Origin of the sequence: Coxiella endosymbiont of Amblyomma americanum (genome assembly GCF_000815025.1) — a bacterium.
Classification (GTDB): Bacteria; Pseudomonadota; Gammaproteobacteria; order Coxiellales; family Coxiellaceae; genus Coxiella.
This window is the reverse complement of sequence record NZ_CP007541.1, coordinates 173,015-230,685: the sequence shown is the minus strand read 5'-3', so window position 1 is coordinate 230,685 and position 57,671 is coordinate 173,015. Positions and strand designations below refer to the sequence as shown.

Genomic DNA, 57,671 nt, shown 5'->3' with positions numbered 1-57,671 from the left:
CCCATGATTTCAAACGATGGATGAACATTAATTTCTATTTCAATTTCTTTATTATCCAGATTTCCGTCGCGTAATTTTTTACGAAACACATTTCTCGTTACAGATTCTTTTTTCACTGAAGACGCTACTTCTTCTTCAGCAGTAGAACTACTACTCTTAGTGGGGTCTCTAGGTAATGTAGAAGGAATTAAAGCATCTAATATTCGTTCTTCAGAGGTTTCTTCTGCCAAATTTCTTACTTGTCTAATAGCACTTTCACGAATCATTTTGACAGAAGCATCCACTAAATCTCGAATAATTGATTCAACGTCTCTACCTACGTAACCTACTTCAGTAAACTTAGTAGCTTCAACTTTAATAAATGGCGCCCCAGCAAGATTAGATAAGCGACGTGCAATCTCTGTTTTTCCAACACCAGTTGGACCAATCATTAAAATATTCTTTGGAAAGATTTCTCGTCGTAATTCCTCTGATACTTGCATTCGGCGCCAACGATTACGTAAAGCAATAGCGACTGCTCGCTTTGCATCATCTTGTCCAATAATAAATTTATCCAACTCTGCCACAATCTCTCGTGGAGTCATAGTCATTGGAATTTCAGGCATCTCTCTATTCATTTGACACAGTCTATCCCGTACTATCGAGCTCTTTGATCGTAAAATGAAAGTTTGTATAAACACAAATTTCGGCGGCAATAGTCAGTGCTTTCTCTACAATTTCTCGAGCACTTAGATCTGTATTTTCCAACAAAGATTTAGCTGCGGATTGCGCATAAAGCCCCCCAGAACCAATAGCTATTACGTTTTGTTCAGGTTCAATGACGTCTCCAAGACCAGTAATAACTAGTGATTTTTTGGCATCAGCGACAGTTAATAGGGCCTCTAAACGACGGAGTATTCGGTCGGTCCGCCAATCTTTAGCTAATTCGACCGCGGCGCGAGTTAAATTACCAGAATACTGTTCTAGTTTTTCCTCAAATCGTTCGAATAAAGTAAAAGCATCCGCCGTACCTCCAGCAAATCCAGTAATTACCTGATTTTTATAAAGGTAACGAACTTTATGTGCATTGGCTTTCAAAATAGTCCCATTCATTGACACTTGACCATCACCACCTACAACAACTTTATCACGTCTCCGAACAGAAACTATTGTAGTACCAAAAAATTGTTCTCTCATTTTTACCAGCCAACCATCTACATTTTCAAGAGAAAAAATAACGATGCCTCATAGATTGGGTTAAAAACACAAGTTTTCAAGCATATATAAAATTATTTATCAGCAAATTTTACTTCACCAACTCATATTTCAAAATATAACTAACTTTTAGTGTCGTTAAGGAAGCATAAAATTTGAATTAGAATTTCGTAGAATTTGTTGTCAGTAAAGAAGGTGGTGAGACTGCTTTTGCATTGTTAAAGCAAAAGCAGAAGAATGTACTACACCTTTAGAGTGTATACTGTTGTCGCAGTAGCATTGTGGGTGGCAAATAAAAAAAAGTAAGAAAATTAGCATAACAATGCTAATAAGGACTAAAAAAACAGGAACTATAAGTTTATATCTAAAACGGTACGAATAAGAAGAAAAAGACAGTATTCTATTGTTATAATCCCTAATCATGACTATCTTGCAACCAAAAAAGGAATGTAGAGCCTTTTAACAGCAAATTTATATTTTTCACGATACTTCCTTTAAAAATCATTCTAAAATATTCCTACATTTCTTCGGGTGCAGAAACGCCTAATAAGGTTAAACCATTAACAATAATCTGACGCACAGCAGCAATCATATTTAGACGTGCATTACGTAATTTACTGTCTTGAACAAGAAATTGCTTTGCATTATAATAAACGTGAAATTGGTTGGCGAGAGTTTGTAAATAATGAGCTAGAAGATGAGGGGATTGCCGAACGGCAGCGTCTTTTATAGTCTCGCTATAACGAAATAAAGTGACCAGCAACTCCTTTTCATAAGAACTTGACAATAAGTTTGCATTAGTCGTTCCTTCTGTGCAATTCCATTTTCTTTTGCTTTCGTAAAGTTTTTGGAAAATACGACAAATTCGCGCATGAGCGTATTGAACATAATAAACGGGATTTTTGCTCGATTGAGATTTTGCTAATTCAAGATCAAAATCTAAATGTTGATCAGGTTTACGTATAATATAAAAAAAGCGAGCTGCGTCGTTACCAATTTCGTTACGGAGTTCTCGCAACGTAATAAAGTCACCACTTCTAGTCGACATAGATATTTTTTTATCTCCCCGATAAAGAATTACGAATTGCATCAACAAAGTTCGTAACTTGAAAGAAGATTTTCCAAAAGTGTGCAAAAAAGCACTCAATCTTGGAATATATCCATGATGATCTGCTCCAAAGATGTCAATGACAATGTCATGTCCTTGCTTGAATTTATAGAGATGATAAGCGATATCAGCTGCAAAATAAGTTGGAACGCCGTTCCTACGAATCAACACTCGATCTTTCTCGTCACCAAATTTAGTGGACCGAAACCATTGAGCATCATTTTTCTCATACACATAGCCTCTTTGAGACAAAAGATTTAATGTTTCTTTCATCAAGCCTTTTTTTATAAGTTGACTTTCAGAAAACCATTTGTCATACACAACTCCGAATTCTTCTAAATCATTTTTAATATCCTCTAAAATATAATTAACTGCTGTATCAAAAACAGTAGTACAATCTTCTTTAAGCAAATCTTTTTGGATACTCATCCATATATCAAGGTAATCGTCTGGATTATTTTTAGCACTGGTAACGACAGATAGGCAATTATCAATTTCCTTTTTTGGATAAAAAAAACGACTCCCATATCTGTTTTTCAATTTATTTGCAATATCTACGATGTATTGACCTTGATAAGCACCTGTTGGTAAAAAAAAAGTTTTTTCTTCATATTGCTGTAAATATCGAATCCAAACACTTAAGATTAAAATCTCCATTTGTCGCCCAGAATCGTTAATATAATATTCTTGATGCACTTTATAACCAACTGTTTTGAGTAAATTAGATACACAAGCGCCATAAGCAGCGCCTCTTCCGTGACCAACATGCAATGGGCCGGTTGGATTGGCAGAAACATATTCTATGTGAACTGATTTTCCTAGGCCGATTTGGCTCTTTGCATAGTGCGTTCCTTCCCCTAAAATAGACGAAATAATATTCTGATAACTACTCTCTGTGATGTAGAAATTAATAAAACCAGAACCAGCAATTTCTACTTTAGTAATATAAGGTGAAGGTAATAAAGCATTGACAATCTCTTTGGCAAGAACGCGTGGTTTATATCCCGTAGTTTTTCCCATTACTAAAGCTAAATTCGTTGTAAAATCCCCATACCTATGCTTTTGACTATACGCAACTTTAAATAAAGGAAAAACTGTAGAACCTATTATTCCTTTTTCTTTTAAATTTTCAATAACTTGATTCAATAATGTTTCTATATGCTTTTTCATTCGACATACCAGTTCACGTTAGTTGCAGAATTAAATTGCATGATAATAAAGATACTAAAAAAGCATTTTAAAAATCAAAACATATTTTATTGTATAAAAGTTATACATTACAGATTGTTCTATAAAAATCTGTTTTAAAAAAGATCATAGAAAGAATTTTATAAGCCAATTTAGCTAATAAAAAATCGCAACCATGAAAAGCTATAATAGGTGCTAATTCATTAATATCAGCACCAACAATAGTGCTGATGCTATTCGCTTCAGCAATAATTTCGAGTGTGTCATCCCAAAATAATCCTCCAGGCTCTGGTGTTCCTGTAGCTGGCATCAAACTGACATCCAATCCATCTACATCAAATGTAAGATAGACGGGGCGATTTTCTAAAGAAGAAACAATTTCTTTAATATTCCAATTTTTTTTATCTTTCGCCCAATAAATACGAATTCGATTTTTATTAGCTTCAAAAAAGCGAGCCTCTTCTACAGAAATATTGCGGATGCCAATTGAAACAACTTCAATATTATGATAGTCTAAGCACCGTCGTATCGCGGAGGCATGAGAAAAATGCTCTCCATGATAACCGTCACGCAGATCTGCATGAGCATCAAAATGTAAAATTGCTAAACTGTCATACTTTTTAACAAAAGGTCGAATAGAACCTGCAGTGATAGAATGTTCTCCTCCAAAAACAAAAGGAAATTTTTTGTCTTTTACCACACGCGAAACTAGTTTTTCTAGTTTATTCAGTGCTGTTGGTATATCGCCCACAATTTTGGGTTCTTCTAGAGTTACAATACCGATATTACGATAAGGTTCACACCAAAGAACCTCATCAAACAATTCCACCTTGTGAGAAGCTTGGATTATTGCAGTAGGTCCATTGGCAGTACCTTTTCTATAGCTAACAGACTGCTCTAACCCAAATGGAATTATAACAGCCTGCGCATTCTTATAATCTACAGCATTCTTTGGATCTAGTCCTAGAAAGGCTTTTTTAGGAACCAAGCATTTCACTATTTTAATTCTTTCATAAATAATCGAGCACAATATCGACGTGACCGATCTTTCCAAAAACCTCGATGGTATGCATCACTGGCTAGCAATGGTAGCACAGACGTGGCTTCTGCGTAGACCATCTGTTCATAAGCAGTATCTATTTTACCCCACGAAAACGCTTCTTTTAGTGTCGAACTAGAACATGCTCCATCACGCGTATCTGCTACAGTTATTTGAATTGCATATTTATGCGCATCTACTGGTTTTCCTATAATTTCTGCACACACCACTATGTCTTGAACAAAATTTTTTGGAACACCACCACCTATCATTAATAACCCCGTTGTACCCTTTCGGATTTTCACTTCTGTTAACTCACGAAAATCGCAAACAGAATCGATAGTTAAATGTCTAGTAGGGTTTCTTACTTGATGAAGCACTAATCCAAAACCCGCTGAAGAATCAGTAAAAGCAGGACAAAATATAGGTACGTCATGTGTATACGCAAGATGAACCAATGAATCTTCTTTTTTTCCATTCCCTTTTTGTAAAAAAGCTCCCATGGCTTGAATAAATTCACGCGAACTATAAGGGCGCGGTTTAAGACTGTTGGCAATACTGAAAATTATATTATCACATCGTTGCAACTCTTCTTCGTCTATATAAGTATCGTAAATTCGATCAATATATAAATCGCGCAGTTTCTGATCATCTACTGTTGGAGTACCTTGATAATGACGAAAACCTAAGGCTTCAAAAAAATCCATATCTACGACGCTAGCACCAGTTGCCACAACAACATCTACCATATTATATCTGATCAAATCAGCATATAATTTCGTACAACCACCTGCTGAAGTTGACCCAGCAATAGTTAAAATAATAATGCACTTTTCATCCTGAAGCATACGATTAAAAATTTTCGTTGCTCTCGCAAGTTCACGAGAGGTAAAAGACATACGGTACATAGCATCGATAATCGGTCGTGCATCAAAACAAGTAATATCAATATGTTCAATTGGTTGCTGCAAAAATTTCTTTTTTACAAAAGATATTGACAAGGTGTTATTTTGCATCAAGATTTCTCCTTTTTAATAAGTTAATAAAATTAAGCAGCAATAATTTCCAAAGGTTCGTGTGTAATATAATCATCAGAATACATCGTCATGAGAGGATCATCCGATACCATGATAACTCCTTCTTTTTGCTTGAAACCATTAAAAGTAGTAGATAGCGTTCGACCATAGGCACCCATCTGTCCGATTTCAATATAATCACCTTCTTTAATATCGTTTGGAAGATAAAAAGGACCTTTCATATAATCTAGAGAATCACAAGTAGGACCATAAAAACTAAATGGTAAAAGATCTCCGTCCGTCGGACGATTTGAACGCAATAAGTGTACTGGAAAAATAAAATGAGGAACACCGGCATCAAAGAGACTCCCATAAGTGCCATCATTGATATAGAGCACGTTACCTTTTCGCAATTCGACATTTACTACAACGGATGTACTTTCTGCTACTAGCGCGCGACCAGGTTCGCAAAGTAATTCCACATATGGTCTTTCACAAGCTATTTTCGAGAATTCAGTATGAATTGCTTCAAAATAAATACGTAAAGCCGGAGGAATCATACCAGGATAAATAGAGGGAAAACCTCCACCTACATTAAAATATTCAATTTCCACACCTGATTCGTTGATTACTTTATCAGCCATACGAATGGCAATACGATAAGCATTTGGATGCATACATTGTGATCCTACATGGAAAGTAATACCAAGTTTATAAGCCACTTTTCTTATTATTTTCAATAAGTTAGGAGCTTCGTGTAGACTAATACCAAATTTTTCTGATAAATTGAACTCAGAAAATGTATTTGGAATAGCAAGTCGTAAATGTAAACAAAGATCCTTGGCATTTTTTGTATAACATAAAATCTTGTTTAACTCATCCAGGCAATCGAGAGAGAAATGGCGGACGCTATAATTAAAATAAGCTTCAGAAACTGCGTGAGGCGATTTTACTGGATGCATGAAATAAAGCTCTGCCGATGGTGCATGTTCCCTAATAGTATGCATTTCCTCATAAGAAGCAACATCAAAAGCGGTGACACCGTGAGCATGTACCAGTTGAACCACATGTTGCTCTGGATTTGTCTTTACTGCATATAAGACTTGTCCCTTAAATTTTGTGAGAAAACAATCAACCGCTCTCACTAGAGCAATAGGCCTAAAAGCAAAAACAGGTTGCACTGGCCTTTCCTCAGCTATAGAAGCAATGGTTTGAAGTGTCATTCCTACATAAAACTATTCTATCAATCACCCAATGTCTATGCTCATCAATATATTAGATTAATTACAATGTCAAATAAAATATCCTTTTTACTTTAATAAATCTTCGGAGACTTCAAGGCAATTAATTGTATAATTCATACTGCCTATAATAAAGTACTAAATTGTTTTAACGTTAAAAGAATTCTCTATAAATATGCTGATGTAATTATCCCTAAATTCCCATATTTATAGACGCATCGAGTTGTACTATTGCAATAAACCAGGCATAAAAAGGTTTCTTTCTACCGCAATGGGCCGTCACGGGCTTGAACCGTGGACCCGCTGATTAAGAGTCAGCTGCTCTACCAAACTGAGCTAACGGCCCATTTCTATTATATTATAAACTTTCTAATCATATTACTTTAATTAAGTGTGGTGATCCAGAAAATAACTTCTTTTAGAAAAGATTTTTGTAGTATATCGCTATTGTGTAAACTGTTTATTTTGTAAAATAGGATTGTACCCACTACCATTTTATTTAACAGTTAAATATAAACTTAAAAAATCTAAGAGTAATGTTTTACGTCCAGCACGAGTCGCTTCCAAACTCATAAGAAGGTCCAACGTATTTCAATCTAAATAGAAAAAGTTTGGTGTCTTTAAATTTAGAAAGAGAAATTTTAGAAAGAGAAATTAACATTGTTTCTAAAAATAGAACCCAAATGTAAATTTTCATACCAAAGTTTTAAAGTACTGTATCGAAAAACAAAATAGTATCTTACTTATAACTATATCTCTAAAAAACAATGGGTGGGCGATGGGACTCGAACCCATGACAATCGGAACCACAATCCGAGGCTCTACCAAACTGAGCTACGCCCACCACTATCAATCGATTATCAAGTTCATCACAAATACTTTTTTCCTAATGCACAGTATTACACTTTGTCGTATATCTGGCTTTGAAGCGCGCCCGGCAGGATTTGAACCTGCCACCACCGGCTTAGAAGGCCGATGCTCTATCCAAATGAGCTACGGGCGCATTAATCTCCTATAAAAATTATTAGAGGTCGTTATAAACTGAAATTTAATCTACCTTTTTATCTTTACTGTTCAAAGCTCGGGGTAGAGGGACTCGAACCCCCGACATCCTACTCCCAAAGCAGGCGCGCTACCAGACTGCGCTATACCCCGAAACTATAATATAAAACTTAACAATACCTTTCTTTTATAACAACTACTCATATTTAAATACATTAATGAGATTATGAATACAGTTTAAAACATAAAACACACACTACATTGAATACAAGATTTACAGAAGAATACTTGTTATTGTACATTATATAGTAAATTAGATATGAAACCTAAGAGAAAGATAATGCATTATCTACAAAATTTTATTGAAAAAGCTTATAAAAACAAAAATAACTTTACCAGTAATAACACTCCAGAAAAAGTTCGTAAAGCCATACATAAAACTATTGAACTTCTTGATCAAGGGGAAATTCGCGTTGCAGAGAAAAAAAATGGGCATTGGATAACTAATGAATGGACTAAAATGGCCATTTTACTTTACTTTAAAACCGAACCCTATAAAATCTTTAAAGCAAATTATGCTTCTTTTTACGACAAAATTCCTTTGAAAAACAATAATCACACTGAATTTAAAAAAATGAGTACTCGTATTGTTCCACACGCTATCGTACGAAAAGGTGCTTATTTAGCGAAAAATACAGTACTTATGCCTAGTTATATTAATATTGGTGCCTACATAAATTCAGGAAGTTTAATTGACACTTGGGCAACAATAGGCTCGTGTGCTCAAATCGGTAGAAACGTTCATATTTCTGGTGGTACAGGCATTGGTGGAGTTCTTGAGCCTCTACAAACACACCCTACTATTATTGAAGATAATTGTTTTATTGGCGCTCGTTCAGAAATTACAGAAGGAGTAATAGTTGAAAAAGGTGCTGTAATTTCTATGGGCGTTTTCATTGGACAAAGTACTCCGATTTATAATCGATTTACTAAGCAAATTATCTATGGACGAGTTCCTGCTGGTTCTGTAGTAATATCTGGAAGTCTACTCTCTAAGTGGGGAGGCTATAACCAATATAGCGCTATTATAATTAAACAAGTAGATAAAAGAACTCAAAGCAAAACCTCTTTGAACGCACTTTTAAGAGAAAGTAGACATGAATAAAACATTAAAACTTCTAAAACAGCTAATTGCTTGTCCTTCTATTACTCCAAATGACGCAGGTTGTCAAGATATTTTAATTAGATATCTGAACGCTTCAGAGTTTCTATGTGAACGCTTATCTTTTTCAAAAGTTAATAATCTTTGGGCTTGGCATAGTAGCAAGCGGAGTGGCAGCTCTACCCCTTTTTTTGTCTTTGTAGGACATACTGATGTTGTTCCTCCTGGTGATGCAGCACAATGGAAATACCCACCTTTCATTCCAACTGAAAAAAATGGATATCTTTATGGACGAGGAGCTACAGATATGAAAAGCGGACTATCCGCCATGGTCATTGCAGCTAAGAAATTTGTTAAGCAATATTCCAATCATAATGGCACAATTGGTTTTATTATTACAAGTGATGAAGAAGGTCTAGCAAACAATGGAACATATAAAGTAGTAGAATATTTGAAAAAAAGAAACATAAAAATGAATTATTGCATTGTTGGAGAAGCTAGCAGCAATAAAATCTTAGGAGATGCTATTAAAATTGGACGCCGAGGATCCTTACACGGCTATCTCACTATTTTTGGTAAGCAAGGGCACATTGCTTATCCTCATCTAGCTGATAATCCTATTCATCAGTGTTTCCAAGTATTTAATGCATTAGTGAATACTGCCTGGGATCACGGGAATAGTTTCTTTACGCCGACTTCTTTACAATTTTATAATATTGAATCTAATAGTAGAGCTACTAATGTCATTCCAGAAAGATTAGAAGCCAAATTTAATTTTCGATTCGCACCCATTCACTCTCCAAAAGTACTTCAAAAAAAATTTGAGGGAATTCTTAATAGACATCAAATAAAATATGATGTTCAGTGGAAAATTGCCAGTCAACCATTTTTTAATAGTAAAACTAAATTAGTAGCTATTGCCCGTCGAGCAATTAGAGAGATTTGTAAATGTGAAACTGAGCTTAACACTTATGGAGGTACTTCTGATGGAAGGTTTCTCGCTTCTACCGGTTGCGAAGTTATTGAATTAGGCCCCATTAATAAAACAGCTCACCTTATTAATGAGAATACGCTTATTTCAGATCTCAATATTCTTTCTACAGTATATTTTCAAATTCTTAAAAGTGTACTCTGTTAACTGGAGTACAATAACATTCTAATTAAATTTGCACATTGAAACATTCTAGTTTAGTCTTGCATTCCTTTTGTTAAAAATAAAAATATTAAGGAGAGGTGCTTGAGCTTGGTTAAAAAGGCGCGACTGGAAATCGCGTGTACGGAATCGTTTTTCGTACCGAGGGTTCAAATCCCTCCCTCTCCGTTAATCTTATTTATATTGTTAAAAGTACTAAGTATAATAGAAAGGAGAGACCTGCGTCTGGCTGTTATGTATTATGTATGCTACACTGCAGAAACGTGAGAGTGGGTGTTCTACAAAAAGTAGAACCTTTTCTATATAAGAATTTTTTGTAAAGATTAGTGTTGAGTAAATAACCAATTGATATCAGAGATCCCATTTCTATCTGTTCGATTTTTTTATTCTATTAGATCGTGTTTTAATTAAAAGCAGAAATATTTTAGAAATAATAAGATTTTTATGACGACTATTCATCAAGTCTTAGCACGAAAATGGCGTCCTCGGTGCTTTGAAGAAGTTATTGGCCAAATATTTGTTGTTCAGGCCTTGCGCAATGCTTTAAATCAAAAATACCTTCATCATGCCTATCTTTTTACAGGACCTAGTGGTGTCGGAAAAACAACTTTTGGACGTATACTTGTAAAATGTCTTAATTGCGAGAATAATGGAATTAGTGATAGTCCATGTCATATCTGTAATAGTTGTCAGGAAATTGATTCTGGACGATCTCCGGATTTTTTAGAAGTAGACGCAGCTTCACGTACTAAAGTAGAAGATTTGCGAGAATTACTCGATAATGTTCAATACATGCCAACAAAAGGTCGATTCAAAGTTTACTTGATCGATGAAGTGCATATGCTCTCTGGACATAGTTTTAATGCTTTGCTTAAAACCCTAGAAGAACCTCCTAGTCATGTAAAATTTATCCTTGCTACTACTAATCGTTATAAGTTACCAATTACTGTATTATCGCGATGTTTACAGTTCCATCTTACTCTGCTTTTACCAAAGCAAATTACTATTCATTGTCAGTATATCTTACAAAAAGAAAATATTGAGTTTGAAAAGTCTGCACTTGCTTTGTTAGCTCGTGCTGCCAATGGCAATATGCGCGACGCTCTCAGTCTTTTAGATCAAAGTATAATTTATGGCAATGGTAAAGTTCTTACCAACTATGTCAAAGATATGCTGGGAATTATTGATCCATCTTTACTATTTGATATTCTTGAATCTATTGCCTGGGAAAAGGGAAACGATCTGTTAAATTATATTAACAGACTTGCCCAACAAGGCATTGATTTTTCTAATGCTTTAGCCGAATTATTAACGTTACTTCATGAGATAGCCGTGATTCAAGTAGTTCCTGATGCTAAAATTAAAGACAACTGTGCACGATTACATCAACTAGCTAATTTATTTCATTGTGAGGATATTCAACTTTTTTATCAAATTGGTCTATTAGGACAACGAGATTTACCTTATTCTCCAAGTCCGAAAATGGGATTTGAAATGACGCTATTACGCATGTTTACTTTTTATCCAGAAGTATCTATTACTAAAATTAAAAACGAATTCACTAAAAAAACTTGTAATAAAGTTTAAAGCGTTTATCGAATCAACGCTTATTCGTAGCTCAATCTTTCAAACAAAATCGTAGAATAAGGAAAATTTCGCTCTTTTTAGTTAAAGCAAAAACATTGTATTCGTATTCGAAAAACCGAAATACATGCCTACGCGTGCTATTAAAGCATTTTTAATAAAAATTTTTAAGATTTTGAATAATTGAGAAGACGCATAGGAGGATGATACGCACTACAATACAGTCTTTTTACTTAATCAGGGAAATATTATTTCTTTAAATAGTTGTTCCATTGAGCTTTTATAGATTATGATTATTATAGTCACGATTTGTTGTAATAAGTAAATCGTAAAGTACAGTAGACTGTAGTCAAGGTTATTTTCTTCGCTTCACAAGTGTTTTTTAGAAATTTACGTGTTTAGTCCATTAGTAAAACAACTTATAACTGCACTGCAAAACTTACCCGGTGTAGGACCTAAATCCGCACAGAGAATGGCTTTTCATGTTCTTGCAAAATCCGAGCGCGCCAAAGGATTAATGCTAGCTAAATCCTTACATTCTGCTATTAGCAGGGTAGGAGAATGCCAATTATGCAGAAACTATACTGAACAAAATTTGTGTGACATTTGCTGCAGTAAAAAGCGTAATGCGACGTTTTTATGTGTTGTCGAAAGTCCAGCTGATGTAGTTGCTATAGAACAAGCTCAGATTTATTCAGGTCGTTATTTTGTACTTCAAGGACATTTATCTCCTTTAGATGGAATAGGACCTAAAGAAATTAGTATTCCTGTGCTTTTCGATCGTTTACAGAATGAATCTATCACGGAGCTGATTATTGCTACTAATGCAACTGTAGAGGGTAAAGCCACAGCTTATTATATTGCAAATCATATTGACAAGACTAAAATAAAATGTTCACGAATTGCGCACGGTGTGCCAGTTGGTGGTGAATTAGAATATCTTGATGGCGGTACTTTAAGTCACGCTTTCCATGCCAGAGTACTTATGAAAAATTAGGATTAACTCAATACATCATAATAATAGAAGGAAAAACAATGGTTGATAGCAAATTCAATTTTGATCGTTTAATGCAAAATACAAAAAAAATCCAAGAAATCATGAAAAAAGCCCAAGAAGAATTATCGACAATTGAAGTTACTGGTGAATCCGGTGCAGGTATGGTAAGAGTTACCGTTACCGCTCAACACGAAATTGTCAAGTTAGTTCTCTCTGACGAACTGTTAAAAGAAAGAAAAGAAATTATTGAAGATCTCATAAAAGCAGCTTTGAATAACGCTAATCATAGAATAATGCAAATTACCCAAGAAAAAATAATCTTTTCTGGAAAATTTTTTCACAGTAATAACGAAAGTAACGTCAAGAAATAACGCGAAAGTTAAGAAAAATTACAATAAGGAAAAGCATATCAAGCATAAGCTTTACAGATTATTCTATAATCTTGGACAAATAAGATTACAGTTGAAGTGTGTCGCGTATAAGAAGATATCTCTTGCTTTTCCCAAGCGACATTAAAAGAGAAAAGGGGTAGGGTAGGATTATTGTTCGTTGCAGTAAGAGACGCATATAAAAATCAACTTTTCTTTTGAATACTGGGCCAAGCACTCAGTATCGTTTTTATTAATGTAGCTAATGGAATAGAAAAAAATATGCCCCAGAATCCCCAAATCTCCCCAAAGATTAAGGCCGATAGAAGAATAATAACAGGGTGGAGATCCATAGCTTCTGAAAAGAGCAGAGGTACTAATAAATTCCCATCTAAGGTAACGATCAAAACATAAGTAATCATTAGATAAATAAAATACGTGGATAAGAATCCCCATTGCATTAATCCAACCATAGTAATGGGAACTGCAATAATAACCGCACCGACATAAGGCACAATTACAGACAAACCTAACAATACACCTAACAAAAAGGCATATTGTAACCCTAATAGTGCAAAAGCGAGCACAGAAATACAGCTAACAATAATTATCTCAATTACTCGTCCTCGAACATAAACACCAATTTTTTGATTCACTTCATACCAGACCATTTGAATAAGACCACGACGTTCCGGCAAAAAACGACTGAGACAAACGCTAATAGCTTTACTATCTTTTAAAAAGAAAAATACAAGTAAAGGTACTAATACAAAATAGAGAATAATTTCAATAACATTAGGAATTGACGCCAATGAAAAAGATAAAATAAACTGTCCGATTCTTACTAATTTCTGATGTAAATAAGTGCCAATATTAGTAATGGGATTAATAGGAAATAATTTTGGATAGTGATACGTAAGTTCATTCATCCATAACTGTCCTTTAGTAATAGCCCTAGGTAATTCATGCACCATACCTATAAGTTGTTTCCACATTAACGGTAACAAACTAAAGAGAGCCAGTACAAAAAGACCTATAAGGAAAAGATAAACTACAGAGATAGCAAGCCACCTAGGAAACCACCATCTTTCTAACCACTGCACTGGTGCAGAAAAGAGATAAGCAAATACTATGCTCACTATCACCGGTAACAAAAACTTTCCAAAAAACTCAAATAGCAAAAACCCAAATACTAAAGTGAAAAAAAGCGCCAGCGCCTCGGGATCTGAAAAATGGCGAATAAACCAGCTAGAAATACATTGTAAAATGGGATTTCTACTACCGCTATGCACTAACTTTTATTTTCCTCATACTCTCTACCATCATTATTGCTGCGTTTACTACCTCAGCTCCCTTATTACCTCTCCTTCCTCCCGCTCTATCAACAGCCTGTTCTTTATTTTTAGTAGTCAAAATACCAAAGATAACTGGCACTTCATATTCTAATGCTACAAATTGACATCCTAAGCTTACTTGTTGACAAACGTAATCATAATGATTAGTTTCACCGCGAATTACTGCTCCAAAACACATAATAGCATCATACTGTTTAGTTTTTGCTAGTTGTTTTGCTATCAATGGAACTTCTACAGCCCCTGGTACCCAAACTTTTTTTATATGATCTTCTTTAATGCCTAACTGTGACAAACGATAGCAAGCTCCAGATAACAATTTCTCTGTTATCATTCGATTAAACTGGCTGTTTACAATGGCCAATTTAGGTAGATACATCATTAATCACCTCTGTTGTCAAGTTTAACAAGTGTCCAAGTTTTTCTCTTTTTGTTTTTAGATAACGAATATTATCACATGTCGGCATAGTTTCTAGAGCTACTCGTTTAGAAACTTCAATACCATAACGGCTCAAACCTATTACTTTTTTAGGATTATTAGTTAATAAACAAATCTTTTGCACTCCTAAGATTCGTAATATCTGTGCCGCTAATCCATAATCGCGTAAATCTGCTTGAAAACCAAGGTGATCATTCGCTTCTACTGTATCTAAACCCCGTTCTTGTAAAGCATAGGCCTTTATTTTATTTCCTAAACCTATACCTCGTCCCTCCTGGCGTAGATAAAGTAGAATGCCTCCTTGTGAGGATATTTTATCTACAGCAGCTGCTAATTGCCAACCGCAATCACAACGAGAAGAGCCAAATACATCACCAGTCAAACATTCTGAATGAATTCGTACTAAACAAAGGTTTTCTATTTTCTTTTTTTGACTAATTAAAGCCACGTGTTCTAAATTATCAATTTTGCTACGAAATACTTTAATTGTATATTTTCCTCTATTTTTAAGGGGTAAAGTTGAAGCAGAAATTTCATCAATTAAAACTTCACAATTAATGCGATATGTAATCAAATCATGAATACTAACAAGTGGAAGCTGATAACGCGCAGAAAACTGCTGTAAATCAGGTAATCGTGCCATTTCGCCATCTTCTTTCAGAATTTCACATAGAACAGCAGCTGGTTTCAGGTTTGCTAAACGACATAAATCAACACTTCCTTCGGTGTGTCCAGGGCGAGCTAAGACTCCACCATCCATTGCTTTTAAAGGAAACACATGTCCAGGCATAACAATATCATCGGGACCACTTTTTTCATCAACAGCAATACAAATTGTACGTGCTCGATCTTGCGCTGAGATTCCTGTTGTAACGCCATACGCCCCTTCAATAGAAACTCCAAAAGGCGTTTGATAACGAGACTTATTTCGACTTGCCATCATAGGAATACCTAATCGTTCAAAGTCACTGGATACCATCGGCAAACAAATTAAGCCTCTTCCATGCTGTGCCATAAAATTAATATGATCAGGTGTAATATGTACAGCGGCAACAATCAGATCACCTTCATTTTCACGGGACTCATCATCAACTAAAATAATCATCCCTCCTTCACGCAAAATCTTTAAAGCTGTTTCAATACTATCAAACGCTCTTTTCATCAGATACTATCTCCCGTGTTGTTTGAGCAACAATCTTTGCTATTAAATCAAACTCAACATTCACTACGTGCCCTACTATTAAGTTTTTTAAATTTGTTTTCTTTAAAGTGTGGGGGATTAACATTACCGAAAAAGTGTTTTTCGTTATATTGTTAACTGTTAGACTTACTCCACTTATAGATACACTACCTTTTTTTATTAAATAACACCGAACTTCTTTTGAGATACCTACAAAAATCGCTTGAACGAATTCACTTTGTTTATTAGATTGTAATAATGCTACTGTAACAGTTTGGTCGACATGGCCTGTGACAAAATGTCCTCCCATTCGATCCATCAATCGTAGAGCACGCTCTAAATTTACTAAATCTCCTACTTTATAAAGACGCGCAGAAGTGTGTGACACAGTTTCAGAAGATAACTCACAAAAAAAATTACTTGACTGTGTTTTTGCCACTGTCACGCAAACCCCATCCATTGCAATGCTTTCCCCAATTTGTAAATCGAAAAACTTTGTTTCAATATGTACCACTGCTAGTTGTGGCAATATCTCAACAGATCTCACTTTTCCGCAGTGATCAACAATGCCAGTAAACATGTTTACAACACTCCACTACAAAAAATACCCGCCATGTTAAAAAATCGGACCAGAACGCTCGTTTACTTAAAGACTTGCTACAGTAAGACTCTACTCAAAAAGAAAAAAATCTAATCTTCAAACTTAAGATTTGAGAGTAATTCCTAAATTTAGCCTCACTGGAGGGAGCCACCTCCCTAAGAACCCTTCATTTCGAAGGCCTTTTCTACAGATGTACAATAAGCAAATCCTATTAGCAAGTCAATATTTGCTTTAGACCTTCACAACATTATTAGTAAAATCTCTACTCAACTATTATATTAACAAAATTTGATATCGCATACTGCATCCTTTCCATATTGATTCCATTGAATATGGTATTTTTGAAAATTAAACGACATTTGAAAAATAGAATTAGATGGATCCCCTAAAATCTTAGGGGCAATGTAAATTAAAGCACGTTGAATTAATTTTTTATACAGAAAAGATTGAAAGCATTTTTTACCAGCTTCTATCCATAGATCGTGAATACCACTTTTTCCAATCACATTGATTACTTCATCGAGGTCTAAATTACCTGTTTCAGTTTCTCTAACTTCAACACAATGGACGTTTCTTTTAATAAGAGCTTGTTTACGCTGTTTATTAGCAAATTTTGTATGAAACACAACTAATTTCTCAGCGGTTTGATGAACGCGCGCGTTTAATGGTAATCTTAAATTAGAATCGAGAACATAAATTGGCTTTTTTATTATTTCACCGGCAAGACGTACATTCATTTGAGGATTATCACATAATATCGTACTTATTGTAGTGAGCAAAGCATCACTTTTTTTTCGAAATGTGTGAGTATAGCAGTTTAATTCTTTTCCAGTTAAAAAGATTGGCTCTCCTCTCATTCCCGTAGCTTTCCCATCTAAACTAAGTGCTAATTTAATAGTTACCCAAGGTCTTTTATTAGTGATCCAATAGGCATAACTTTCATAAAAGGATTTAATTTTAGGAAGATTTACCAAAAAACAATTAATTCCTGATTCCTGTAATGTTTGGGCTCCTTTGTTAAAGACATCTGGATTAGGATCAATGGACCCATAGTAGACTGCTTTTATTCCGGTTTTCGTAATTAATTCGGTACACGGTGGTGTTTTTCCATAGTGACAACAAGGTTCTAAAGTTACATATAAATTTGCTCCTTTTGCGTTATCACCAGCTGCATTAATAGCTTCTACCTCTGCATGAGGTAACCCACTTTTTTTATGTAAGCCCACAGAAATAATTTGATCGTCTTTGACTAAGATAGCTCCCACTGCAGGATTAGGTGCGCAAAATCCACGTCGAGCCTCTGCAAGTTTTAATGCTTTTTCTAGATAAATTTTAGAATTACTCATCATTACCGGTTATTCGTAAAAAATTCGAAAATTTAGAGATTACAATACCAAATTGGCAAACGGATTGCACATGCTGTAACTAAAAATCTGTTGTTCACTAATTAATGAATAAACCCATGTCTGAGAACAGTCTATTTAACATACAGTCTCTAGAATTCAGCTTGGAAAGATTACTATTATGAAGCAAATAATCACCTTTTTATTTTTCATTAAGTAACGTATCAATCGCATTATTACATCATTTTGATGATTATTTGAAAGTTAAACTTGCAAAATACGGTAGTTTATTTTACTTCTTTAAAGAAATGAATTTCAAAGTTTTAAATTACAAAAATTCTTTCTTACATATTGCTAAAATCCCTGATACTATTATTAATGAACTGTATCTTGGTTGGTTCAATGCGATTCAAATAAGGTATATTATGCCACAAACACGTAAGCGGAATTTACCTACGTATGAAGGTTTGATACGTTATGCTAGAGCACTTGGCTTTGGAGACATTCATACCAAAATTGATCCCAAAAACGGATTGCAAGCTATTATTGCTATTCACAGTACCAAACGAGGACCTGCTATTGGAGGTTGTCGTTTTTATAGTTATAATTCAATAAATTTAGCATTGAAGGATGCTTTACGCTTATCTTATATGATGACTCTAAAAGCTGCTTTTAGCGATCTTCCTCACGGAGGAGCTAAAGCTGTTATCATAAAACCCCTTACCGTTACTTACGATCGCGCAGCTCTTTTCCGCTCTTTTGGTGATTTTATTCACGATATGCACGGGCGATATATTACAGCAATGGATATTGGAACAACAACAAAAGATATGGATATTATCGCCGAACGTACGTTACATGTCATTGGTGCTGCCGGAACCGATACAATGCAAGAGGATCCGTCTCCTTTTACTGCGAAAGGTGTTTTTCGTGGATTGGAGGCGGCTGTTAAATTTAAATGGAATCGTGACAGCGTAGAAGGTCTACATGTTGCTATACAGGGTGCCGGTAAAACCGCTTACTATTTAGCTCAACTTTTATATTCACAAGGAGCTATTATTACTGTCTGTGATCTTAATCCAGAAGCAACACAGCGATTTTTAAACGAATTTAAGGCAAACATAGTGCACCCTAAAGACATTTACGATGTAAAATGTGATATTTTTTCACCTGCAGCTATTGGCGGTATTATCAATCTAAACACGCTTAGTCGAATTAGAGCTGACATTATCGCGGGCCCAGCTAATAACCAACTTGCTCATAGAAAATATGGTATCGTCGCTCATCGACTCGGATTACTTTATGTTCCTGACTATGTTATCAACGCAGGGGGATTGATTCAATCAGCTGCTATTTATGATTATCATGACATTAATATCGCTCGTAAATTAATCGAAAAATTATACGATCGCCTTTTAGAATTATTTACGCGTTCCTTAAAAGACAATAAATCAACTATAGAAGTAGCCGACCTAATGACTAGGGAGAAACTTAGCGATTCAAGTTGTAATGACTTGGAGACAGCATGGCACCAAAAATAATGACCACCGTTTCTGATTTTACTGTTAGACATTTGCAATTTCTTAACGAAAATAGTCATCCCTCTCAGCCTTTTCCTGAATTTGCAAATTCAGAGACTCTATTATACCTCTATCATCAAATGTCTTTAATTCGTCACTTTGACAGTAAAGCTATTAACCTTCAGCGTACCGGAAAAATAGGCACTTATCCTTCTTCTCTAGGTCAAGAAGCAATAGGTATTGGTATGGGAAACGCTATGCAGGTTGAAGATGTTTTCTGTCCTTATTATCGTGATCAAGGAGCCTGGCTCGAGCGTGGAATAAAATTATCAGAATTTTTAGCCTACTGGGGAGGAGATGAACAAAGTAACAACTATTTTAACCCTGCAGTTAGAGAAGATTTTCCCAATTGTATTCCGATTGCAGGACAATTACTGCATGCAGTTGGTATTGCGTACGCAATAAAATACCGAAAACAATGTCGCGCTGTGGTAACCATCTGTGGAGATGGTGGTACTTCTAAAGGTGATTTTTACGAAGCAATTAATTTAGCAGGATGTTGGAAACTACCAGTAGTTTTCGTTATTAATAATAATCAATGGGCTATTTCTGTGCATCGTAATCAACAAACCGCTTGTCGCACGTTGGCTCAAAAAGCTATTGCTGGAGGGTTTGATGGATATCAAGTAGATGGCAACGATATCATCGCTGTTCGCTATGCAGTTTCTGAAGCTCTAAAAAAGGCTCGCTCAGGAAACGGTCCTACATTGATTGAGGCTATCACTTATCGCTTATGCGGTCACACCACTGCTGATGATGCAAGTCGTTATGTATCTACTAAAGATCTGGAAATAGCTTGGGGACTTGAACCTATTACCCGTCTTAGGCGCTATTTAGAATCACAAAAACTATGGTCAAAAGATAAAGAAATAGAATTAAAAATTGAAGTAACTACTCAGGTGAATAAAATTATAGCAGAGTTTCTTGATAGACCGGTTCCGAAACCAACGGACATATTCGATTATCTGTATGAAGAATTACCTCAATCAATCAAAAAACAACGGAACGCACTTACACTTGGAATAGAAAATGAATCGGATTACACTAATTGAAGCTATTAATCAAGCACTAACCTATGAAATGGCACGAGATAATTCGGTTATTGTATTAGGAGAAGATGTAGGTATTAATGGAGGTGTTTTCCGAGCTACCATGGGATTGCTGGAAAAGTTTGGTTCAGAGCGAGTTTTGGATACACCAATAGCCGAAAGCGCGATTTCAGGAATCTCAGTAGGGATGGCGGCACAAGGGTTGAAACCTGTTGCCGAATTCCAATTTGGAGGATTCATTTATTCTGGTTTTGATCATATTATCAGTCACGCAGCGCGATTAAGAAATCGCACTCGAGGTCGATTACATTGTCCTATAGTTTATCGTGTTCCCTTTGGAGGAGGTATTCGTGCTCCAGAACATCATTCAGAAAGTATGGAAGCATTATTCGCTCACATCCCGGGATTAAGAGTCGTCATTCCTTCTTCTCCTGATAAAGCATATCGTCTATTATTGGCTTCTATTCGTAATGCAGATCCAGTCCTTTTTTTAGAACCAAAGCGCATCTACCGACTAGTAAAACAAAAAGTTCTTAATAATGGGAAAGCGCTTCCTTTAGACCAATGTTTTCTTTTACGTAGTGGTTTTGATGTGACCTTAATTACTTGGGGAGCAATGATTAAAGAAACTATGGAAGCAACCCATCAGCTTGCTCAAGAAGGTATTAAAGCAGAAATAATCGATGTCGCTACTATTAAACCGCTAGATATGGATACAATTTTATCTTCGGTAGAAAAGACTGGGCGTTGTTTAATTATCCATGAAGCGCCATTAACTGGTGGAGTTGGAGCTGAGATTTCAGCTAACATTGCTGAACAAGGTTTGTTCTCTTTATTAGCTCCTATTAAACGTATAACCGGGTATGATACCATAATGCCCTATTTCCAGCTAGAAAAAGAGTATATACCAAGTGCTAATCGGATTGTGCGAGCTGTACGATCTTTGATGGAATTTTCCTAATGAAAGTATTTAAGTTACCCGATCTAGGAGAAGGCTTACCTGATGCAATAATTCGTGAATGGCATGTAAAAGAAGGTGATAAAGTTATTGTGGATCAGCCGTTGGTTTCTATGGAAACAGCAAAAGCTCTTGTGGATGTTCCTTCTCCTGTTTCCGGGAAAATCGTAAGATTATTTGGCAAAATAGGAGATACTATTAAAACCGACTGTCCTCTTATTGGTTTTGAAGAAACATTTGAAACAAAAAACCCCGAATTCTCTACTAAAACGGCTACCAACGTTATTAAAAGTGATCATGTTATCTTAAAAAGTCTTGATCATCATGTTACACATAAGCCAAAAAGAATAAGATCTATCAGGGCCACACCAGCCATTCGTAAGCTTGCTAAACAACTCGGCGTAGATCTCTCTAAAATTAAACCTCGAAACAGCATAATCACTTCTGATTTAGTTAAGAAAGCTTTTCAATTACAACAAATTTCCTTACAAAATTCTAATTTATCCAATGTACGACAAGCGATGGCATTTAATATGAGTCAATCTCATCGTGACGTCGTTCCTGTTAGCTTGTCGGATGATGCAGATATTCATATTTGGGAAAGCCGGCAAGATATTTCAATACGATTAATTCGAGCTATTGAAAAGGCTTGTATAACAATTCCTATTATGAATGCTTATTTTGATGGCAACAAAATGAGCTATCAAATAAAAAAACACATTAATATTGGAATTGCGATTGATACTCCTAACGGTCTATATGTTCCAGTTTTAAAAGACATAGCTCATAAAGATGATAATGCGCTACGTCAAAAAATTAATCATTTTAAAGAAATGGCACAAACGCAGAGTTTGCGCTTTGAAGATCTTCAGGGTGCAACAATTATGCTGTCTAATTTTGGAATGTTTGCGGGACGTTATGCTAACCCTATTGTTTTGCCACCTCTGGTCACAGTAGTAGGTGCAGGTCGTGTGCGGGAGCAAGTAGTACCCTCTGACAATGGACAACCAGCAGTTCATCGAATATTACCACTATCTATAACTAGTGATCATCGCATTATCACCGGTGGGGAAATTGCCCGATTTTTGAAGGAATTAATTAACGCATTAGAGAAAAAAAAGAGCAATCTGTAAGATTTATTTTTATTTTGGTGTAAGACCCGTAAACTAAAAGATAGGCTGTCGACTGAAATCGAACTCGTCGTACTGAATGAATTATAATCTTTAATCTACCCACGTTCGCGCGTTATAGAACATACGCATCCAAGGACTTATTTCACCCCAGTTTTTTGGATGCCAAGACAACTGAATTGTGCGGAAAACTCTTTCAGGATGAGGCATAAGAATGGTGATACGACCATCTGGAGTGGTGAGACCAGTGATTCCAATTGGACTTCCATTAGGATTTTCTGGATAACGCATAGTGGGTAAACCATAAGAATTGATATATTGCAAAACAATAAGTTTGTTTTCTTTTACTTTTTGTTCTTTTCCTTCTTCAAACACAGCTCGTCCTTCACCGTGTGAAACTACAATCGGAAGGCGACTGCCGCTCATCTCTCGAAAAAAAAGAGAAGGAGATTCTGGAATTTCTACTAAAGACAGACGTGCTTCAAATTGTTCCGATGTATTACGTTCAAAAACAGGCCAATCTCCAGCACCTGGAATTATTGATTTTAAATGCGAAAAAAGTTGACATCCGTTGCATACACCTAAAGCAAAACGATCTTTACTTTGGAAAAATAAGGAAAATTCATCAGAAATTCTCGGTTGCATCAAAATTGACTGTGCCCATCCACGGCCAGCACCTAGAACGTCTCCAAAAGAAAATCCCCCACAAGCGACTATCCCATTAAATTTTCTTAAATTAATAATATAATCATTCTTTAGCAGATCACTCATATGAACATCAACACTATCAAAACCTGCAAAACAAAAAGCTGCAGCCATTTCTCTATGACCATTACTACCTTGCTCACGTAAAATAGCGACAAGAGGACGCTCTCCTACGTTAATACAAGGAGGCGAGGAAAATGACTGATTATCAAAGGTACTCAATACTATGCGTTCAGGATGATCGTCATCTAATAATTTATCGTACTGTTGCTTGGCACAAATTGGATTATCTCGTAGCGCTTGTAACCTGTAACTTGTTTCACTCCACCATTGTTGTAATGTAACACGTGCTTCCTGAAAAATTACTTTTCCTTTATAGGTTATAACAAAAGTATCTGTTCTATTAATCTCTCCGACAATATGTGTATGTTTTTTCAATCCATATGTCTTTAAAATTGCCAATACATCAATAATATGTTCTTTTTTAATTTGAATGACAGATCCTAAAGCTTCAGTAAATATACTAGCTATTGGGTTGTTTCCTAAAGAACATATCTCAACAGTAATTCCAGTGTGTGCAGCAAAAGACATTTCACATAAAGTAGCTAATAATCCTCCGTCGGAGCGATCGTGATAAGCCAATAATAATTTTCTACGATTAAGTATTTGAATCGCTAGAAAAAAATTGCGCAACAAATGAGGATCATCAACATCAGGTGATTTATCCCCTAATTCATCGTAAACCTGCGTTAAACACGAACCCCCTAGCAAATGCGTTCCTTTACCTAAATCAATAAATAATAATTGAGTCTTTTCTATATCAATTTGTAATTGTGGAGTAAGCGTATAACGAACATCTAAAACAGGTGCAGTAGCTGTGATAATTAAAGAAAGAGGTGAGATTACCCTGTGTTTTTGATTTCCCTCCCTCCAAGAGGTATACATAGACAAAGAATCTTTTCCTACTGGAATACAAATTCCCAACGTAGGACACAATTCTTTTGCAACTGCTCGAACGGCCTCATATAAATTTACTCCTTCTCCTGGAAAATTTTCCGCCATCATCCAATTTGCTGATAACACCACTTGAGATATTTTATTAATCGGTGCTGCGGCTATATTAGTAATCGCTTCACCAACTGCCATTCTAGCTGACGCAACAGAGCTAATCATAGCTATGGGAGCCCTTTCACCAATTGACAAAGCCTGTCCTTGATAGCCAAAAAAGCTATCTGCTATCACAGCCAGATCTGCTACTGGCACTTGCCAAGGACCTATCATTTGATCACGCACTACTTTACCACCAACAGAACGATCACTAATAGTAATTAAAAAACTTTTGTCTGCCACTGCAGGATATTGTAAAACTCGCTTGACAGCATCAGTTAAATTTATATTGTTAACATTAAATGGAAATAATTTAAAGGATCGCCTCCGGTCCTCCCGTTGTATCGAAGGCACGTCGTCGAATAATAAAGACAATGGCACATTGACAGGATAAGAATGAAAATGATTATCATGTACTACCAGTTTCTTCTGTTGCTTTGCGTATCCAACAATTGCAAAAGGACACCGCTCACGTTCGGCAATGGAGCGAAAAACTTCTAGTTTTTCTACTGTAATAGCAAGAACAAATCTTTCTTGTGCCTCATTGCACCATATTTCTAATGGAGTCATTCCAGGCGCATCATTAGGAATATCTCGTAATTCGAACTCTCCTCCACATTCACTAGCCGCAATTAATTCTGGAAAAGCATTTGATAAACCACCAGAACCCACATCATGAATACTTAAAATAGGATTTGCTTTCCCTAGTTCAATACATCCATTAATTAATTCTTGCGCACGACGTTGCATTTCTGGGTTTGAACGTTGCACAGACGACAAATCTAAAACCTTAGTAGTTATATTATCCGCTTCTGCTCCCTCCCCTCGGGAGGAGGCAGACCCCCCCCCTAAACCTACAGTCATCGAAGGCCCACCAATAACTATTAATAATGTATTTTTTTCAAAAGATTGTTTACTAACTTGTGAACTATAAATTTGTCCGATGCCGCCAGATATCATAATGGGCTTATGATATCCATAAGCAATAGTTTCTTCTTTCGTGTCATTTTCTATGAATAAGTTTCCTTTGTATTCCAATGTTCGGAAATAACCACAAATATTTGGCCGTCCAAATTCGTTATTGAATGAAGCTGCTCCAATTGGCCCTTGTAAAATAATTTCTAAAGGAGACGCTAATGCTCTTGGATGTTTAAAATCTTTTTCCCACGGCTGAGAAAAACCAGGAATGTGAAGATGAGAAACAGAAAATCCCGTTAGACCTGCTTGACTTTGTCCACCTCGACCTGTTGCTATTGCATCTCGAATTTCACCTCCGCTTCCTGTTGCTGCCCCAGAAAATGGAGACATAGCAGTGGGATAATTATGTGTTTCAACTTTTAGAACTTTGTGTAAGTACGCCCTTTTGTACTTATAGTAACGAGAAACGGAATTAATTGTGAGAGTAAAACCAATAGAACCTTTAATAATTGCTGCGTTGTCATGATAAGCTACTAAAATTTGTTTTGGATGCATCTGATAAGTGTAACGAATCATTGTGAATAGCGTTTCGTCTTTTAAGGTTCCATCAATTCGCCATTTTGCATTAAAAATCCTATGTCGGCAGTGTTCAGAATTTATCTGAGCAAACATCATTAATTCTACATCTGTCGGATTACGGTTTAATTGGTGAAAAGCTGTTAACAAATACTGAAGATCTTTATCGGTTAATGTAAGACCTAATAATTGATTTGCTTGTAATAAAGCAATTTTTCCTTTTTCTAATAGATTAACGTAAGAAAAACTTAAAAGCGTCGGATATTGAAATATATGCGTTAAGTTATCCAAGGAGAATAAAATTGATTCGGTTAGTGGATCATATAATTCCGTTACTATTTGAGAATTCTTTTTATTCTTATTAGAAATTCCGAACAGCTGATAGAAAATCCCTCGTTCTATCCGAGCGAGAGAGAGCCCGCAGTTACGTGCAATTTCAGTAGTTTTTACTGACCATGGAGAAATAGTTCCCAAACGAGGCAGTACCCAAAATGAAAACTTTTCAGATAGTATTGGATAATCAGAAAGACGAGCATTTGGCAATAGACTTTCTAATTGACTTTGTTTTTTAGAAGATAAAGGTTTTTTGCATGCAACAAAATAAACATATATTGCTTCAATAACACAGACTTCTGGGTATTTTCGTTGCAGATGTTGTAAAATTTTCTGTTGACGAAGTGGTGTATAAACTGGCGAACCTTTTAAGAACAAAACGTCTAAATTCAAACTATCCACCTCATTTCCTTACCTCATTTTTCTTTAGATTTCTATAGAGAGAATAAGGAGTTATTAAGAACGCAACTTTAATTAAATATTAATATTTAAAAGTCATGTAAAAATCTACAGTTTTAAACTCCCTACTTTTTAAGAAGACATAAGTATTTATTTTGAAAACGTACATTTACCAATAAACCTAGTACATATTAAACACGTTGGTACTTTAGTACAAAAAAATACCAAGATAAAGCGTTAACAAAGATGTTCCTAAAAATCTTTTTATCAAACCAACTGATGTAAAAGAAATCCAGTCATTATTGTTGCTCTTTCCTTTGATTTTTAAAACGTTCACCAGATTGTGACAATTCTTTTTCTGCTGCACTTTTGTCTTCCCATCCATGTACTTTAACCCATTTATTAGACTCTAAATCTTTATAGTGTTCAAAGAAATGAGTAATATTATCCAATAATAATGGCGATACATCTTCGATAGAACGAATAAATCTATACTCTCTACAGACTTTATCTAGAGGAAATGTCAAAATCTTGTTGTCTTTTCCCGCTTCATCTTCCATGCGGATTAAACCTACCGCTCGAACACGAACTAAAACCCCGGGCTGTATTGACACTGGCGTAATCACTAATGCGTCCAGTGGATCACCATCTTCAGCCAGAGTATCTTGTACAAAACCATAATTGCAGGGGTATTGCATAGCTGTCAATATAAACCGATCTACAATCAAGCAACGAGTTTTTTCATTGTATTCATACTTAACGCTACCTTTCATAGAAATTTCAATCATCACATTAAAATTGTCGACATTGCTATTATTCGCTGAAGCCATAAGCATAAAATTTTCCTTAGTAAAGAAGACCACAAAAGTATACCAGGTTTAAAAATTTGATAAAATAGTAATAAAAATTGCTAAATGCTTATTTTTATCAAAATCATACTAATCAACAATAAAAAGATACATAATTCCATGACTAACAAAGTACAATAATTTGATTAATAATTGTCTAACCTAAGCAGTACTTTTTTATAAAAAAGTAGATAACCCAATTATAGTGAGCAGTCAATCGACTTGTCTAAACTAATGAAAATCGAATTTTATTAAAACGTTATTAACCATTATGTTACAGCATTTTTAATGCTAATTTCGCTGTTTTTATAGAAGCCCCACTACCGCCTAATCTATCTCGCAGAGAAAGTAATTTATCCAAAAAAGATTTTCGATAAGAGTAATCTTTTAATAATAAACAGATTTCATCAGCAATAGCTTGAGGAGTGGCTTGATGTTGAATAAATTCAGGTACAATATATTCTTTAGCTATTAAATTAGGCAATCCAATAAACGGAACTCGGATAAGTTGTTTGCTTAACCAATAAGTAAACGGAGATACCTTATACAAAATAACAAAGGGGACCTGGTATAAAGCGATTTCTAATGTAACTGTTCCAGAAACAGCAATGGCGGCGTCACATATAGACAATACATTATAAGTATTATCTACATCGATTTTAATATCTAGAAGTTCATAATTTTGAATATATAAAAGAGAAGCATTAGACGCGAGAGACAATATTAATTGAACATTAGGAATACAATTTTTTATCAGACGAGTAGCAGAAATAATAACAGGTAACAAACGAGTAATCTCATGATAACGACTTCCAGGAAATAAACCAATAGAAATGTTTTCTGCTGATAAACCTAATTTTTTATAAACTATCTCTCGCGATAAAGTGGGGATAGCAATATCAATTAATGGATGTCCAACTAAACTTACAGGCACGTTTTCTCGTTGATATAATTTTTCCTCAAATGAAAAAAGAACTGCCATATGATCTACATATTTTTTTATTTTTTTAATGCGATTGTACCTCCATGCCCAAATTTGGGGACTTATGTAATACAAAACTTTTATTCCTATTTTTTTAGCCTGCTTAGCTATATGTAAATTCAATCCTGGATAATCAATAAGAATTATCAAATCAGGTTGATCAGTTTCCAATCGATGTTTTAGAAGATACAAAGCCTTCAAAATATCACTTAATTTGGTAATTATTTCTGATATTCCGACAACTGCAAGTTTTTCAATTTCAACAAAAAGCTCAACTCCGACTTCTTTCATTTTTTTCCCACCAATACCAAAAAGCCTTAATTGTGGAGCAAGAGATTTTAATGACTTTGCAAGATGAGAACCAAATAAATCGCCGGAGAGTTCTCCAGCAATAATCATAATTTTTTTTTCGTAAACATCCATTCAGAAACTAAAAATTGAAGAAATTGGGGATTGTGCGTTAGTTTTTTGTACAATTAATGAAATTTCTAAAGCTGTTGCCAGAGCCCGTTTCCCTTCTTCTCCAGAAACTAAAGGAACTTTATTATGAATAATAGCATTAAGAAAAGCTGATATTTGATCCAGTAAAGCATCACCTTGTACACATTTTTCCATTTGACAAATAATTTTTGGCATTTCTGTACACACCTCTTGAGTTCCTTTTTGATAAATAGCAACCTTTTTGCTAGCAAGATCAACAGTAATGTAGTTGTCACGCTGGAGAATTTTCAACTTTCGCTCAGTTCTTAAATTTACACGACTAGCGATTATATTAGCAACACACCCATTTTTAAATACAATACGAGCATTCGCAATATCTATATAAGAAGACAATACAGAAGCACCACTTGCAGAAATATTTTGAATGTCTGATTTTACTATATCTTGAATGATATCGATATCATGAATCATTAAATCTAAAACCACATTAACATCACTACCTCTTAATTTAAAAGGAGAAAGACGTAGTGACTTGATAAATCTAGGATTAGAGATTTGAGACTCTATAGCTCTAACAGCGCTGTTAAAACGTTCTAAATGACCGACTTGGAGAATAACATTAGCCTTTTTAGCAGAAGATATTAAATCATCAGCTTCTTTTAATGAAAGAGCAATAGGTTTCTCTAAAAGGATGTGTACACCATTATCTAAAAAAAAACATCCTATTCTATGATGCAGAGCAGTCGGAACTGTAATGCTCACAGCATCTACTAGCCCAAGAAGGGATTGATAATTGATAACAGGCTTAACTTTTAACTCTTTAGCTTTTGTGTGGCATCTTTCAGAATTAATATCACAAACGGCCACAAGAATTGCATTAGGTAAAGCATCGTATTTTTTTGCATGATATGTACCTAAATAACCCATACCAACAACCGCTGTTCTAATTTTCCTCATAATTTTTTATACTTTAGTAATAATGTGCTTAATTCTAAATATAATTGGTACTTTTTAAAAAATGCTTCAAGCATTTTATCCGTTAGAAAAGCGGAATAAAACTACTTATCTAACGGATAACGAATAATGCGTAATTTGTGAAATAATAAAAAATCTCTGATGTGTATATATGACCGACGAATTTTTCATTCAAAAAGCACTTCTTTTAGCAAAAAAGGCTGAAAGAAATCAAGAAGTACCCATTGGGGCAGTTTTAATAAAAAATAATGTAATTATCGGAGAAGGATTTAATCATCCCATTGGATTAATAGATCCTACTGCTCATGCAGAACTACTTGCGATTCGAGAAGCTACAAAAAATCTCGGTAACTATCGTTTAACGGGGACAGTCCTCTACGTCACTTTAGAACCCTGTTTAATGTGTTTTGGGGCGATAATACAAGCCAGAATCCAACGTCTTGTTTTTGGAGCCTATCGTCCTCGGTCTAAGAAGATTATCAGTAGTTTTCAACTGTTAAATAATTCACTGATAAATCGTTACCTTTCATGGAAAGGTGGAATGCTAGAAGATAAATGCGCTTTCCTTCTAAAAAAATTTTTTCGGGAGCGTCGATAATGCATTAAGAAAAGATGTCGTGTGTGGGAAGTTGCTCTTTACTTTTGTTATACCGGGCAAAACCACGCCTGTGAATAGAGCTGTCAATCATGATTAATAATGGAGTAATCTCAGGAGTTACCATTGCTAGTTTTTTCAGTTTAACCAAAATATCTTCTAACTTAAGACGAGCGCGATAAATCAGTCGATACGCCAATTTTAACGATTGCATTGCTTTAGAACTGAAATTATGTCGACGCAATCCGATAACATTTAATCCTGTAGGCACGCCCGGATTTCCAGTAACAAGCATATAAGGCAGTATATCTTGATAAACCTTCGTTGCTCGTCCTAAAAAACAATAAGCGCCAATTCGACAGAACTGATGTACTCCAGAAAAAGCACCTAAATTTACATGGTCATCAACTTCAACGTGTCCTGCAATAGAAGCAGTATTAGCAAAAACAATACCATTTCCTACACGACAATCATGTGCTACATGTGAATAAGCCATCAAATAATTATCATCACCAAGTCGAGTTACACCATGGCCTTCATAAGTACCACGATTGATAGTTACAAATTCACGAATGATATTTCTACTTCCAATTTCCAAGCCGGTATTCTGATCTTTATATCCAACAATTTGAGGATCAGAACCAATAGAAGCATACGAATAAATCTTATTGTTTTTTCCTATCACAGTATTTCTACTAATGGTTACATGAGCACCAATTTGTGTTCCATCACCAATTACAACGTTTTCACCAATGAAAGTCCAAGGACCAACAGTCACGTTCAATCCAATATTTGTTTTAGAATGAACCAGTGCTTGTTCGTCAATCACTCTACTTATCCTTTTCATTTATCTTTTATTGTTATAAATTCAGCTCTACAAGCGAGCTTTCCTTCAACTTTTGCCTCTCCTTCAAATTTCCATAGACGACCTGATTTTAATACTTTAATTTCCAAAACTAATTGATCCCCGGGCTCAACGATACGTTTAAAACGTGCATTATCAACCCCAGCAAAAAAATAAATCTCTTTGTGGTATTCAGGCAAATTAAGAGATTTAACAATTAAAATTCCTGCTGATTGTGCTAAAGATTCAATAATTAAAACACCTGGCATTATCGGACGAACAGGAAAATGTCCCATAAAAAAAGGTTCATTAGCTGTAATGTTTTTAATTGCTATCAAGGACTTATGTTTTTCCATTGCTATTACTCTGTCAACCAATAAAAAAGGATACCGATGAGGGATATATTGTTTAATCTCTCTGGTTTCCATTACACTCATTATATGACCTCTCTAATCGATTTAATCTTTTTGTCAATGCATTAAGTTGTCGAAATCTCACTACACTTTTTCGCCATTCCAAATTGGGCTGCATCCCTGTTCCTGATGAATACACTCCAGGAGTGGTAATAGATTTTTGAATCATTCCCATACCTGTAATAACGGTGTAATCACAAATATTAATATGTCCATTAAGACCTGCTCCTGCTCCAATCATACAATAACGACCGATAGTAGTACTTCCTGCAATTCCAGCACAGCCTGCAATAACAGTGTGTTCACCTACACAAACATTATGACCAATCATGATTAAATTATCTAATTTAACACCATTACTGATCACTGTGTCTTCAATTGCACCACGATCAATCGTAGTGTTTGCCCCAATTTCTACGTCATCACCAATAACTACTCGACCAACTTGTGGAATTTTAGTCCATTGATGCCGTTCATCTTTCATGAAACCAAACCCATCACCTCCAATAATCACACCACTATGAAAAATGTTTCGATTACCAACGACTGTATAAGAATATATAGTTACTCGGCTATGTAAAAAACAATCTTCTCCAATTTGAGAACCAAAACCAATGTTTGTGCCAGCTTTAACAACAGTTCCGGAACCAATCGCAACATTATCCTCTACAACCACATATGGTCCAATATAAACTGTAGAATCAATTTTACAGTTTTTACCAATAACAGCTGTAACATGAATGCCTGATTTTAGTATCATTTGAGGTCGTAATAAGGTTAACAACTTGGACAGTCCTAACTTAGGATTTGACATGACAAGAGCATTTGTAGGGCAGTTTTTTGCCAACTGTTTATCTAATAATAAGGCTGAAGCTTTTGTTGTATTTAAATATTTTTTATATTTTCCGTCTATGAGAAAACTGATTTCTCCTTGTTGGGCGTGTGTGATCGCCGCAACGTCAAAAATCTTGCAATTTCCATCGCCAATCACGGTTGCACCGATAGCACTTGCCAATTCATTAAGTGTATAAGTCATTTTCAATGTAAATCGCAAAATACAGTAGTTTATTTTAATTCAGCAATCACATTGGAGGTAATGTCTTTTTTGTCTTTAGCATAAAGGATAGCACTTTTTGGTAAAACTAAATCTATTTTCTGTTTTTCAGAGACTGTTTTCACAACACTCAAAATCTTATTCATAAACCTATTCACAGCTTTACTCTGCGCTTTATACAAATTTCTTTGAAAAACTATCTGTACTTTTTGGAGTTCCTTTTGCTCTTTTTGAATTCTATCACGTACATTCTCCAATTCTTTCTTATTCATTACAGATGCATTGCGTTGCAATGTTTTAATATCTTCCCTTAAGCATTTACTTAAATCAACAATCTGCTCGCGCTGTAATGAAAATTTTTTTTCAAGTTTTGTATTAATATCCTTAATTTGTGGTGAGACTTGAAAAATTTGTCGAATATCTACTACCCCTATAGTTTGTCCAACAACAGAAGCTGCCCAACCCATCATTATTGATAAATAAACAGCCTTAAATAAACATTTTTTCATGAATCTCTCCACATGCTAAATCAAAGTAAGGTAATCACTGTGCATTATAATGCAGGTTATTATGCAAACCAAGAACATTATTTCCACAAAGTGTGGCGGAGAGATCTTACTACATTATTATCTTTTACAATATCATTCCTAAAGAAAACTGAAACGCTTGAAAATGGTCTCCAGATCTTCTACTTAATGGAAACGCTAAAGTAAAATCAATGGGCGCAAAAGCAGTATACCACTCCAAAGAAAGACCTAATGAGGAGCGTAAATTTTTAAGAGAAAATCTATCATCCTGTATAATTTGCGGTCTAGTATTAGCTTCAGGATCAAAAGCTCCTCCACGTGCTGGAATCGCAATATCTCCAAAAAATCGAGGCACTTGAAAAACATTTCCTGCATCAAATACAATAGCAGTACGAACATTTTGACTAAAAAATTGTGGAAAAATCAAATGCGCTCCAAAAATAACTTCTAGATTTCCACCGATGGCACCAAAATCCCTACCGAGAGGATAACGATTTTTTGGTCCCAAAGAATTGGGGGCAAACGCAGGGAGAGATCCAATACCTCCAGAAAAAAAGTTTTTAAAAAAAGGCAAGCGACTATTACGGTCAAACCCATTTCCATAACCAACAGTCGCTAATACATTCAAAATAAATCCATTATTACGACCCATCTCTTTCCATAACGGACGATAATATTTCATCGTATACGTCGCTAAATAATAATCTAGACTGGGTACGAAGAAAATAGGAATATTCACTTCTAGTACCGATCCCACATAGAGACCTGTAGTTGGTAAAATAGTACGGTCAAGCTTATTATAAGTCCAATTTACTGCCAATTTAACTTGATTATACATAGCATTAACATTTTGCACACCGTTAATCGTGCCTAAAAATGCAAGTACGCTCGGTGCTGCGTTAACGACATCGACATTGTTAACAGCAACATGACCTATACCATAACTAAACATGACAATATTATGATCTGAAACTGGATAGCTATAAGCAATATCAATGCCATAGCCATCTTCTAAATAAGGAGAAAGATTAAATTTTTTATCCGGACGGACACGAGAGTAATACATTGAAACGCCTTGCTGTAATCCCCAAACCGTGTAATAAGGATTATTATAAATAATTGAATAATTCCGCTGGTATTGATTGTTCTGAAACTTAATCGCGATATATTTTCCAGACCCCATAAAATTAGGATCCACTACACTAACACCATATAAGAATCCATAGACATCTGAATATCCTCCCTGAATACTAGCTCTTCCAGATGCTATTTCTCTTACGTGATAACATAAATCTACTTGATCAATAGAATTAGACACAGGTTGCACTGTGTAAGCGACTTCAGATAAATAATCTAATAATGCTAAACGTCGTTTTGATTCTTCAATCTTGGATAAAGAATATATACTACCTTCGTACTGACGCATTTCTCTACGTAATACTGCTTGATTTGTATGTTGGTTACCTAAAAAATTAATCCATCGTACGTGAACGAGTTTACCAGGTATAATATTGAATTTTATATTAACTAAATGTCTTTTATCGTTAATTATTGGAATGATCACTACTTTTGCAAACGCGTATCCCTGATTTCCTAAAAAATTTCGAATATTATTGCTAATACGAATAACATTTTTCCGAGAAAAAGTATCTCCTGATTTTAATGTAATAAACCGACGCAATAAGTTCTTCACATCACCATTTGCACTACTTATCTCACACATATTAACGTAGTATGCTGGTCCTTCATTAATATGAACAGTAATATAAACTTTACTTTTATCCGATGACCATTGTACGTCATAGGAAATGAGTCGAAAACGCAAATAACCATGATTCAAATAAAATATAGTAAGATTTTCTAAATCTTTTTCTAATCTAATTTGTGAATAACGATTAGCACGATGATTACCAATCCACGTATCTAGAAAACCAGTACTGATTAGTTTTTTAAATTGTCTATACAAAATATGCTCCTTAAACGACTGATTTCCAATAAATCGAATCGAATAAACTTTTGCAATTTTCGGTTTTTCTACTTTAATGTAAAGCTCTATACGATTAGAGGATTTTCTAACAACATTAGTAGATATATGAACAGAATAGTATCCCATAACGCCGTACTGTTGTTCTAATCCCTGCTTGACCTGCTCTAATTTAAAAGGGTCAAAGATCTGTCCTTCTATAATTCCATATCTATACAAAATGAGACGTAATTTTTTATTAGTAATAACAGATTGATTGTTAAGATGGATAACACTTACAGTAGGACGTTCTTTTACTGTGATGACAAGTATTTTCCCACAACTACTGATTTTAATATCGTCAAAAAAACCGGTTTTATAAAGCTTTTTGATGATAAATTGACCTTGTCGAAAAGTGTATTTTTGTCCTTTACTAATTGGAAGATAATGACGTACTGTACTTTCCGAAATTTCTTGCAAGCCTCTAATGCGAATAAATCGGACAATGAAATCATGAGCTTCTAGATTCAGAGGAATCCAGAGCACAATAAAAGCAATTGTGAATAAAAGGCGTTTATGAAGAGGTCTCACCATAATTAAGTATTAATATTAAATGTGAATTTTTATTTCCTTACTATTTTTCACTTTATCCGAAGACGAGAATGAGTTCTGATAATTTTCAATCTTGGAAGATTGACCAATAACCCCTGTTTTGTACCAAATACTATAAAGAAATGGTATTATAACACTCAATTTATGATTATCTATAGCAAAGACTATACTAGTAATTTCCAATCATTTAAAATCACTTAGTAACCTTATTATTACTGTCCTACAAACTGAGAGGATATATTTAATTTAAGAATATTTGACCGTTTGTTTCCAATCCGGATCTTTAACTCACTTCCTACCCTTAAATCATCAAATTCTAAACTCTTATTTTATAAAATGAAAGATAAGAGTTTAAATAGACATAGAAAGAAATATTTTTATTTTGTATCTCCTTGCGTGTATTACACGTTTTGTGCGTCAAAGGAGTTGCGCATGTTTATTAGTAATTACACCGGTATTCCAACACCCATTTGTAGGTTATATGTCGAACGTTTCGTAAATTACGTGTTTATAAGTTATAAATCGCAGCATAATACAAAAAATTAATCACAAAATAAATAAGGTAAAATAAGTAATCACTCTGTTTAATTTATTTGTTAAAATTACTATAAGAACTGAGTTCAAAAAAATCATCTGGTCCTTGTGTCGTAGTTTAGATATAGATATTGGATAATAAAAAGTAAATTTAAACACTATGGAAATAGGCATTTATTGTCTAAGAATTACGAGTAAGTCTTCAGTTAATATAAATCTTAAAAGCCATATATTAATGCATATGAAAACTTTCTTAGTAAAAGGAAACGCAAGCACAAAGTCAACTACTTGAGAATTAAATGATACAAAAGAAATATTTTTTAAAAACACGAACACCTGCCAAACTGATTTTATCAGGAGAGCATGCCATAGTTTATGGACATTCAGCGTTGGCTGTAGCCATAAATTATTACACAAATGTTATTATTCACTGGTCTACTTCACTACATTTTTCTTTCAATTTTGTAAATATTGGTTTTAAAAGATCTGTCGCACTGCAGACACTCCGTAAATTAAAAAGAACACTTAAGGATAAATATAAAAAATATCGTTCAAAGCATTTAAATATTCAGGAAGTCTTAAAAGAATCCTCTGAACTTTTACTCTTCACTTTTATCAATGTATTAGATAACTTAAAAAGCATATCGTTGCCTTTTGGTATAGATATTATCATCGATTCTAATATTCCTATAGGTTATGGGATAGGATCTTCAGCTGCCAGCATCATGGGTTTAATCCACGCACTTACACATTTTTTAGATGCAAATTTTGATTTGGAAAAATGTTTTACATTAGGTATGGAATCGGAAAATTTGCAACACGGTTACTCTAGCGGACTAGATTTACACACCGTTTATCACGGTGGAAGTTTTCTTTATGAAAAAGGACAGTTTAAAAAACGCTTAATTAAAAATTTTTCAATGCAATTAGTTCAAACTGGAAAACCGAAAAGCAGCACCGGAGCGTGCGTCTCACAAGTGTCTTCTTATTTCAAGAAAAGTCATATTGGAGACGATTTCTCTGCAGTTACTAATGAATTTGATCAAGCATTACAAAAAGGTAACTACGAAAAAGTGAAAAACTGTATTCAAAAAAATCATCAATTACTCAAAACTATTGGTGTTGTACCTGATAAAGTTGATCGTTTTATTATTGACATAGAAAAAACAGGCGGTGCAGCAAAAATTTGTGGCGCAGGAAGCGTAAAAGGCGATAACGGGGGCATCATTTTAGTTGTATCTGATGCCTCTATTAATAATCTCATAGAACAATATAGGTATACTATTATGCCTATTCAAATTGACAGTCAAGGAACTCATATTGTATAGAGCGAAAGCCTCTGGTAGTTTAATACTACTTGGAGAATATGCTGTATTACACGGCAAAACAGCTTTGGTGGCCGCCATTAATAAATCTATTTTTGTAGCGCTTAAACCGCGTAACGACGATCGAATTTTTATAGATTCAGATTTAGGTACACTACACATCAGTCGCCATCAAATTTTTGCACAAGCTCCTTTTGAATTCATATTAGAAGCACTAAATTTTGTAAAGCCTCTTTCCGGATGTAATATTGAAGTTACTTCTGATTTGCCTTCTTCTTTTGGATTAGGAAGTTCAGCAGCAATCACTGTAGCTTTACTAATCGTATTAAATCGTTGGCATAAGAAGTCGTTAACTAAAATAGATCTCTGGAAAGCAGCATTACAAGTAATTCACCGAGTACAAGGTGTAGGATCCGGAGCAGACTGCGCAGCAAGTATCTTTGGCGGTGTAATTGCTTTTAATAATTCGCCTTTTTCAGTTATTTCTTTAAAAGAAAAACCGCCTTTAGTGGCGATTTACTCAGGAAATAAACTTTCTACTGCTCGTGCAATTAACATAATTAATAAAAAGCGTCAACAATGTTTAATTGACTATAAAAAGATAGAGGAAAAAATGCATGCTCTTTCTATAAAAGCGATTAACATTATTAACACTCGCAATTGGATTGCTTTAGGTAATCTATTCAACTCAGGACAAGAACTTATGACAGCTATGGGAGTTAGTAATATTTTTTTAGAAAATTTGATCTATGCCCTGCGTAAACAGCCCAATATTTTAGGTGCTAAGATATCTGGTTCTGGTTTTGGTGATTGTATTATTGGAGTTGGAAAATTTTTACCTACTTATTTCCCGCGTAATAAAGAAGAAAGAAAACTTGGAGTTAAGCAAATTCCACTATCCATTATTTCTAAAGGAGCAGAATTTGATGAGATACAATGAAATTTTTCAAAAATTACTCATGAAAAAAAACAGAGTGCCTATTAAATCTTTTGGTCAAGCTTTTGCACCTTCAAATATTGCTTTATGTAAATACTGGGGGAAACGCAATCTAGAACTTAATTTACCATTCACTTCAAGTTTATCTGTGTCTCTAGATAATAAAGGTGCCGATGCAAAAATTTCTTTTTCAACAAAACAATGTCATGAATTAATTGTTAACAATAATTTGTTAAATACAGAGAATTGCTATAAACAACACTCCTTATGGGCTTTTTTAAAGGAATTGGTATTTAATACACAAGCTGTGCGATTACAACTTCACTTTAATATTCCTATTGCCGCTGGGCTTGCTTCATCCGCTTGTGGCTATGCCGCTATTGTAAAAGCAGTTAATGATTTCTTTGGATGGCATTTAGACGAAAAAACTTTATCAATTCTCGCACGATTAGGCAGTGGCAGTGCTTGTCGTTCAATCTTTAATGGATTTGTACAGTGGTATCGTGGGACTGATCCTAATGGAATGGATAGCTATGCAGAACCGATAAACGCACATTGGCCATCCTTGCGTATTGGAATTTACATTATAAGTTCTCAAAAAAAGAAAATCAGTTCACGTGAAGGCATGAATCGCACTGTATCGACTGCTGCACTTTATACCGCATGGCTTAAAAAAGCAAATAAAGATTTTTTTCATTTAAAAAAAGCTATTACTCAAAAAAACTTCTCTCTTTTAGGAAGGACTGCTGAGTCTAATGCATTGGCTATGCATGCCACAATGTTATCCGCATGGCCACCTTTAATGTATTTTTCCCCAAAGACCATTCAAATGATACAAAAAATATGGGAACTTCGAGCAACAGGAATGGAAATTTATTTTACTCAAGACGCAGGAGCGAACATCAATTTATTATTTTTAGAAAAAGATAATGAGAAAATAAGGTATCATTTTCCCAATATTGAAATCGTTTCACCTTTTAAAAACACTACTTACCAAAAAGTTATACTTGTTGATGAAAAAGATCGAATTCTAGGTAGTGAAGAAAAGATAAAAGTGCATCATGAAGGAAAACTCCATCGTGCTTTTTCAATCTTTATTTTTTCTTGGAAAAACAATGAATGGCAATTACTTCTTCAACAACGACATCCTGATAAATATCACAGTGGGAGATTATGGACAAATACTTGTTGTGGACATCCAAGACCTGAAGAAAATATTATTAAAGCAAGTAAAAGACGACTGTTCGAAGAAATAGGATTAAAAATCCCATTAAGAAAAGTAGGAGTATTCCGTTATACCGCTAAGGTAGATAATCATCTAATTGAGAATGAGTACGATCATATATTTGTGGGGTTTGTAACTACTGAAAAGATTGCCTTTAATACAAGGGAAATTAGTGCTATTCGATGGATTAATTTTCCCATTTTAAAAGAAGAACTTAAAAAAAATCTACAAAATTTTACTCCTTGGATCTCTGGAGCCCTAAAGATTGCGCTAAAAGGAATACCGAATTTTAAGAAAATAAAGAAACAATAATAATAATTCCATAATATTAAAAAAGACACGGGATCTAAAAATAGGAAAAGTGCAAAACACTTGAAAAAATTAATAATTGACCAAGAGAGTATAGATAATACAGCGTTTTTTCATGTAATAAGTGAAGAAACATAGATGGAGTATAAAAGAAAAACAGGAAGTGCAGCAAGAGTACTATCAATACGATCTAACATTCCACCATGACCAGGAAACAATCGGCCAGAGTCCTTCACTTCGGCTTGTCGTTTTAGCATGCTTTCGAACAAATCACCAATAATTGCAAAAATAGCTACAACCAGAGATAAAAAACTTGCTAATATTAATCGAAGAAAAAACAGATGAAAAATATAGAAAGTAATAACAGTGATCGCCGACGTCAAAAGGACACCACCAAATAATCCTTCCCATGTTTTATTAGGACTTACACGCGCAATTAATATTCTCCTTCCACACCATCGACCTACTGCGTAAGCTCCTATATCTGTAGAAAAAATCAACACTAGACCAAATAACAACCAATGAGAACCATTAGTACTACGTAGCGCAATTCCAGAAATCCAGAAGGACGTTAATACTATAAAACCCATAATAATTTTTATTATGCTGTATTGGAATCCTAAAGGATTAATCCTCTTTGCATAGCAAATAACAGCTGCTGCTGCCCATAACCAAACAAAAAAGGATATAGTTGATATCCAAAAAATTGGAAGATAATATATACCTATCAAAGCTAACAGAATAGACAGCACATAAAAAACTCGAAAATAAAAATTTTTCATTCCTGATAAAATAGACCATTCCCATGCTGCCAGAGCCACCACAATGCCAATTAAATAACCAAACCACGGCATAGATAAATATTGAATTACTAGAAATAAAAAAGTAATTAACGTCAGTGACGTAGGCACGCGGCATCTAAAAAACATTATTTTTATTCTTTAATTTGCTCCGATATTAATCCAAAACGTCGTTGACGTGCTTGATAAAACGCTAATGCTTGTTCAAAGTTGCTAGGGCTAAAATCAGGCCAACAGATGGACGTAAAATAAACTTCTGTGTACGCCATCTGCCATAACATAAAATTACTCAAACGTTGCTCACCGCTAGTACGAATTAGCAAATCAGGATCTGGTAAGTCGTTTAAACACAAGTGTTTTTGAAATAGTTTAACTGTTACTTTTCTAGGATTTAATTCTCCATTTCGAATTTTCTCACCCAGTCTTTGTGTTGCTTGTACAATATCCCAACGACCACTGTAGTTTAAGGCAATAACTAATTTTAAACCTGTATTATTTTTTGTAAGTTCTTGAGAAGCATGAATCTGTACAAGTAGTTTGCTATCGCACTCCTTGTGATCCCCCACGACCCTAAGACAGATATTATTTTTATGAAGCGTATCTGTATCGCATTCTAAAGCATTTAAAAACAATGACATTAAAAAACTTACGTCCTTTTGAGGACGTGCTCGATTTTCGATACTGAAAGCAAAAAGAGTTAAAATCTCAATTCCCTTTTTTCTTGCAAAGCCAATCACTTTTCGGACAGTTTTAGCTCCAGCTCGGTAACCAACCGTCCTTGGTAACCCACGACGATTGGCCCATCGACCATTGCCATCCATTATAATCGCAACATGGCGAGGAAAAAACCTTGAATTCATTCAGCATACTCACTCCTTTTATTCTTCTTTTCGGGTTTTTCAGAAACTGGAGAACATCTATTTATTATATAGACATTAAGTCAGCTATCTTTTTAGAAATAATTTTATTTATCTCTAAAATTTTCTCATCAGTAAGTTTTTGAATGCTAACGTGTATTCTCCGTTCTTCATCTTCATTAATTTCTCTTTTTTTTAATAATTTTTTTAGATTATTATTAGCCTCTCGACGAATATTTCGTATTGTTACCCGCGCTACTTCAGCTTCGTCCCTAACTATACGGGTGAATTCCCTACGCCTCTCTTCTGTTAAAGGAGGTAATGGCACCCGAATTATTGTCCCAGCGACGAATGGATTTAAACTAGGATTAGCAGATTGAACAGCTTTCTTAATCTTATCTATCATATTCTCTTCCCAGGGAGAAATTATAAGCATATGAGAATTTTCAACAGAAATCGTTGCTGCTTGACTAAGAGGAACATTCACACCACTATTATGATGTTGCACTTTAATATACTCTAATAAGCTCGGATGCGCACGTCCAGCTCGCAGTTTTGTTAATCCAGTTTTTAAAGTTTCCACACTTTTTTCCATACGAACTTTCGTCTTATTAACTATACCATTATTAATCATATAAACATTCTCTCTTAACCTTGATCCACTAAAGTCCCTTCTTCTATACCCATAACCACTCGAAGTAAAGTCCCTGGTTTATTAATGTTAAAAATTCTTAATGGCATGTTATGATCTCGACATTGAAAAAATGCAGCAAGATCCATGATAGCTAACTCCTTTTCTAGAGCTTCCTTATAAGTTAAATGCTTATAAAGTCTTGCCTTTGAATTTTTTTCTGGATCATCTGAATAAATGCCATCTACATTAGTAGCCTTAAGAACCACATCAGCGTCAATTTCAATACCGCGCAAACTAGCTGCTGAATCAGTAGTCACTAAAGGATTTCCAGTTCCGGAAGCAAAAATTACAATACGTCCTTTCTGTAAATGATGAATTGCTTTTCTTCGATGAAAGGCATCCGCTACTCCTGTCATAGGAATAGCAGATAAAATGCGAACCGGTAAATTAATGCGTTCAAAAGCGTCTCTTAAAGCTAATGCGTTTATCAATGTCGCCAACATACCCATATAATCACCTGTTATGCGGCTAATCCCAGCTCTTTGCAAAGTAACACCTCGGAAGATATTTCCACCACCGATAACAATTGCTACTTGGACGCCTAACTTATAGACTCGAATGATATCGCCTGCTATACGATCTAAAATAGTGGGATCAATAGTACATACTCCCTTTCCCACAAGAGCCTCGCCACTCACCTTTAATAGAACCCTCCAATAAAGCGGACGAACCCCACTCTTCACTAACGAATCTCCAACGCCAACTCTACACAATTTTCTAATTTTTCTTTGTCTTTATGCACCTACTTCAAAGCGAATAAAATCTGTAACAGTTGATTTTTCCGATTGCAATAAATCTCCCACTGAAATTTTTGAATCTTTCAAAAAAGCCTGTCCCTCTAGACTCATTTCCTTCAAGAATTTATTTAAACGACCTTCCACTATTCTATTAATAACCCTTTCTGGTTTTCCGTCTCTTTTCGCTTGTGCTGTTAAAATTTCCTTCTCCTTACTTACTACCTTTTTAGATACATCATTAGAACTAATTACCTGTGGATTAAAAGCAGCAATATGTATAGCAATATCTTTAGCTAGACTTGTTTTATCAGAATGAAGTGCTACCAAAACTCCAATGCGATTTCTATGAACATAATGACCAATAACACCATCAGCAAATAATAACGCCACACGACGGACCTGGATATTCTCTCCCATTCTAGCAGCAAGCTCTTTTCTGGCGCTCTCTATAGTCTTTGATATATCAGTATGAATAGTAAGGGCAAGTGTGTCGGCAACATTAGTTGTTTCCTCTTTTAAACCACGTCTAGCAATTTTTTGAGCAAACTTTATAAACGCTTCATTGCGCGCTACGAAGTCAGTTTGACAATTTACCTCCACCATAAATCCTTTCTTTTCGTTATCATTTACCTCGATAACCAATACTCCCTCCTTTGTCTTTTTTTCAACTAATTTAGTCGCTGTTATTTCACCCAGTTTTTTTAATTCTTGAATGGCAACTTCTATATTACCGTTGGTAACTTGTAAAGCTGTTTTACACGACATAATACCAGCACCTGTAATCTCTCGTAACGCCTTAACCATAGCTGCAGTAATAATCATCACTATACAACCCTATATACTATACCGTAGTAATCTTTACTCTTAGTCTTCTCTCTTATTATCTTCTTTTTTAATTTCATTTTTTTTCCTGTTCTCTGCTTCTTTTTCTAAATTAAAAGTATTATGAACACTAATAATGGTACAAGAAATTGCTTTGCAGTATAATCGAATAGCATGCACGGCATCATCATTACCAGGAATAACATAACTAATATTATCCGGACTTTCGTTTGTATCAACTATACCAACAACTGGAATATTCAAACGTTTAGCTTCTTGTACAGCTATCTTCTCATGGCCCACATCGATGATAAACAAAACATCTGGTAAACCACTCATATTTTTGATTCCCGATAAATTCGCTGACAATCTTTCTTGCTCTCCCATCAAATTTAAAATTTCCTTCTTTGTCATTCCCATAAGAGTATCCTCATTTTTCAAATACTCTTCTAATTCTTTTAGACGCTTAACTGACTGTCGAATAGTCTTATAATTAGTCAACATACCTCCTAACCAATGACAATTTACATAAGGCATGTTACAACGAATAGCCTCTTCTTTTACAACTGCACGAGCTGGAAACTTAGTACCTACAAACAGAATTTTGCCTCGTTTCATAGATACACTTCTAACGAAAGCCAAAGCCTCACGAAAAAGAGACAATGTCTTTTCAAGATTAATAATATGAATTTTTTGGCGAGTCCCATAAATATACGGAGCCATCTTCGGATTCCAATAACGAGCCTGATGCCCAAAATGAACACCGGCTTCTAACATATGACGAATGGTTATTTCACTCATATTATCTCTTTACAATACCTTTTTAAACACTAAGACATTTTAAAAATTGAGAACCAACATATCGCTAAAACATACTTATTATAGTATCCTATTATAGTATAAAGAATAGAATGATGGAAGTTTAGTAAAATAAATAAAAACTGCGTTTCTTGTATTTCTTAGAATAAAACCTTTATACTCAAAAAGGAATGCCTATATCAATCAAGACATCTGAAGAATTAGAAAAAATGCGTATTGCAGGTCGCTTAGCAGCTGAAGTACTCGAGATGATCGAACCTTATGTAAAAAAAGGGGTTACCACTAATACGCTTAATACGATCTGTCATAATTACATCACACGCGTTCAATCAGCAATACCTGCTCCATTAAATTACTTAGGATTTCCTAAATCTATTTGTACATCGGTTAACCATGTTGTATGTCATGGAATCCCCAACGATAAAAAATTAAAAGAAGGTGACATCATAAATATTGATGTTACTGTTTTAAAACATGGTTATCATGGAGATACTAGCAAAATGTTTGCCGTTGGTAACATTTCAGATCATGAAAAAAGGCTTATTCACGTTACACAAGAATGTCTTTATATCGGAATTTCTATGGTGAAACCAGGAACACGGTTGTGCGACATCGGAGCCGCTATACAGGATCATGCAGAAAAAAATCACTATTCTGTTGTTCGAGAATATTGTGGTCATGGTATAGGAAGTTTATTTCATGAACCTGAGTTACAAGTTCTACATTATAAAACTTTCGATAAAGGTATTGTGTTAGAACCAGGAATGACGTTTACAATAGAACCAATGATCAACACTGGAAAACGGCATATTGAATTACTCAACGATGGGTGGACAGTTGTCACCAAGGATCGCTGTTTATCAGCTCAATGGGAGCATACACTCGCAGTGACTGAAAATGGTTATGAGATTTTTACCCTAAGAAAAGAAGAAAACATTAGACTACAAAAGACACAAGAGAGCTTTCAAACTTTTTAAAACGCATTTCTTGTATTACAACTGAAAACAATATTCACAAGTAAACTTATCCTATTATTTCAGCAATCCTCCGACCAATCTCCGCAGGAGACCTTACAGTAAATACACCCGCAGCTTCTAAGGCCGCGTATTTATTTGCTGCTGTTCCTTTGCCTTCTAAGATAACAGCCCCTGCATGCCCCATTCGTTTACCAGAAGGAGCAGTTACCCCAGAAATATAGGAAATCACTGGTTTACTTATATAGGACTTAATGAATTCTGCTGCTTCTTCTTCTGCTGTCCCACCGATCTCTCCTACCATCACCATAGCTTCTGTCTGAGAATCTCTTTCAAACAACTGTAAAATATCGATAAAATGAGTTCCTAAAATCGGGTCACCCCCAATACCTACACAAGTACTCTGACCAAAACCTAACTGTGTGATTTGACTTACAGCTTCATAAGTCAAAGTTCCAGAACGTGAAACAACACCAACTGTTCCAGGTTGGTGAATATATCCTGGCATAATTCCAATTTTACACTCGCCTGGTGTAATGACTCCGGGACAATTTGGTCCAATCAAACGTGTGACATTAAGGCTCTTCCGTTGTTTAAGGTAAGACGTAATCATTAGCATATCTAAAATAGGAATTCCTTCAGTAATACAGACTACTAAATCAATTCCCGAATCGATTGCCTCAATAATAGAATCTTTGCAAAAAGGTGCTGGCACGAAAATCATAGTAGCAGTGGCACCAGTTTTCCTGACGGCTTCGTGTACACTATTAAAAACAGGCAATCCTAAATGTGTTTGTTTTCCTTTTCCAGGCGTTACACCGCCCACCATTTTTGTTCCATATTGTAAAGCTTGCTCAGAATGAAAAGTACCGTGTTTTCCTGTAAAACCTTGACAAATTACTTTTGTTTCTTTATTAATCAAAATACTCATCTGTATCGTACTATTTTCTTCTTAACTTGCGCGACAATTTCCTTCGCCGCATCTGAAAAATTCCTTATAGTAACAATATTCGCGTTGCTTTTCATAAGTTTCTCAGTTCCTAATTTGGCATTATTTCCTTCTAAACGGACAACCACTGGAACATGAATACCTATTTTTTTTACCGTATCAATAATACCTTCTGCAATTAAGTCACAGCGGACAATGCCACCAAAAATATTTACAAGAATTCCTTTAACATTCCTATCCGCAATAATAACCTTAAAAGCTTCAACCACTCGATTTTTGGTAACACTGCCACCTACATCCAAAAAATTAGCCGGTTCTCCACCTTCTAATGTAATCAGATCCATTGTAGCCATTGCAAGTCCCGCACCGTTTACCATACAGCCAATATTACCATCTAACTTAAAATAGCTTAATCCTTGCTGTCGTGCTAAAGTTTCAAATTCGTCTTCTTGTGTTATGTCACGCATTTCCTGAAGATTCGACTGACGATAGAGAGCATTATCATCTATATCTAATTTCACATCTAAACAAAGCAATTCTCCCATATCAGTCACTGCGAGAGGATTAATTTCCAATAAACTTAAATCGTATGCAATAAACAATTGATATAATCCAACAACAATATCCGTAAACGATTGCATTTGTGCAAGATCTAAGTTTAGATTAAAAAACAATTGCCGACCCTGAAAAGGTTGCAATCCAATCACAGGATCAATAACTATTTTTAATATTTTTCCCGGAGATTGCATTAACACAGTTTCAATTTCAACTCCGCCTTCTGTAGAAGCCAAAAGAACAATTTTTTGAATAGAACGGTCAATTGTCATACTTAAATACAATTCTTGCAAGATATTTGATTTTTTTTCAATCAACACTTGCTTTATCATCTGACCATATTTACTTGTTTGATAGGTGACTAAACGCTTCCCTAGTAAGTCTTTTACAACAGCCTGCAGTTCTTTCTTACCTTTAACTAAACAAACGCCTCCTGATTTTCCACGCCCACCCGCGTGTACTTGTGCTTTTACTACCCAACAATCGTCACCAATTTTATCAGCTGCATTGACAGCCGATTCTACGCTAGAAACTACTTTGCCTAAAGGTACAGGTATACCATATTTCTTTAATAAACGTTTCGATTGATATTCATGTAGATTCATGTTTATTCTTTTTGTATTCCACAAACAATTCTTAAATAACTCTCACCTATTTATATCTCCAATATCAGTCGAAATGGATTTTCTAGTAATTTCTTAATAGTAACCAAAAAGAGTATCGCTTCACGTCCGTCAATGATGCGATGATCGTAAGATAAAGCTACTAACATTATTGGTCGAATCACAATACGACCTTGCTCCACAATAGGTCGGTCTTCAATCTTATGCATCCCTAAAATGGCAGTCTGCGGGAGATTAATAATTGGTGTTGATAATAGAGACCCATAAGTACCTCCATTAGTAATCGTAAATGTTCCACCTGTTAACTCATCAATACTTAAACATCCTTCTTGAGCTCGAACAGCATATTCCCTAATTTTCCTTTCAATATTGACTATACTCATGTTTTCCACGTTTCTAAGAATAGGGACCACTAAGCCACGTTTTGCACCTATCGCAATACCAATGTCATAGTAGTCGTGATAAACAATGTCATTCTTGTCAATAGAAGAATTTACCAATGGAAAGTTCTTCAAAGCTTCAACTGAGGCTTTCGCAAAGAAAGACATGAACCCTAAACGAACTTTATGTTTTTTTTCAAATTCATCACAATATTTTTTTCTTAGATCCACTACCATTTGCATATTAATTTCATTGAAGGTAGTTAATAACGCAGCTTCCTGTTGTATACGAACCAAACGCTCCGCAATACGTTGCCGAATTCTAGAAAGAGGAACTCGTTTTTCTATCCGAGTTTTTTTTATGTCCTCCCGGATAATCTCTTGCTCTTCTTTATACTTATCTGTTTGATTGTCTGAATAACTTTCCGCATTCTTCTGTGTAATATGTTTTTCTTTATCGTTCTCCACTAAAACTTTATTGATACCAACAAGATCTTCCCTAGAAATCAATCGACGCACAGAAGGACCAAATTTTTTTTCACGTTTATTAAGCGTTTTGGGTTTTTTCACTTCGATAACTTCTATCGTATCTTCTGTGCCTTTTTTTTCTTCTAGACCCACAACTGCATCTATTGTACTTACTTCTAGAGCTACCAGAACATCACCCGACTTTACCACTGCTCCTTCTTTAAATACTGTCTTTTTGATGATACCGCTTTTTGGTGCATGGACTTCCAACGCTATTTTGTCAGTTTCTAAATCGACTAGATTTTCATTTTGAGAGACGACATCACCTTGTTGTTTATACCATTTTGCTATTGTAGCGTCGGTAACAGACTCTGGAAGTAAAGGAACCTTAATTTCAATTATAGACATTTCTAAAAAAGCCCTACAGATTCAAAGCTTCGCTAATCAATTTATTTTGTACCTTTAAATGCAATTCCGAATAACCAGTAGCTGGCACAGCTTCATCGGGACGTCCTACATAGCCCAATTGCTGTTTGTCTTGTAAACATCTTTCAAGTCTATGACGAATATAGAACCAAGCCCCCTGATTTTTAGGTTCTTCCTGACACCAAACTACTCGTTCTAAATTAGAAAACCTCTCAAATGTTCTTCTCAATTCTTCATAAGGAAATGGATACAATTGCTCAATGCGAATCAAAGCAATATCATTTAATCCGTTTTCTCGCCGTTTAATCAGCAAGTCATAATAAACCTTACCACTACAAAGTACAACTTGTTTTACTTTTTTTAAATCTTGTAGATCGATTTCTGGTATAATCAATTTTAATTGACCATGAGTTAAATCCTCTAAAGAGGAAACCGCTAATTTGTGTCGCAATAAACTCTTTGGCGTCATAACAATCAATGGTTTCCTATAGGAACTAAATACTTGACGTCTCAATAAATGAAAAATTTGTGCTGGCGTTGTAGGAACACACACCTGTATATTATTTTGGGCGCACAACTGTAAATAACGTTCTAATCTAGCTGAAGAATGCTCGGGACCCTTACCTTCATAACCATGTGGCAAAAACATCACCACATTCGATAAACGATTCCATTTTTGCCATCCTGAACTTATAAATTGATCAACAATTACCTGAGCTACATTGGCGAAATCACCGAATTGAGCTTCCCAAATAATCAATGATTTTGGATCCGTAGCAGAATAACCATATTCGAATCCCAGCGCACCAGTTTCACACAGCAAAGAATCATAAATATATACTTTTGCTTGTTTATTTTCTAGAGATTTTAGCGGTTCATATTCTTCACCAGTATCTTGATCAAATACAACAGCATGACGATGAAAAAAAGTACCGCGTCGTGAATCTTGTCCTACTAATCGTACTGAATGCCCTGCCGATAATAAAGAGGCATAAGCAATCATTTCCCCAAAACCCCAATCTATAGGAATTTTACCTTCAAGCATATCAAGCCTTGCCTTATAAATATTCAGTACCTTACGATGAAGTTGCAATGCATTTGGAAATACAAAAAGCCTTTTGCCAAGTGTTTTTAATTTTTTTAATGAAATAGTTGTATCAATAACCATAGTAGTAGTCTGTTTTTTATCAAGATAAGGAAACCAATCAGTAAATACTCCATTAGAAACAATCTTCGCATTTACTATTTGTCTTCCTTCATCAAGACATGTACGATATTTTTCTACCCATACATCAATTTCTTTAGCAGTACAAATTTTTTTTTCAACAAGATCTCTTGCATAAAGATCCCGAGTAGTGGAATGTTTCTGAATAGTCTTATACATTTTTGGCTGAGTAGGCATTGGATCATCCACTTCCTGATGACCATGACGACGGTAACAAACGAGATCAATAAAGATATCTTTATGAAATTTCATTCGATAGTCCAATGCTAATTGAATAACTAAAATCACAGCTTCAGGATCATCTCCATTAACATGAAGCACAGGAGCATCTATCATCTTAGCTATATCTGTACAATACAAAGAAGATCGCGCATCTTTAGGATTACTGGTAGTGAACCCTAATTGGTTATTTAAAATGACGTGAATAGATCCACCTATATAATAGGCTCTTGTTTGCGACATATTAAGTATTTCCATAATAATTCCTTCTCCAGAAAAGGCAGCATCTCCATGAATCATAATAGCCATCGCGTAATCTGGATTTTGCTTGTGTTTTCTTTCCTGTCTTGCGCGTACAGATCCCATAACAACAGGACATATAAATTCTAAATGTGAAGGATTAAAAGCTAATGATAAATGAATAGAACGTTTACCCACTTTTACATCCTGTGAGTAACCTCGATGATATTTTACATCACCACTTGATGCTAAACTTCGACCTTTTTTTCCACCTTCAAACTCTTGAAATAACTCAGCAGCCGATTGACCCATAACATTTAATAGTACATTAATTCGACCACGATGAGCCATACAAATGACTACCTCGTCTATTTGATTTTCACACGACTTTTCTATTAATTCTCTTAATAGAGGAATTAAACTTTCACCTCCTTCTAAAGAATAGCGTATCTGACCCACATATTTCATTTCAAGGTACTTTTCAAGAGTCTCTGCTGATATTAATTGTCTTAAAATACTCCTTTTAACTTCCCTATTAAAAGGAGTATTGTACAGTCGGTGTTCCATATAGTATTGTAACCAGCTTCTCTCTTGCTCATTTAAGATCGTATTGAATTGAATACCAATAGAACCACAGTAAACTTTGCATAAACGATTGTATATTTCTTTTAAGGTCTGAGGACCATGTAACAAGCCATCAGTAAAAAATTTTTCTTCAAAATTAGCCATCGTTAAGTTGTAATAATGTAATTCTAAACACGGACCTTCTGAAAAGAACAAATTATCTTTTAGAGGATTAATCTTTGCTTTAAAATAACCGAATTGCCGATAAGCTGAAATTAACAAACTAACAGCTGTCTGATTGGCAATAGATTTCAATCTTGTGCTGGGAATAATAGCAAATCTACCTCTTTGTACCATATCACTTTCCCGTATTTCACTATGTGTCATACTCTGTACAGACGCATGCTGTGACAGAGAACAAAAACAGCGAAACCATCCCTCATTGACACTTCTAGGATCTCTAAGAAAATGCTCATAAAGTGTTTCGATATAAACAGTATTATTGCTAGACAAATACGAACTTTCTTGGAATGTCTCCACGGAATCTCTCTGCTTTAACTCAATTTTTTATAATCCACTTTCTGAAAAATTTAAGAAATATACACTCATTTATGTTTTATTACTGTGTTATACAGCATCTCCATACGTATTTTTCGAATTGCTTTCGTTGGATTAAGGTTTTTAGGACATACCACCGCACAATTCATAATAGTTCTACAACGAAAGATACTGTCAGAATCTTTTATAGAATCTAATCGCTCTTGCTTTTTAGTATCCCGGCTATCAGCAATGAATCTATAAGACCATAATAATCCTGCAGGCCCAATAAATCTATTAGGATTCCACCAAAAAGATGGACAGGAAGATGAGCAACAGGCGCATAAAATACACTCGTACAGTCCATCTAACTTTGCACGATTAGCAGGAGATTGCAATCTCTCCTTTTTTGGAATCTCTTGATCGTTAAGAAGATACGGTTTTATTTTCTCATATTGATCATAGAAACTTCTCATATCAACAATTAAATCTCGAATTATTGGAAAACCAGGCAAAGGACGAATCACCACTCGATCTGGTAGAGTTTTCAACTGAGTTATACAAGCTAAGCCATTTTTTCCATTAATATTCATCCCATCAGAACCGCATACGCCTTCACCGCATGAGCGACGTAAACCAATATCTGGATTTTTCTTTCTGATCTCTTCTAGGGCATTCAGCAACATTTTTCCAGGTATCGTAGACACATTTAAAGAATATTCTTTCAAAAAAGGCGCTTTGTCTATTTCTGGATTAAAACGCATGATTTCAAACGTCATCACGCGGGATTTATTTTTCACTCTCTGTTGTCTCTTACTTGCGGCAAAAAGGGTTCTATTGCTTTAGGCTTCATATTAACAGGACGGTAAGCCAAACGACCATCCCGAAAATAGACTGTATGCTTCAACCAATTGATGTCATCGCGTTTCCTATAATCATAACGAGAATGAGCGCCTCGACTTTCTTTACGATGTTTAGCACAAACAGCTGTTGCATAAGACACCTCAATCAAATTATCAAGTTCTAACGCTTCTACTCGTGCGATGTTAAAAGTTTGACTAGTGTCTATTAATCTTGCGTTTTGTAATCGCTTTTTTAAATTTTTTAAACATTTCAATCCATTACTCATCTGTTTTTCATCTCTAAAAACTCCGAAATCTTCCGACATGATTTTCGTCATTTCTTGGCGAATTTGAATCGGATCTTCTGTATTCTCTAATTTATCCCAACGTTTGAGACGATCTAAGGCAGAAGTAATGTCATCAGTATTTTCAACACGATACTTCAATTCTGTTTTTAATGCTTCTCGCAGATATAGCCCAACTGCTCGACCAAAAACAATTACATCTAATAAGGAATTTGTTCCTAACCGATTAGCCCCATGAACAGAAACACAAGCACATTCTCCAGCGGCAAACATACCCTCAACCACCTGATCGTTACCATCCTCATCCACAGTTAAAACCTGTCCACGAATTGTCGTAGGAATTCCACCCATCATATAATGGCAAGTAGGCAAAACAGGCACTGGCTCTTTGGTTATATCAACATTGGCAAATTTTTCAGAGAGTTCAATAATTCCTGGTAATCTATCTCGTAATATTCTTTCCCCTATGTGATCTAATTTTAATAAAACATGATCCTTTTTTAGACCAACTCCGTTTCCTATTATGATCTCTTGTATAATAGAACGAGAAACAATATCTCGACAATCAAGATCTTTTAAATGCGGCGAATAACGTTCCATAAAACGTTCTTCAGATTCATTAATTAGGTATCCGCCTTCACCACGAGCACCTTCAGTGATCAAACATCCGACACCATAAATACCTGTTGGATGAAACTGCCAAAATTCCATGTCTTGAACAGGTAATCCAGCTCGAAGTGCCATGCCTACCCCATCTCCAGTATTCGTATAAGCATTACTAGTAGTCTCATAAATGCGTCCTGCACCACCAGTTGCAAAAATTGTCGCTCGAGATTTAAAAAAAACTACATCGTTGGTTGCTATATTGAACGCAATTAAACCTGCAATTCCACCTTTAATTCCACGGATTAAGTCAATTCCATACCATTCATTATAAAAGAGAGTTCCAGCTTCTATATTTTTTTGATATAGCGTATGTAACATTGCATGCCCTGTTCGATCAGAGCAAGAGCAGGTACGGTGTGCCATTGCTTTTCCAAAATTACAAGTATGTCCACCAAAAACACGCTGGTAGATACGACCATCTTCTAGACGAGAAAAAGGTAAACCATAATGTTCTAATTCGTATATTGCAGAAGGCGCTTGCTCACATATGTATTGAATGGCATCTTGATCACCTAAATAATCAGATCCTTTTACGGTGTCATACATGTGCCAAATAGCTTTATCAGGGATTACGTTACCTAGAGCTGCAGCAATACCTCCTTGTGCAGAAACAGTATGAGATCGAGTGGGAAAAACCTTTGAAATAACAATCACTTTATACTCTCGAGAATGCACCATCTCTAAAGCAGCACGCAACCCAGCACCACCGGCTCCCACAATTAGGACATCACAAGCTTCAACTTGAATAGAATTCACATTGAACTCACTATATTATTTGAAAAATTTACTAATACACATTATAAAACAAATAACTAATAACAAACAAACAGCCGCTTCTAGTATTAATTGAATCGGCTTATCCTTCACATAATCGGTAATAATCGTCCACACACCAATCCATGCATGCCATAACATACTGAGAACTACCGATAAGGTAAAAATTTTCATAGTAGTATGAGTAAATAAATTATTCCATTCTGCATAAGAAATTGGATGATGTGTGACTAAAAAAATGATGACAAAAACGGTGTATATACCACCCAGACAAGCGGTGATACGTTGTACACACCAATTTCTATAACCTCGATAACTTTTCTGATTTACCATATCCATATTCCTACTAATACAACAGCAATAAATGAAATTATAAAAACCGTACAGGCTGTGATACGTCCTGCATAAACTGATTCTCCAAAACCACAGTCCATCGCTAGATGACGCATACCAGAAAATAAATGAAACAAAATAGAAGAGAGAGTAATCCATATAATTATTTTCATCCAACTATGACCAAGCAACCTTTGCAAGCTCAAAAATGAAACTTCTGATAACGTAGATTGATATAAAAGATAAAACATCAGAGGCATGCACAGAAACAGGATAAATCCAGAAATTCTATGAAAAATTGACACTATAGCTGTTACTGGAAAATGAAAATTGGTCAAATCAAGATTTGTTTGTCGTTCAATATACATTCTATTATTCCATACTAAAACACGTCTTAGCGTAAAAATCGTGTGTTTGAGATATTGCTTATAGCGGTAATCACGTGTAATTATAATGATATTATTAAAAAAAACAAACTGAAAATTTAATACACAGCTGATTAAAATATAGACTACGTAAAGCTATACGCATTGTGAAGAGTATCAATTCCAAAGAATTTTTCTTACAATAGCTCATTGTAAGAATATAAAGCTGAGAATCACTAAATTTAATTGAATCTGATTACTTTTTATCCGTTATGAGGAATATTCATGAATAAATGTACAGCAAAACTTTTTTTCGGTAATAAATCTGCCGAATTTCCTATACAATCCCCTGTCCTTGGTAAGAATGTTATCAATATAAAAGCTCTAGGAAAATCCGGTGTTTATACTTTAGATATAGGTCTTTATTCAACTGCTGCTTTCAAATCAAAAATCACCTTTATTGACGGTGAAAAAGGTATTTTACTATACCGAGGTTACCCTGTCAGACAATTAGCTGAATCATGTGATTGTGATTATATGGAAGTTTGTTATTTACTTTTGTATGGTGAATTACCTAGTAACGACCAAAAAAGAAAGTTTATCCATTCTATTAAAACACACATTAATATCCATAAACAAATCTCTTATTTTTTCAACGGATTTCAGCGTAATGCTCATCCAATGGCTATGACACTCTCTGTACTTGGAGCACTATCAGCGTTTTATCATAACTCTCTTGATATTAATAATCCTGCACATCGAGAACTATCTGCTGTTCGTCTAATAGCAAAAGTTCCAACTATTGCTGCCATGAGTTATAAGTACTCAGTAGGTAAACCATTTATGCGTCCTCGCCAAGATATGTCTTATGCTGAAAATTTCCTTTACATGATGTTTGGAACTTCTGATAAAGAAGAAAAGTTCCTGGATCCTATTTTAGTGCATGCCATAAATCAAATTTTTATATTGCACGCTGATCACGAACAAAACGCCTCCACAGCTACGGTGCGTATGGCAGGATCCACAGGAGCTAATCCTTTCGCATGTATTTCAGCAGGAATAAGTGCTTTATGGGGTCCAGCACATGGAGGAGCTAACGAAGCCTGTCTTAATATGCTGCAAGCAATAGGTCATGAGAAGAATATTAACAAGTATCTTAAAAAAGCAAAAGATAAAGATGATCCTTTTCGTTTAATAGGTTTTGGTCACCGTATTTATAAAAACTATGATCCGAGGGCAAAAGTGATGCGAGAAACCTGTCATAAAGTCTTAGATATATCAAAGCAAGGAGACAAAACATTATTTAACCTAGCAAGAAAATTAGAAAAAATAGCGCTAGAAGATGACTATTTTGTTAAAAAGAAACTTTATCCTAACGTAGATTTTTATTCCGGACTTGCTCTACATGCTATTGGTATTCCTTCTAACATGTTTACAGTGATTTTTGCTTTATCAAGAACTGTTGGCTGGATCTCGCATTGGATGGAGATGATGGATTCAAATCATCCTCTCACTCGTCCTCGCCAGTTATATATAGGTGAAAAAAAGAGAGATGTGATCCCTTCGAGTGAACGGTAATCTTTATCTTGTAATTTCTACCAATGTTTACCCAGCGCAATGAAATCCAAACGCTCTTTTATCTTTTGTTCCGATTTCGTTTTCGGAGTTTTTTAGGCCCATGCGGCCCGCGACCCCTCGGCATTTTACACCCTTCCTTTCTTACTTTATAACTTAATACATCTAAAACTGCATTTACGTATTTATAACCTTCTTCAGCACCAAATTCTTTCACTAACCACAGCGCTTCATCAATTATTACTTTATATGGCACGTCTTTTCTATGAAGAAGTTCGTATGTCGCCAAACGCAATACTGCAAGCTCCACAAGACTTAAAACGTTAACATCTCGGTCCAAATACATAATCATTAAACTATTAATATCAGCAAGATGTCGAATTGTTCCAGTCACTAAATCTTCAAAATATGACCAGTCTACGCTTAAATTATCATTTTTTTCTAAAAATTGATTAATTAAAATGTCCTCTTGTTGTATCTTTTCAAAATCCCATTGATAAAGGGCTTGTACAGCATAGCGCCGCGCTTTATGACGCTTACTATTTTTCATTAGATTTCTGCTGTTTCTTTTGTCGTAAACGGCAAATTTCGTCACGAAATGCATTAATGTCTTGAA

50 protein-coding genes, 5 tRNA genes and 1 pseudogene (2 of these 56 running past the window's edge) are annotated in these 57,671 nt (G+C 35.1%); 16 read left to right on the top strand and 40 right to left on the bottom strand.

Features of this window, described 5'->3' with window-relative positions; all coding sequences use genetic code 11:
• The 10 genes from hslU to Z664_RS01010 all read right to left on the bottom strand — a co-directional run.
• Window positions 1-590 carry the start of an ATP-dependent protease ATPase subunit HslU gene (gene hslU, locus Z664_RS01055; protein WP_052246369.1) on the bottom strand. Its footprint begins 772 nt before the window's first position, so the window shows 590 of its 1,362 coding nt (coding positions 1-590); its start codon is at window positions 588-590; its stop codon lies beyond the left edge, outside the window.
• Window positions 591-627: 37 nt separating this feature from the next.
• Window positions 628-1,176: an ATP-dependent protease subunit HslV gene (hslV, locus tag Z664_RS01050; protein WP_039669879.1), complete on the bottom strand. Its 549-nt coding sequence runs from the start codon at window positions 1,174-1,176 to the stop codon at window positions 628-630.
• Between the two features lie 535 nt (window positions 1,177-1,711).
• Window positions 1,712-3,472 (bottom strand): arginine--tRNA ligase, encoded by a 1,761-nt coding sequence (gene argS, locus Z664_RS01045; RefSeq protein WP_039669878.1) that lies wholly within the window; start codon window positions 3,470-3,472, stop codon window positions 1,712-1,714.
• 100 nt (window positions 3,473-3,572) lie between these two features.
• Window positions 3,573-4,487, bottom strand: a complete 915-nt coding sequence (gene speB / locus Z664_RS01040) for an agmatinase (protein WP_039670200.1) — start codon at window positions 4,485-4,487, stop codon at window positions 3,573-3,575.
• A complete protein-coding gene (locus Z664_RS01035) occupies window positions 4,487-5,548 on the bottom strand; it encodes a 1,9-bis(guanidino)-5-aza-nonane synthase (RefSeq protein WP_148115101.1) in 1,062 nt (353 codons plus the stop codon). Before Z664_RS01035 ends, speB begins: the two co-directional genes overlap by 1 nt.
• 29 nt (window positions 5,549-5,577) lie before the next feature.
• Complete coding sequence (locus tag Z664_RS01030; protein WP_039669876.1) at window positions 5,578-6,768, bottom strand: type III PLP-dependent enzyme; 1,191 nt, start codon at window positions 6,766-6,768, stop codon at window positions 5,578-5,580.
• A 290-nt stretch (window positions 6,769-7,058) separates the two neighbouring features.
• Window positions 7,059-7,132 (bottom strand) — tRNA-Lys (locus Z664_RS01025).
• 424 nt (window positions 7,133-7,556) lie between these two features.
• Window positions 7,557-7,630: transfer RNA gene (locus tag Z664_RS01020), tRNA-His, on the bottom strand.
• Between the two features lie 85 nt (window positions 7,631-7,715).
• Window positions 7,716-7,789, bottom strand: a tRNA-Arg gene (locus tag Z664_RS01015).
• Window positions 7,790-7,867: 78 nt separating this feature from the next.
• A tRNA-Pro gene (locus Z664_RS01010) sits at window positions 7,868-7,941 on the bottom strand.
• A 187-nt stretch (window positions 7,942-8,128) separates the two neighbouring features.
• On the opposite strand from Z664_RS01010, the gene dapD reads away from it, so the two are divergent.
• The 6 genes from dapD to Z664_RS00980 all read left to right on the top strand — a co-directional run bounded on the left by dapD (window position 8,129) and on the right by Z664_RS00980 (window position 13,055).
• A complete protein-coding gene (dapD, locus tag Z664_RS01005) occupies window positions 8,129-8,953 on the top strand; it encodes a 2,3,4,5-tetrahydropyridine-2,6-dicarboxylate N-succinyltransferase (protein WP_039669875.1) in 825 nt (274 codons plus the stop codon).
• The gene (gene dapE / locus Z664_RS01000) at window positions 8,946-10,088 is read left to right on the top strand and encodes a succinyl-diaminopimelate desuccinylase (RefSeq protein ID WP_039669874.1); all 1,143 of its coding nucleotides are present in this window, start codon (window positions 8,946-8,948) and stop codon (window positions 10,086-10,088) included. The genes dapD and dapE overlap by 8 nt, the downstream gene beginning before the upstream one ends.
• An 89-nt stretch (window positions 10,089-10,177) precedes the next feature.
• A tRNA-Ser gene (locus Z664_RS00995) sits at window positions 10,178-10,271 on the top strand.
• Between the two features lie 276 nt (window positions 10,272-10,547).
• A complete protein-coding gene (dnaX, locus tag Z664_RS00990) occupies window positions 10,548-11,690 on the top strand; it encodes a DNA polymerase III subunit gamma/tau (RefSeq protein ID WP_052246317.1) in 1,143 nt (380 codons plus the stop codon).
• Between the two features lie 391 nt (window positions 11,691-12,081).
• Entirely contained in the window at window positions 12,082-12,684 is a 603-nt protein-coding gene (recR, locus tag Z664_RS00985) for a recombination mediator RecR (RefSeq protein WP_039669873.1), read from the top strand.
• 38 nt (window positions 12,685-12,722) lie between these two features.
• Window positions 12,723-13,055, top strand: coding sequence for a YbaB/EbfC family nucleoid-associated protein (locus Z664_RS00980; protein ID WP_052246316.1), 333 nt, complete (start codon window positions 12,723-12,725; stop codon window positions 13,053-13,055).
• A 203-nt stretch (window positions 13,056-13,258) separates the two neighbouring features.
• Here the strand turns inward: Z664_RS00980 and Z664_RS00975 are convergent, their stop codons facing one another.
• From Z664_RS00975 to ribD, 5 genes are all read right to left on the bottom strand, one after another.
• Window positions 13,259-14,344: an AI-2E family transporter gene (locus Z664_RS00975; protein WP_052246315.1), complete on the bottom strand. Its 1,086-nt coding sequence runs from the start codon at window positions 14,342-14,344 to the stop codon at window positions 13,259-13,261.
• A complete protein-coding gene (gene ribH / locus Z664_RS00970; RefSeq protein WP_245591084.1) occupies window positions 14,337-14,783 on the bottom strand; it encodes a 6,7-dimethyl-8-ribityllumazine synthase in 447 nt (148 codons plus the stop codon). The genes Z664_RS00975 and ribH overlap by 8 nt, the downstream gene beginning before the upstream one ends.
• Window positions 14,770-16,005, bottom strand: a complete 1,236-nt coding sequence (locus Z664_RS00965; RefSeq protein ID WP_039669871.1) for a bifunctional 3,4-dihydroxy-2-butanone-4-phosphate synthase/GTP cyclohydrolase II — start codon at window positions 16,003-16,005, stop codon at window positions 14,770-14,772. The genes ribH and Z664_RS00965 overlap by 14 nt, the downstream gene beginning before the upstream one ends.
• Window positions 15,989-16,603, bottom strand: a complete 615-nt coding sequence (locus Z664_RS00960; RefSeq protein WP_039669870.1) for a riboflavin synthase — start codon at window positions 16,601-16,603, stop codon at window positions 15,989-15,991. The genes Z664_RS00965 and Z664_RS00960 overlap by 17 nt, the downstream gene beginning before the upstream one ends.
• A gap of 299 nt (window positions 16,604-16,902) precedes the next feature.
• Complete coding sequence (gene ribD, locus Z664_RS00955) at window positions 16,903-17,973, bottom strand: bifunctional diaminohydroxyphosphoribosylaminopyrimidine deaminase/5-amino-6-(5-phosphoribosylamino)uracil reductase RibD (protein ID WP_039669869.1); 1,071 nt, start codon at window positions 17,971-17,973, stop codon at window positions 16,903-16,905.
• A gap of 251 nt (window positions 17,974-18,224) precedes the next feature.
• On the opposite strand from ribD, the gene Z664_RS00950 reads away from it, so the two are divergent.
• The 4 genes from Z664_RS00950 to Z664_RS00935 are packed head-to-tail and all read left to right on the top strand — an operon-like array spanning window position 18,225 to window position 22,687.
• Window positions 18,225-19,508 carry a Leu/Phe/Val dehydrogenase gene (locus Z664_RS00950; protein WP_230206121.1) on the top strand — a complete coding sequence of 428 codons (1,284 nt, stop codon included), beginning with the start codon at window positions 18,225-18,227 and terminating at the stop codon, window positions 19,506-19,508.
• Complete coding sequence (gene pdhA, locus Z664_RS00945) at window positions 19,493-20,599, top strand: pyruvate dehydrogenase (acetyl-transferring) E1 component subunit alpha (RefSeq protein WP_084588725.1); 1,107 nt, start codon at window positions 19,493-19,495, stop codon at window positions 20,597-20,599. Before Z664_RS00950 ends, pdhA begins: the two co-directional genes overlap by 16 nt.
• Complete coding sequence (locus Z664_RS00940) at window positions 20,577-21,557, top strand: alpha-ketoacid dehydrogenase subunit beta (RefSeq protein WP_039669868.1); 981 nt, start codon at window positions 20,577-20,579, stop codon at window positions 21,555-21,557. The genes pdhA and Z664_RS00940 overlap by 23 nt, the downstream gene beginning before the upstream one ends.
• Window positions 21,557-22,687 (top strand): dihydrolipoamide acetyltransferase family protein, encoded by a 1,131-nt coding sequence (locus tag Z664_RS00935; RefSeq protein WP_039669867.1) that lies wholly within the window; start codon window positions 21,557-21,559, stop codon window positions 22,685-22,687. The genes Z664_RS00940 and Z664_RS00935 overlap by 1 nt, the downstream gene beginning before the upstream one ends.
• A gap of 90 nt (window positions 22,688-22,777) precedes the next feature.
• Here the strand turns inward: Z664_RS00935 and purL are convergent, their stop codons facing one another.
• The 4 genes from purL to Z664_RS00915 all read right to left on the bottom strand — a co-directional run bounded on the left by purL (window position 22,778) and on the right by Z664_RS00915 (window position 29,950).
• Complete coding sequence (purL, locus tag Z664_RS00930) at window positions 22,778-26,725, bottom strand: phosphoribosylformylglycinamidine synthase (RefSeq protein WP_148115099.1); 3,948 nt, start codon at window positions 26,723-26,725, stop codon at window positions 22,778-22,780.
• A gap of 296 nt (window positions 26,726-27,021) precedes the next feature.
• Window positions 27,022-27,552 carry an inorganic diphosphatase gene (gene ppa / locus Z664_RS00925; protein WP_230206120.1) on the bottom strand — a complete coding sequence of 177 codons (531 nt, stop codon included), beginning with the start codon at window positions 27,550-27,552 and terminating at the stop codon, window positions 27,022-27,024.
• Between the two features lie 292 nt (window positions 27,553-27,844).
• A complete protein-coding gene (gene lpxB / locus Z664_RS00920; protein WP_039669865.1) occupies window positions 27,845-28,975 on the bottom strand; it encodes a lipid-A-disaccharide synthase in 1,131 nt (376 codons plus the stop codon).
• Window positions 28,976-29,950 (bottom strand): Gfo/Idh/MocA family protein, encoded by a 975-nt coding sequence (locus Z664_RS00915; protein WP_039669864.1) that lies wholly within the window; start codon window positions 29,948-29,950, stop codon window positions 28,976-28,978. It abuts the gene before it with no gap.
• Between the two features lie 169 nt (window positions 29,951-30,119).
• On the opposite strand from Z664_RS00915, the gene tadA reads away from it, so the two are divergent.
• Entirely contained in the window at window positions 30,120-30,566 is a 447-nt protein-coding gene (gene tadA / locus Z664_RS00910; RefSeq protein ID WP_039669863.1) for a tRNA adenosine(34) deaminase TadA, read from the top strand.
• 4 nt (window positions 30,567-30,570) lie between these two features.
• Here the strand turns inward: tadA and lpxA are convergent, their stop codons facing one another.
• The 5 genes from lpxA to bamA form a co-directional block, all read right to left on the bottom strand.
• Window positions 30,571-31,410, bottom strand: a complete 840-nt coding sequence (gene lpxA / locus Z664_RS00905; RefSeq protein ID WP_230206119.1) for an acyl-ACP--UDP-N-acetylglucosamine O-acyltransferase — start codon at window positions 31,408-31,410, stop codon at window positions 30,571-30,573.
• On the bottom strand, window positions 31,407-31,844 hold the full coding sequence (fabZ, locus tag Z664_RS00900) for a 3-hydroxyacyl-ACP dehydratase FabZ (RefSeq protein WP_039669862.1): 438 nt from the start codon (window positions 31,842-31,844) through the stop codon (window positions 31,407-31,409). Before fabZ ends, lpxA begins: the two co-directional genes overlap by 4 nt.
• Window positions 31,816-32,856, bottom strand: a complete 1,041-nt coding sequence (gene lpxD / locus Z664_RS00895; protein ID WP_039669861.1) for a UDP-3-O-(3-hydroxymyristoyl)glucosamine N-acyltransferase — start codon at window positions 32,854-32,856, stop codon at window positions 31,816-31,818. The genes fabZ and lpxD overlap by 29 nt, the downstream gene beginning before the upstream one ends.
• A 29-nt stretch (window positions 32,857-32,885) precedes the next feature.
• Entirely contained in the window at window positions 32,886-33,383 is a 498-nt protein-coding gene (locus tag Z664_RS00890) for an OmpH/Skp family outer membrane protein (protein WP_039669860.1), read from the bottom strand.
• A gap of 124 nt (window positions 33,384-33,507) precedes the next feature.
• Window positions 33,508-35,958 (bottom strand): outer membrane protein assembly factor BamA, encoded by a 2,451-nt coding sequence (bamA, locus tag Z664_RS00885; protein WP_039669859.1) that lies wholly within the window; start codon window positions 35,956-35,958, stop codon window positions 33,508-33,510.
• A gap of 851 nt (window positions 35,959-36,809) precedes the next feature.
• Here bamA and mvk point away from each other — a divergent pair.
• From mvk to mvaD, 3 genes are read left to right on the top strand one after another with little or no spacing between them, the layout of a single operon-like run.
• A complete protein-coding gene (gene mvk, locus Z664_RS00880) occupies window positions 36,810-37,838 on the top strand; it encodes a mevalonate kinase (RefSeq protein ID WP_039669858.1) in 1,029 nt (342 codons plus the stop codon).
• Window positions 37,831-38,775: a mevalonate kinase family protein gene (locus Z664_RS00875; RefSeq protein WP_230206118.1), complete on the top strand. Its 945-nt coding sequence runs from the start codon at window positions 37,831-37,833 to the stop codon at window positions 38,773-38,775. The genes mvk and Z664_RS00875 overlap by 8 nt, the downstream gene beginning before the upstream one ends.
• A gap of 19 nt (window positions 38,776-38,794) precedes the next feature.
• A complete protein-coding gene (gene mvaD, locus Z664_RS00870; protein ID WP_245591083.1) occupies window positions 38,795-40,309 on the top strand; it encodes a diphosphomevalonate decarboxylase in 1,515 nt (504 codons plus the stop codon).
• A gap of 110 nt (window positions 40,310-40,419) precedes the next feature.
• On the opposite strand, the gene Z664_RS00865 is transcribed toward mvaD, so the two are convergent.
• The 6 genes from Z664_RS00865 to rpsB form a co-directional block, all read right to left on the bottom strand.
• Entirely contained in the window at window positions 40,420-41,235 is an 816-nt protein-coding gene (locus Z664_RS00865; protein WP_039669856.1) for a phosphatidate cytidylyltransferase, read from the bottom strand.
• A gap of 5 nt (window positions 41,236-41,240) precedes the next feature.
• On the bottom strand, window positions 41,241-41,966 hold the full coding sequence (uppS, locus tag Z664_RS00860) for a polyprenyl diphosphate synthase (RefSeq protein ID WP_039669855.1): 726 nt from the start codon (window positions 41,964-41,966) through the stop codon (window positions 41,241-41,243).
• Window positions 41,967-42,030: 64 nt separating this feature from the next.
• On the bottom strand, window positions 42,031-42,594 hold the full coding sequence (frr, locus tag Z664_RS00855; RefSeq protein ID WP_439895524.1) for a ribosome recycling factor: 564 nt from the start codon (window positions 42,592-42,594) through the stop codon (window positions 42,031-42,033).
• A 17-nt stretch (window positions 42,595-42,611) separates the two neighbouring features.
• A complete protein-coding gene (pyrH, locus tag Z664_RS00850; RefSeq protein WP_039669853.1) occupies window positions 42,612-43,340 on the bottom strand; it encodes a UMP kinase in 729 nt (242 codons plus the stop codon).
• A 51-nt stretch (window positions 43,341-43,391) separates the two neighbouring features.
• Window positions 43,392-44,216, bottom strand: a complete 825-nt coding sequence (gene tsf, locus Z664_RS00845) for a translation elongation factor Ts (protein WP_039670191.1) — start codon at window positions 44,214-44,216, stop codon at window positions 43,392-43,394.
• A gap of 42 nt (window positions 44,217-44,258) precedes the next feature.
• Window positions 44,259-45,017, bottom strand: coding sequence for a 30S ribosomal protein S2 (gene rpsB, locus Z664_RS00840; RefSeq protein WP_039669852.1), 759 nt, complete (start codon window positions 45,015-45,017; stop codon window positions 44,259-44,261).
• 188 nt (window positions 45,018-45,205) lie between these two features.
• Between rpsB and map the strand changes: the two genes are divergently transcribed.
• Window positions 45,206-46,012 carry a type I methionyl aminopeptidase gene (gene map / locus Z664_RS00835; RefSeq protein ID WP_039669851.1) on the top strand — a complete coding sequence of 269 codons (807 nt, stop codon included), beginning with the start codon at window positions 45,206-45,208 and terminating at the stop codon, window positions 46,010-46,012.
• A gap of 46 nt (window positions 46,013-46,058) precedes the next feature.
• Here the strand turns inward: map and sucD are convergent, their stop codons facing one another.
• The 8 genes from sucD to sdhC all read right to left on the bottom strand — a co-directional run bounded on the left by sucD (window position 46,059) and on the right by sdhC (window position 55,483).
• Window positions 46,059-46,940: a succinate--CoA ligase subunit alpha gene (gene sucD, locus Z664_RS00830; protein ID WP_039669850.1), complete on the bottom strand. Its 882-nt coding sequence runs from the start codon at window positions 46,938-46,940 to the stop codon at window positions 46,059-46,061.
• Window positions 46,937-48,118: an ADP-forming succinate--CoA ligase subunit beta gene (gene sucC, locus Z664_RS00825; protein WP_039669849.1), complete on the bottom strand. Its 1,182-nt coding sequence runs from the start codon at window positions 48,116-48,118 to the stop codon at window positions 46,937-46,939. Before sucC ends, sucD begins: the two co-directional genes overlap by 4 nt.
• Before the next feature lie 50 nt (window positions 48,119-48,168).
• Window positions 48,169-49,392, bottom strand: a complete 1,224-nt coding sequence (gene odhB / locus Z664_RS00820; protein ID WP_039669848.1) for a 2-oxoglutarate dehydrogenase complex dihydrolipoyllysine-residue succinyltransferase — start codon at window positions 49,390-49,392, stop codon at window positions 48,169-48,171.
• A 13-nt stretch (window positions 49,393-49,405) separates the two neighbouring features.
• Window positions 49,406-52,171, bottom strand: coding sequence for a 2-oxoglutarate dehydrogenase E1 component (locus Z664_RS00815; RefSeq protein WP_245591081.1), 2,766 nt, complete (start codon window positions 52,169-52,171; stop codon window positions 49,406-49,408).
• Window positions 52,172-52,263: 92 nt separating this feature from the next.
• Window positions 52,264-52,974, bottom strand: coding sequence for a succinate dehydrogenase iron-sulfur subunit (locus tag Z664_RS00810; protein WP_039670190.1), 711 nt, complete (start codon window positions 52,972-52,974; stop codon window positions 52,264-52,266).
• 17 nt (window positions 52,975-52,991) lie between these two features.
• Window positions 52,992-54,764 carry a succinate dehydrogenase flavoprotein subunit gene (sdhA, locus tag Z664_RS00805; RefSeq protein WP_039669846.1) on the bottom strand — a complete coding sequence of 591 codons (1,773 nt, stop codon included), beginning with the start codon at window positions 54,762-54,764 and terminating at the stop codon, window positions 52,992-52,994.
• Window positions 54,765-54,779: 15 nt separating this feature from the next.
• Window positions 54,780-55,115, bottom strand: a complete 336-nt coding sequence (gene sdhD / locus Z664_RS00800) for a succinate dehydrogenase, hydrophobic membrane anchor protein (RefSeq protein WP_039669845.1) — start codon at window positions 55,113-55,115, stop codon at window positions 54,780-54,782.
• A complete protein-coding gene (gene sdhC / locus Z664_RS00795) occupies window positions 55,109-55,483 on the bottom strand; it encodes a succinate dehydrogenase, cytochrome b556 subunit (protein WP_039669844.1) in 375 nt (124 codons plus the stop codon). The genes sdhD and sdhC overlap by 7 nt, the downstream gene beginning before the upstream one ends.
• 282 nt (window positions 55,484-55,765) lie before the next feature.
• On the opposite strand from sdhC, the gene gltA reads away from it, so the two are divergent.
• The gene (gene gltA, locus Z664_RS00790; RefSeq protein ID WP_039669843.1) at window positions 55,766-57,058 is read left to right on the top strand and encodes a citrate synthase; all 1,293 of its coding nucleotides are present in this window, start codon (window positions 55,766-55,768) and stop codon (window positions 57,056-57,058) included.
• A gap of 136 nt (window positions 57,059-57,194) precedes the next feature.
• On the opposite strand, the pseudogene nusB reads toward gltA, so the two are convergent.
• Window positions 57,195-57,605, bottom strand: a pseudogene (gene nusB / locus Z664_RS00785) (transcription antitermination factor NusB); the annotation flags it as partial.
• Window positions 57,595-57,671, bottom strand: the end of a protein-coding gene (gene nrdR / locus Z664_RS00780; protein ID WP_039669842.1) for a transcriptional regulator NrdR. It continues 400 nt past the right edge of the window; the window shows 77 of its 477 coding nt (coding positions 401-477); its start codon lies beyond the right edge, outside the window — the gene reads right to left on this strand; it ends in the stop codon at window positions 57,595-57,597. The pseudogene nusB and the gene nrdR, both read right to left, overlap by 11 nt.

Bases quoted from the DNA above. Each gene is read 5' to 3' on its own strand.
- hslV (WP_039669879.1), bottom strand. From the start codon at position 1,176: ATGAGAGAACAATTTTTTGGTACTACAATAGTTTCTGTTCGGAGACGT.
- argS (WP_039669878.1), bottom strand. From the start codon at position 3,472: ATGAAAAAGCATATAGAAACATTATTGAATCAAGTTATTGAAAATTTA.
- Z664_RS01030 (WP_039669876.1), bottom strand. From the start codon at position 6,768: ATGACACTTCAAACCATTGCTTCTATAGCTGAGGAAAGGCCAGTGCAA.
- dapD (WP_039669875.1), top strand. From the start codon at position 8,129: ATGCATTATCTACAAAATTTTATTGAAAAAGCTTATAAAAACAAAAAT.
- dapE (WP_039669874.1), top strand. From the start codon at position 8,946: ATGAATAAAACATTAAAACTTCTAAAACAGCTAATTGCTTGTCCTTCT.
- dnaX (WP_052246317.1), top strand. From the start codon at position 10,548: ATGACGACTATTCATCAAGTCTTAGCACGAAAATGGCGTCCTCGGTGC.
- Z664_RS00980 (WP_052246316.1), top strand. From the start codon at position 12,723: ATGGTTGATAGCAAATTCAATTTTGATCGTTTAATGCAAAATACAAAA.
- ribH (WP_245591084.1), bottom strand. From the start codon at position 14,783: ATGTATCTACCTAAATTGGCCATTGTAAACAGCCAGTTTAATCGAATG.
- Z664_RS00965 (WP_039669871.1), bottom strand. From the start codon at position 16,005: ATGAAAAGAGCGTTTGATAGTATTGAAACAGCTTTAAAGATTTTGCGT.
- Z664_RS00960 (WP_039669870.1), bottom strand. From the start codon at position 16,603: ATGTTTACTGGCATTGTTGATCACTGCGGAAAAGTGAGATCTGTTGAG.
- ribD (WP_039669869.1), bottom strand. From the start codon at position 17,973: ATGATGAGTAATTCTAAAATTTATCTAGAAAAAGCATTAAAACTTGCA.
- pdhA (WP_084588725.1), top strand. From the start codon at position 19,493: ATGGCACCAAAAATAATGACCACCGTTTCTGATTTTACTGTTAGACAT.
- Z664_RS00940 (WP_039669868.1), top strand. From the start codon at position 20,577: ATGAATCGGATTACACTAATTGAAGCTATTAATCAAGCACTAACCTAT.
- Z664_RS00935 (WP_039669867.1), top strand. From the start codon at position 21,557: ATGAAAGTATTTAAGTTACCCGATCTAGGAGAAGGCTTACCTGATGCA.
- ppa (WP_230206120.1), bottom strand. From the start codon at position 27,552: ATGGCTTCAGCGAATAATAGCAATGTCGACAATTTTAATGTGATGATT.
- lpxB (WP_039669865.1), bottom strand. From the start codon at position 28,975: ATGGATGTTTACGAAAAAAAAATTATGATTATTGCTGGAGAACTCTCC.
- Z664_RS00915 (WP_039669864.1), bottom strand. From the start codon at position 29,950: ATGAGGAAAATTAGAACAGCGGTTGTTGGTATGGGTTATTTAGGTACA.
- tadA (WP_039669863.1), top strand. From the start codon at position 30,120: ATGACCGACGAATTTTTCATTCAAAAAGCACTTCTTTTAGCAAAAAAG.
- lpxA (WP_230206119.1), bottom strand. From the start codon at position 31,410: ATGAAAAGGATAAGTAGAGTGATTGACGAACAAGCACTGGTTCATTCT.
- fabZ (WP_039669862.1), bottom strand. From the start codon at position 31,844: ATGAGTGTAATGGAAACCAGAGAGATTAAACAATATATCCCTCATCGG.
- lpxD (WP_039669861.1), bottom strand. From the start codon at position 32,856: ATGACTTATACACTTAATGAATTGGCAAGTGCTATCGGTGCAACCGTG.
- Z664_RS00890 (WP_039669860.1), bottom strand. From the start codon at position 33,383: ATGAAAAAATGTTTATTTAAGGCTGTTTATTTATCAATAATGATGGGT.
- bamA (WP_039669859.1), bottom strand. From the start codon at position 35,958: ATGGTGAGACCTCTTCATAAACGCCTTTTATTCACAATTGCTTTTATT.
- mvk (WP_039669858.1), top strand. From the start codon at position 36,810: ATGATACAAAAGAAATATTTTTTAAAAACACGAACACCTGCCAAACTG.
- mvaD (WP_245591083.1), top strand. From the start codon at position 38,795: ATGAAAAAAAACAGAGTGCCTATTAAATCTTTTGGTCAAGCTTTTGCA.
- Z664_RS00865 (WP_039669856.1), bottom strand. From the start codon at position 41,235: ATGTTTTTTAGATGCCGCGTGCCTACGTCACTGACGTTAATTACTTTT.
- uppS (WP_039669855.1), bottom strand. From the start codon at position 41,966: ATGAATTCAAGGTTTTTTCCTCGCCATGTTGCGATTATAATGGATGGC.
- tsf (WP_039670191.1), bottom strand. From the start codon at position 44,216: ATGATTATTACTGCAGCTATGGTTAAGGCGTTACGAGAGATTACAGGT.
- rpsB (WP_039669852.1), bottom strand. From the start codon at position 45,017: ATGAGTGAAATAACCATTCGTCATATGTTAGAAGCCGGTGTTCATTTT.
- map (WP_039669851.1), top strand. From the start codon at position 45,206: ATGCCTATATCAATCAAGACATCTGAAGAATTAGAAAAAATGCGTATT.
- sucD (WP_039669850.1), bottom strand. From the start codon at position 46,940: ATGAGTATTTTGATTAATAAAGAAACAAAAGTAATTTGTCAAGGTTTT.
- sucC (WP_039669849.1), bottom strand. From the start codon at position 48,118: ATGAATCTACATGAATATCAATCGAAACGTTTATTAAAGAAATATGGT.
- odhB (WP_039669848.1), bottom strand. From the start codon at position 49,392: ATGTCTATAATTGAAATTAAGGTTCCTTTACTTCCAGAGTCTGTTACC.
- Z664_RS00810 (WP_039670190.1), bottom strand. From the start codon at position 52,974: ATGACGTTTGAAATCATGCGTTTTAATCCAGAAATAGACAAAGCGCCT.
- sdhD (WP_039669845.1), bottom strand. From the start codon at position 55,115: ATGGTAAATCAGAAAAGTTATCGAGGTTATAGAAATTGGTGTGTACAA.
- sdhC (WP_039669844.1), bottom strand. From the start codon at position 55,483: ATGTATATTGAACGACAAACAAATCTTGATTTGACCAATTTTCATTTT.
- gltA (WP_039669843.1), top strand. From the start codon at position 55,766: ATGAATAAATGTACAGCAAAACTTTTTTTCGGTAATAAATCTGCCGAA.